The sequence below is a fragment of the Thalassotalea psychrophila genome, assembly GCF_031583595.1.
GTDB lineage: Bacteria > Pseudomonadota > Gammaproteobacteria > Enterobacterales > Alteromonadaceae > Thalassotalea_A > Thalassotalea_A psychrophila.
Map to the genome: position 1 here is coordinate 2,133,840 of NZ_CP134145.1, position 57,671 is coordinate 2,191,510.

A 57,671-nucleotide genomic window follows, 5' to 3' on the forward strand; every position below is an offset into this window, starting at 1 on the left:
AGTCTGGAGAGCTGGGTACAAAAATTAGTCAATTGCTAGATTACGGAGATTTTAGGCGAAAAAGCAGTGTCTACCAAACTCTGATTTATAGTGGAGAGATAAATAACATTAAAAATTTGTCAATTGTCGCCAACTTACAAGAAATAGAACGAAGTTACGAAATTACCGAGCGGCTAGAAACAACTCAAGGTCGTTTGGTGATGCTCCATACGGCACCTGCGGTTATCGAAGTGCTTGATTTAGAATCTGCAACGATAATTACCCCTGAATTGGTTTATACCCCGGTGTTCAAGAATAGATTCTTTGCAGCAATTAGAATCGCGAATGAAAAAAAAGGAGAGTTTGAGCAAGTGTTATCTGTGATAAACAAGACACTGAAAAGTATTGATGATGAACTTGTCAAAAGTTAGTAGATTAACCTCCAGGGTAGCAGAGCAATACTTTATCGCACCAAACTCAAGAATTATAAGTCGCCTAAAACTCGGCCACGGTTAAGAATGTTATTTGTATCTAAGGTGCGTTTTAACAACTTCATTAACTTTATTTCTTCTTCACTACGGCTGTATTTTAACCATGCTCGCTTTTCCATGCCAATGCCATGTTCTGCAGAAACAGCACCGTTCACCTTTTGTAGTTCACCATAAACAATTTCATCACTGTCATAGTGTAATTGTTCAGCAGTTTTATCGGCTTTGTCATTAGGCCGAATAAAGAAGTGCAGGTTACCATCGGCAATATGGCCTAACACATAAAATTCACAGTCAGTCCATTTGTCTTTCAGTTGCTGCTCAACAGTATTGATATAATTGTCCATTTCAATAATTGGTAAGCTTACGTCATATAAGAAAATTGGTTTTGGCTCTAGGATTGCCTCAAAGTTTTCGCGAATATCCCATAGTGCTATGCGTTCTGATTCTGATTTTGGAATTACTGCGTCGATAATAATTTCTTCTTCAAAACAGCTTTCTAATAAACTCATAAAACCAGCTTCATCATTAGCAGTATCGCCACCTTCGGTTTCCATCATAATGTAGTAGTTGTAATCTCGGCTCATTGGCGAACGGTTGGCGCCTTCAACCGTAACTGCACGATAATGATCGCCCCACATCACTTCAAAGGCAGAAAGGTTACCGGCTAAATCGCGTTGCGCACGGTTTAATAACTTAGTTACTGAGTCAAAATCTTGCAAAGCCAACATTGCCGCGTTGGTCGTAGTCGGTTTAGGGAATATTCTGACATTAATGCGAGTAATTACCCCTAATGTACCTTCAGTGCCAATAAATAGCTGTTTAAGATCATAAGCCGAGTTGTTTTTAAGCATTTGGTTCATTGATGACAGCACTGTTCCGTCAGCCATAACTGCTTCTAACCCCAGCACCAACTGGCGTGCCATACCATACCTAAGAACGTTAATGCCGCCAGCATTAGTCGCAACATTACCACCTACAGTACAACTACCACGTGCACCCAAATCTAAAGGAAATAACATGTCTTGTTCAAGGCAGGCTTCTTGTAGGGTTTGTAAAATAACACCTGCTCCAACGGTTGCTGTACCGCCAGTAATATCAATTGACTCTATTTCATTCATGCGCTCCAAAGATAATATTATTTCTTCTTTTTGAGCTTCTGCAGAATGAACACAGTTAGTTAAACCACCTTGAGTGATCACCGGGTGACCGTGTTCATTACAAATCGCTAAAATTTTACTGACTTGCTCAGTTGTTTTCGGACGAGCGAGGGCAACAGCTTGTGTTGGTGTTGCATCCCAGTAACTGGTCGCTCTATCCATTTCATCACCGCTAATAACAACGTTTGCGCCAACGGCATCAACTAATAGTTCTAAAATCTTTGACATATTTATCTCTCATTTTTAAGTGCAGTACAAAGTCGCTTTCGAGATCACTGTGCTGATTAAGAATTTTGTTCTACAGAAGTGCTTTCAACTGTATTGGTAGTGTTTTGTTTAGCTAATTTTTTTTGATCTAACTTTAAACAGATAGATGCAAAAATTGATCCTGTGATGTTCAACCAAATACTAAATATAGCGCCAGGAAGAGCTGCAGCTGGAGTAAAGAACTTTAACGCTAATGCAGTAGCTAAAGCTGAGTTCTGCATGCCAACCTCGATGGCAATGGTACGTGATACTTTTTCGTCAAAGCCTAGTAGGTGAGAGGCCGAATACCCTAAAACCATACCAATTATATTATGTAAAAGCGTCGCAAAAACTACAATATAACCAATTGATTCTAGTCTGTCGGCATTAAGCGCTACTACGATGGCAATGACCATTAAAATAGTAAAAACTGTGAACGGTGCTAAAGCCCCTGAAATTCTTTCAACGTATTTATGAGCAAATGAATTTACTGCGACACCAATAGATACGGGTATTAAAATAATCTTTAATAGGCTTAGCAACATTGCCATTGCCGGAACTTCAACAGAAGAACCAACTAAAAGTGTTAATAACAGAGGAGTCATCACTACACTTAACAGTGTAGAAACAGCAGTCATTGATACTGACATGGCAACATTGCCACCAGCAATATATGTCATTACATTAGATGAAACCCCGCCTGCAACACTGCCCACTAATACTAAACCTATGGTTAATTCAGTACTAAAACCAAATATAATGCTTATTAATAATGCTGAAAAGGGCATCACTGAAAATTGCAGGACCATACCAGCAATCATTGCCACTTTGTATTTTGGAATATCAATAAAATCTTTTGGACGTAATGTTAACCCCATGCATAGCATTACCACTGTTAGTAATGGGATGATGGTGCTTTTTAATTCAGATAATTGTTCTGGAAAAACAAAGCCGGACATGGCAGCCAATACTGCCCATAATGGAAATAGCTTTAAAAACATAATAATTCTCTCATTCATTTACTACTTTTTATGATTGTATTTATTAAGTAGAAAGTGTGACATATACTAACTAATATATTACACATAGTAACAAACCTATAATATATGTTTGGTTTTAAAATGTCATAGTTTAGTCATATTGTTCAAAAGCATGACGATTATTATGCCAAACGACAGAAATTTACAAATACCATTAGAGAGGATCAGGTGGGGCAGACGCAAACCGAAAATAACAAGCGCAAAGATAATTTAGTTGACCACGCAATGGATCGTATCATTGATTTTATCAAGAAAAACCAACTTAAAGTGGGTAATAAGCTACCAAGTGAATCTTATTTTATAGAATTATTAAATGTTAGCCGCACGGTTGTGCGTGAGGCATTTAAATCTTTAAATGCTATGTCAATTATTAAGATGAGTGCAGGTAAAAAAGCCGAAGTTGGTGAGTTTGATGATTATGTTATCGGTATAATGTTGTCACACGCGCTTAGAACGGAGCAAATTAATGTACAGCAAATATGGGATGCCAGACGTGCTATTGAAATACGAACCGCTGAATTAGCGGCCATTCATCACACAGAACAGCAAGCAAATCAAATAACTACAATTGTTAAAAATATGCGTTTAAATGTCAGCAATTTAGAGCAAATGACAAAGTATGATATTGAATTTCATAAACTAATAGCACAAGCCAGTAAAAACCCAATATTGCCAGTACTAGTTGGCTCATTAAGCAATGCTATTAATGAAACAAATCCGGTTTTATGGCGAGTAAGAACCACAAAAGAGCAGCAATCCTCTGTTGTTAAGTTACATGAGACTATTGCTGATGCAATTATTAAATCGGATCCTGATGCTGCAAAACAAGCTATGGAAGATCATTTTGATAATGCGTCAGCATGGTTGTTAAAAGCGGGCTTTAATTAGGAATTGAACTAGGGAGCTTTCATCACTATTAACTATCTATTAGTGTCACAAATGGCAGTTAAATAGTCGAATTTGACTATGTTCGATGTCGCTTAACTAAGTGTATGCTGAATGAAATTAAGTTAAGTGAGAAATGTGAGATGAAGACATTAGTCATATTTGCCCATCCAGATGTTGAAAACGGCTCAATTGCCAACAAAGTTATCCTAGATGAACTAAATAAAAACGAAGACATTAAAGTTCGTGAACTTTACAAGTTATATCCTGATTTCAATATTGATGTTGAAGCAGAACAAGCAGCATTAAGAGAAGCTGATGTTGTTGTATTCCAGTTTCCTTTTTTCTGGTACAGCTGTCCGGCATTATTGAAAAAATGGATGGATGATGTCTTCTTATACGGTTTTGCTTATGGTTCAACAGGTAAAGAACTACGTGGTAAAGAATTACTGTTATCAGTAACTATTGGCGGTGCGGCAGATTCTTATAAACCAGACGGCTATAACACCTTTCCGGTTGAAGATTTTATTTTGCCATTTAAACAAACTGCTAATTTAACAGAAATGTTATTCAACGATGACTTTATTTATAGTCACGGTATGATCAATATTCCTGGAATTGACTATCCTCGTCAAACTACTGAAGCAATTGCCCATAAGCATGCTGACCAACTCATTACCGAATTAAAAGCCAGAATGTCTGGTGAAGTGGTACAAAAAGAACTGGAAACAAAGAAAGCACCTGTTTATTTTGTAGGTCAAGTTGCTGTTAAAGAGTTTGAACCTTATATGGCTCAATACGGTATGCCTGTTGTTGGTCAATTGATGGAACGTGGCGTAGAGATTTTATCTGCCACTGCGGACACCCAGATCAAGGAAGGTGAGTGGCCAAATACTTGGGATGTATTATTTAAGTTCCCAAGTCAGGATGAGTTTGATGATTTCTGGGGAAGTGAAGCCTATGCGCCATTTAAAAAACTACGTCGCGAAGAGTTAACAAATGGCGGAACAGTAGTCATTATGCCTGCATTCGATCCTGACTCTTTATAGTTAATCGCTTAACAATAAACGCTGCCTTGGCAGCGTTTTATTTTTCTTATGCTCCATAAATCGAAATAACATGAGGGTTAAAAATTTAGATTATTTTTATTTTTCCTGTATATTATAGGTTGTTAAAAATGGCATTGAATAGGTTGAAATTGACATATGTGCAAAGTTGGAATTTTACTATACGATGGTTGTTATGCCTCAAGTTTTACTGGCTTAATTGACTCATTTCAAATTGCCAATGCCATTATTGAAAAGATATCACCTGGTACGAGTAAAATAACTTGCCTGACGATTTCTGAAACGTCTAAGCCCGTATCAACACATACCGGCATAAGTATCCAGCCAGACTATACATTTTTAGACACTCCTGACATAGATATTCTTTATATTCCCGCTTGCTTTTACTCGAGCTATCACAAAACAGATGAAGTCTTTTTTGAATGGCTTGCCAAACAACAAAATGTTTGTAATTGGTTAACCCTACAATACAATTCAGGTGTCATTATGGCAGCTAATTGTACCGGCACATTTTTGCTGGCAGAAACGGGCTTGCTAAATTGGAAAGCTGCAACAACTACTTGGTGGTTAGAGAAGGAGTTTAGGCATCGATATCCAAGTGTTAGGCTAGATATAAAAGATATGATCACCAGCGATGAGAGGGTTATTTGTGCAGGAGCATTATCTTCATATTTCAACTTAGCCATTAAGTTTATTGAGCAATATTCTGATCCGAAAATAGCCAATTTATGTGCCAAAATTATGTTGGTCGATGTAGGTCAAGCCTCACAAGAGCCATACCAAACTTTATTTGCTATACCAGAAGTAAAAGATGAATTAGTCAGTAAAGTCCTATATGAATTACAAACTAACTTTCAACATAACATCGATTTGCATCAATTGGCCTGCAAGTATGGTGTAAGTCAAAGAACCTTAATAAGGCGGTTTAAGTCTGAACTAGACAGTGCTCCGTTGGAGTATTTGCAAAATGTAAGGCTAGAGTCGGCTAAAAAATTGTTGGAAAGTAGCTCGCTTTCTTTAATCCAAATCGTCGAACAAGTTGGCTATAGCGATGTCAGCTCGTTTTCACGTTTGTTTAAAAGGCGCTTAGGATTAACGCCCGTGATGTATCGCAATCGATTTAAACAGGCTTAATTTTTGTAACTAAGCCTGTTAACCCTGTAGGATGGATTATTTAGCATCAATAAATTCTGCGGCTGCATAGGTAGGTTCTGGATAATTATAAAAACCTTGTCCAGATTTTACTCCGAGTGATCCTTTATTCACATAATGAGTTTTTAAATACTGAGCAAATTGTTGTGCCTTATCATCTTCAGTTTTAGCAAGCATAATTTTCATGACTGTATCTAGACCAACATTGTCCATCAATCCACAAGGGCCATATGGGGTTTTGAACAGATCCATCCAGCAGCGGTCAATATCTTCGTAGTTAGTAAATTCTCCCAACAATAGGTTGCCTACAACCTGTTGAATACCAATGACCATAGAATTAAGCACATATTGCGGATGTTCTTTTTCAAGTCTTATAGGAATTAAGCCAAGCTGTGGTACTAATTCTTCGAGGATATCCATGGTCTCAATTGAAGTACCACCATGGGTCATAACATCAACAATACGGGAGGCCTTTAAATGAAAGTGTAGGGCGGCAAACCGTTCAGGACGGCCAGTGCTTTGAGCAAAGTCAGAAGGACGTAGTGACGAAGAGTTAGTGGTAAATATCGTGTGTTCACTACAAACCTTAGCGAGCTTGGACCAAATATCATGCTTTACTTCTAAGCTTTCAAAAACAGATTCGTTTACTAAATCAACATTAGCGATATCAGTAAGTTCAGTAGTAATGGTTAAATTAGCATAGGCTTTCTCAGCATCAGTGCTTGACCATATATCGCTTTCGGTATTAACCGCAATCATTCTATCGAAACGCTGTTTCACCAATGTTTGAGCATCTTTTGCAATATCAAAAACAATAACTTTAAAGCCTGAGTATGCACATTGGATGGCAATTTGACAGCCCATTTCTCCGCCACCAACAATGGCGATAGATTTAATCGACATAGATATATGTCCTTGTTCTCTGTAAGTATTAGTAATTATTTTACCGTTAAAAAGATGTGATATTTATTCAAAAATAGCGTTTATCAGGTCAATTTTTACCGGTGAGCAAAATTTATTGGAAGCGTTAGTTAAGTATCTACCGTTTCCGATAAGCCGATTAGCTAATCGCCAGTATTACCAGCGCGCATTTTTTTAGTTAACGCTAACGCTTCGGCCATAGTCGCACTATCCATTAATTCAATCATGGTATAGGTATGCAGCCAGTCATTAGGTAATCGAACTAAATACATTGCTTGAATTAAAAATTCATCATCAGGCATAGCAACAATCACATAATTTTTGCCATTGGCTAAACCAAAGTAATAACCAATTAATTCACCGCCAAGGTTTTTAAAAACATCGGCCATTACTGCTTGTCGATCGCTTGGGTTATTAACTGCATTTTCCCAACCTTTTGCGTTTGGCTCACCTATAACTAGAAATGTTCGAAGTTTAGGTTTTTCTTCTGTTGCCGCGTCAGAAGCAATGCTTTTAATGGAAAATAATGAAAGGCTGATGAGTAGAAAAATTTTAATATATTGAGACATGCTAAAATTCTATGAATAACTTGCTAAATAAAAGGCGATAAATTATCGCCTTTAGTTGGTTTGGATTGTGAAGAGTAGGTTATTTATCCCAGTTAGCTTTATAAACGCGCATCACGTTTTCGCCTAAGAAACCGCGAATGTCTTGCTCGCTCCAATCGTATTTGTTCTCAAGAACAGCAACAATTGCCCATACATCTTCGATACCAGCCATTTGTGATGGTGATGCAAAGCCTTTCTCTGGTGGGTACTTGTCAACCATAGGTACTTGGATTTTCATCGCATCAAACAGGTTATGAGTATAATCTGACGCATAACAGGTGCCTTTTTTGCCTATTAGCTTTGCTGTGTGAACAACATGAGCAGCCATTGTTTCTGCCTGTGCATTACCATCTTTACTCAGGAAAACGCCTATACCATTGGTACAAACAACACCACCAGTTGAACCAACTGCCTTTATCGCTTCATCACTCATATTTCGAGTCATTGGGTAAACCGCTGATGAATTATTGTGTGATGCCATAATCGGTTTAGTTGAAATTTTTGCGGCTTGAATTGCAGTTGCATCTGATGAATGCGACGTATCAACAATAATGCCTCGCTTGTTGGCAAGCTTAATAAACTCTTCTCCAAGTTTGGTTAAACCTTCCTGGTTTAAAGGGTCTGCATTATATTCAATGCCGGTAGCAAAGTGGTTTTTTGAATTATAAACAAAGTTCATAATATTCACGCCGCTGTCATGCAATTCATCTACGTAATCTAGGTTATCTAGGTTATAGTCAAAGCCTTGCGAGTTATACATCATGGTCATTTGACCTTTTGCTTTTGCATCACGGATGTCTTGTGAGGTCTTGGCTTTTGTCACCTGTAAGTCTTTTAAAACAGGGTCTGAATCATTAATGTAAGTGAACATCACATCTTTTGGATGGAACGCACCAATTGAAGATGAGAAGTGAGTTACACCTGCATCGCGGTTGCGTTCAATGGCGCGGCTAAATGATTCTACAGTATTACCGATAACACCCACTGAAGTTGGCATTAATGAGTTAATTACAATCGCACCTTTATATTTTTCCATGTAAGCGGCGTCTGCCTTTTTCTGCTCAGCAGTACGTGTGTCTGCAGCATCAGTTAGGAACTGGGCTCGAGCATCTAGCTGCTCTGGTGATTTACCGCGTGGGTTCCATAAATTTGCTGAAGTATCTACGTTGCTTATCACATTTCCGTTTACTTGGTATTGTTTAGCGGTTTCGCTGTAACCTTGATGAATCTCTGCTGCTACAGTAATGTTTGCAAAAAACGCTGCTGCGATGCTTAAAGTTAATAAAGATTTTTTCATGTAACTCTCCTAATTGAGTACCGATAAACGTTAAAGTTTTGTAAAAGATTTATTTGATGGATGTAGTTTAGTACATTAAAATTATGTACACCTAACCATTTGGTACCGGTTGAGATGTTTACACACTTTATTACAACCAATTAACATTATGAAAAATTTACATTTAATCGATCGCAGTAATGCATTTCCACTGATCCGCTTTTTGCAAATGAAGAAAGCACCGGTAGAGTTGTTATTAAGTCAGGCGAATTTACCGATAGCATTATTAGAAAATAATCAGGAGTATGTTGCCACGTACCCATTATGGAAGCTCTTTGATCTTGCGAGCGATTATCTACAAGTAACTGATCTTGGATTTTTGGTTGACCAAGCAGAAGGTGATAGCGTTGTTGAGCCGCTTTATTCGAGTATAAAAGCTGACGCGTTAAGTCTGCATGATGCCTTGCGTTTGTTAATTGAACGAGTAAAGGAGATATCAACTCATGCAAAGCTATGGCTATCGTATCAAAATAAAGGTGTATGGCTATTTGGCGGTCATGGCGAAATTGATGTCGATGGACTGGTACAAATGGAACAGTTTACGTTGGCACTTTGGGTACGCTATATACGTAAATACATAGGCAGTGGCTGGTCGCCAGAGGCGATAACATTACATCGGTATGATAAAGGGGAGGCAGTTAAGCAACGATTTTCCAATGCACTTATTACACAAGACCAGCACAAAGTTGGCGTGTTTATAAATAATGAACAGCTTGGTGAAGCCAATCCTGAATTAGCATTAAATTTTGAACACCATGTTTTAGCCGATGACAATTTTAGTGATAAATTATATCAAGCATTAAAGTCATTTAATGCGGAAGGGTTTCCGACATTAGAGCAGTCTGTAAGTATACTTGGCTTATCCAGACGTCAAATTCAACGCCGTTTAGCAAAAGAAGGTTCTAGTTTTAAGCAAGTGTTACAACAAGTGCGATTTGATTCAGCCATTCATTATCTTGAGAATAGTGAATTAAAAATTCACCAAATTGCTGAAGCATTAGGCTATACAGTACATAGCCATTTTAGTCGTGCTTTTCAAAAATGGACCGGCGTCACTCCTATTGCTTATCGAATATTTAAAGGTAATAAAAAAGACGGCTAAAGGCCGTCTTTTTATAACTAATTATTTAAAACTTCAATTAGAAGTTGTAAGTACCTTGCACTGTAACTGTACGTGGAGCACCAGGAACTACAACAAAACCAACAAGTGGTTGGGTGAAGTTATTGATTTCTTCTTCTGTTAAGTTTTTACCAACAATGCTAACCGACCAATTATCATCATTTGTAATACCAATACGAGCATCTACACGAGTGTAGCTATCTTGTACTGCAGCTTCATCTAAAGTACCTTCAGTGAAGTATTCATCGCTATATGCTACATTGATACCACCAGTTAAGAATAATTCATCACCAATTGGTTGGAAAACATCGATAAATAAATTACCTGAAGTTTCTGGTGCAAATGGTGTAGTCATACCTTCACGCTCACAAAATGGGCCTAAACCAGTTGCTGTTTCTGAAGCGCTACACGGTGCATTTTCCCATTCTTCGTATTCTGAAGAAAGGTAGGCAATTGATGTACCGATAGTAATAGAGTCTGTTAACAAATATTTAATGTCAGCTTCAAAACCTTGAGAAATAGATTCACCAGCGTTGTTAACAGCAGCTTGTGGCACGCCATCATCACTCATAGTGAAGCTGTTCAATTGAAGGTCTTCATACGTAGTGTTAAATACAGCGATGTTAAATTGTCCATTACCTTCAGCAAAAGTTGTTTTATAACCAACTTCAAATGAGGTAGCGATTTCGTCATCATATTCTAATAAATCAAGAGTTGGAGTGTTTGAACTGAAACCATAGCCACCTGATTTTGCACTACGACTTACTTTAGCATAAGTAGAAGCACCACCAGCTAAGTTCCATTGTGCAATGATTTCAGGCATAAAGTTATCAGAATCTTTTGTTACGTCATGCTCAGCTGTACCTAACGTACCACAAGCAAAACCAAATGCATCTGCTAAACCTAGTTGGCTTAACGGAACCGCTACTGTGAAATCTCCAGTGCCATTTACATCTTGCATTATATTACAGTCACCTTGGCGACGTGCGACATCTTTTTCTTCATTTGAATAACGCAAACCAGCAGTGATTTTAAAACTGTCAGAGAATTTATAAGTACCCGTAACAAATGGTGAAATCGTTGTGGTATCTAGCATGTTGGTAAAACGACCACCGATAATACCGTTAGTTGTACCAAACATACCCCCTAATAAACCACCTAATAATGCATCACCTAAAGCACTGTCTAAGTTGTTCTCTAATTCACTTTCTGATACATACAGACCGGCGATGTATGAAAAATTGCCTGTATCAGGTGAAGTAATGCGAAATTCTCCACTTGTTTGAGAGTAATCTTCATTAATTGAAACGGTAAGTGCGTCCATAGGCACAACAGCAGTATTAGTAATTAATGAATAATCACTGGTTGAGTGACCAAGAACTGCTGTTAATATGTGTTCACCCATAGTGTAGTCAGCAGTAAGAGATAAGTTGCTTAGCTCATGGTACATACCTGGTCCACGGTCATTAAATGCGCCAGATAAAGTGCTTGATGCATTTCTTACCCAATCAGCTTCATCACCACCCCCAAATGGGTCTTTGATTGCTTCACCTGTTTCACCAAATGTTTCAGCATCAGCGTAGTCAAATTTAGTGGTGATTTGTAGATTGTCAGATGCATCCCAAACAATAGTACCACGCGCGACAATCTCATCACCGTCACCTTCATCTTGAGCTTCTTGGCCAGTTAATGCGTTTTCATATTCGTTGTAATAGAAACCGTCACCGTTATCAGTGTAACGAACAGCTAAACGAGCACCAACATCATCACCTAAACTACCACCTGTTACAGCAGAAACGTTGTAACCCGCATATTCAACTTCATAGCCAGCAGAAAGATTTAAGAACGCTTCGTCACCTGGTAGGGTACTTGCAGAAGTAACAGTAATAGTACCGGCTGTTGAGTTCAAACCGTAAAGCACAGCCTGAGGGCCGCGTAACATTTCAACACGTTCAGCATCAAAAAATGGCGCACGATATTGACGTGAACGTGGCATGTATAATCCATCGATAAACATACCAACTGATTGTTCGAAAGAACGTTCGTTACCTGAACCCATACCACGCATAGATACAGTTTGAACACCTAAGCCACTACCAATAGTAATATTAGGTACAGATGTTGTTAAGTCTTCTAAATTATCAAGACCTCGACTAGCAATATCGTCACCAGATATTGCTTCCATTGAAAGAGGTGTTTCTTTCATGGTAGTAACACGTTTAGTTGCTGTAACTTCGATAACTTCAAGGCCACTTTGTTTTTCATCTTCAGCTGCATAAGTAGGGATAGCAATAGCGCTTCCTAGTAATGCAACGCTTAGCGCTGTTGTAATTTTATTCAGTTTCATAGCTTTTCTTCTCTTATGGGGTAAACACAAATATCCCTAGTTATTTACGAGTGCCGTCAATGGCAAAAACTTTGGTTTGAGACCAATATTGTTATTTTGTGTAACCCGATACTGTCAAAAAGTTAACAGCTTCGCCTGTCATTAGTTGCCAGAGGGGGGTCAAAAGCGGACAGTAAATGTGAGGTTGAAAAATATGACTATAAGAATTATCTAAATGACCAAACATGCTATAAATCAGATGTTTGGCTAAGTAGAAAATAGACTAATTATGCTTGGTTTTTATACGAACGGGGAGATTTCCCAAACCACCTTTTAAATGAACGAGTAAAATTACTACTATCTGTGTAGCCTAATCGGTAGGCAATATCACTAGTTGAAAAATCTAAGTTTAAGTATTGTATTGCGAGATCTTGGCGAGTTTCATCGAGTAAGTCTTGATAGTTCAGCTCTAGCTTTTCTAATTTACGATGAAACGCTCTTGGACTCATAAATAACATAGACGCAATTTTTTCTCGGCTACATTGGCCTGTTGGTAATAACTTAATCAGTAGTGCTTTAACTTGATTAGGTAAATCGCCAGTTTTTAACTTGTTCAATAAATCAGTAGAGAGAAGATCATTTTGTGAGGCGATTATTTCATTAGCGCAAGCTAAAGGCACGTTCATGTCTCTATTGCTAAACAGTACTTTTGACTGTGCACAATTATAAGAGATTGGACATTGAAAATAATTTTCATATTTAATTTTTACTGAGTTTTCCAAGCTAAATGGTAAATGTATTGCTTCAAATTGAAAGTCAGGCCGATATACCATCCTCACTAGTTTAAGGATCACTGCAGTAAAACAAGTATGGTGCCAAACGTTGGTGTTTTCTCTATAAGTAACTAGGGGATGTAATTCCAAACTAAAGGTATTTCCTTCCTGAACGAATGAAAGCTTATCGAAGGTAGTAATAACACTATAAAACTTTTCAAGGCGTAAACAAAAATCTTGTAAGGTATCACTACACATTAAGGCAATCCCTACCGCTTGAAAACTTGCCGGGTTAATTTCTTCCACCATTTTAAAGGCAAACAGCGGGTCATTTAATTTTGTTACCGCGATTGAATAAATTTGGTCGGCTATGTCATACGATACTCGTTGATAACCATCTTTGTATTTTGATAAATCTACGCCAAGTTCAACCAGATCCTGATCTATATTAATATTTGCAGTATTCAATACTTTTAAAACACTTTTTATATTATTAAAAGAAGTGGAAAACTCTGAATAAGTAGCTGTCATGATAACCAAGCGTCCATACAATTGAATCGTTTATAGAGGATAGAATTGTATAAATGGTAAAGGTTTTTTATTAAGTTGGCAAAAAAAGATAAGTTTTTGACTGTAAGAGAGTTGTTGGAATTTTAAAAATTAATAAAAAACCCGCGATTAACGCGGGTTTTTAAAGTTAACGTTTCTAACGTGGTTTAGAAGTTATATTGACCAGTTAACGTGATCATTCTTGGTGCACCACCAGATGGTACCACTGAACCTAAACCTAATGCGTCAATTTGCACACCAGAGCCAGTTAATACTTCGTCTGTTAAGTTACGACCTGCTAATGTAACTGACCAAGTCTCATCAATATCAGATAATGCAACATAAGCACCAACCATAGTGTATGAATCTTGTTGAAGAACGCTTATGTACTTGGCTTCAGTAAAGTATTCATCAGAATAAGAAACATTAGCACCTAAGCTTAAGTCAAGATTTTCAGATATGTTAAAGAACATATCAGCATATAGGTTACCGGCAAGCTCTGGAGCATTTAGTGGCGGTAAACCTGTCATATCACATGAAACAACATTGCCATTTTCATCCATTTCAGGAGTTGAAGGGCTTGTAGTATACTCACCAGTTACAGGGTCAACAGAAGCACATGAACCACCTTTGTACTCATCATATTCAGCATCAAGATAGGCTAAAGATGCGCCCATAGTTAACCAGTCAGTTAACATGATTTTACCATCAGCTTCAATACCTGAAATAGTTGCTTCACCAGCATTATCTACTTTCGCAGCGCCAAACGAGAATGAAGTAACTTGTAAGTCTTCGTATTTGTTATTAAAAACAGTTACGTTAAATTCAGCATTACCATCTAAAACACGAGATTTAATACCAAACTCTGTACCAACAACTGTTTCTTTGTCAAAAGCTGCAGAATTAATTTCTGAAGCAAAAGAGCTTGATAAACCACCTGATTTAGCTGCTTTTGCTACACGAGCAAACACCATATGTTCATCAGTCATTTTCCAATTAACTGAAAGCTCAGGTAAAAAGTTATCTTCTTCAATACTTGTTGAACCTATGCCATCTGCTCGATACATGAATGCACCGCCGGCAATACTTCCTGAACTCGCAGCCCCTACATAATCTTGCAATCCTGCACTCATACATGCGCCCGAATAAGAGTAAAATCCAAGCGGATTAATAGCAGCACTTGTATCTTTTTCTAAACCATCAATACCACCTTCCATTTGTCCACAGACGTTGGCACGAGTAGCGTCTTTAGTTTCGTCATTATAACGAGCACCTAGAGATACAGATAGATCATCTGATAGGTTAAAGGTACCAGTAAAGTAAACAGACATTACTTCTTGCTCAACGGTTACTTGCCCTAAACCAATTGGATTGTTGTAACCACCTGAAGTATCCCAATCCGTAGGGTCAAAGCCCAAAGGAGCTAATGCAGTTGCAGTAGGTATGAAAGCAAAATTATTAAAGAAAAATGAATCAACCGCAACACCGCTTGAATCTTCTGTATCAGCAGTTAAGTATGAAACACCAGCAATATAATCAAAGAACTCACCGCCCGGAGAGGCAATACGCAATTCGAATGAACTTTGTTCAAAATCTTCAAAGCCAATATTTTCAAATGACATACCTTCAGTGCCTTGAGCACCAATAAGGCCAAAAGAACCGTCAGGTGCTAATGAACCATCACCTTCTGAACCACCATCAAAATCCAATACTATTTCTGATTCAAACTCACTATAACTACCAATGGCAGTTAAGGTATGAGCACCAATCATGTAATCAGCAGTGATTACTGCATTCAAACCACTGTTGTCATATCCGTTATTGTAGCCAAAAAGATCAGCGCTCGGGGTAGAAGTGTTATAAGCAAACTTGTTATCAACATCATCATTGTAGATATCGATACCTTCACCTGATTGACCAACCCATTCATCTTCAAAGAAATCTACTTTACTTGTTAAAGTAAAGTCATCACTTGGAGTGTATTTTAGAGTTAAACGACCAGAAATACCTTCTTGATCGCCACGGTCTTCAGTACCTTCAAAATAACCATTGCTTTCTTGTTGACGAATAACTAAACGCGCACCTAACTCATCAGTTAAACCTCCGCCAACTGTTCCAGTTACAATGCCGCCACCGTATTCATGATCGTATTCAACTTTTACACTACCTTGTAAATCGTCACCGCCATCATTGGTTCTAGTCAATATGTTTACAGCGCCGGCTGTAGCATTAATTCCGAATAGAACAGCTTGTGGTCCACGTAAAATTTCAACACGTTCAACATCTAAAAAGCCTGTAGTGTATTGCTTACTACGAGGTTTATATGCACCATCTACATACATAGCAACTGCTTGCTCTGTAGCACGTTGACCTGCAGCTGAACCCATACCGCGCATGGTAATTGTTTTATTACCTGACGAGTTAGATACGTTGAAAGTTGGTATGCTAGTAGACAAATCTGTTAAATCACGAATGCCTTGCTTTTCTAAAGTATCACCATTAATAGCTTCAACAGCTAATGGAATTTCTTGTAATGTTTGTACTCGTTTGGTTGAGGTTACTTGAATAACCTCTAAACCTTGTAATTTTTCTGTTTCTTCTGCTGCATAAGTAGGTACTGCAATTGCGGTCCCTAGTAGTGCAACGCTTAGCGCTGTTGTAATTTTATTTAGTTTCATAGCATTATCTTCTCGTTGAGGGTAAACACAAACGTCCTTAGAACTTTATTCGTGCCTTCAATGGCAAAACCTTTGGCTTAAGACCAATATTGTTATTTTGTGTAACCCGATAATGGCAAAATGTAATTTTCATTACTTGTCAATATTTCCTATTCGTCAGTCATTTTTTACGTGAAGAGTTAATAATGTAACTTGATAGGTCGCTAAATGATTGTTTTTATTTCTGTTGTAGTAAAGTTTTGATCAGTAAATAGATGAAATTAGTTAAACATACGTATGAGTTTTACAATTTATTATTAACTAAGCAGTTGTTGTTTCTTTATTTGTTAACATCATTAGTTATAGCCACGACTTTGACTATACTTGTTTTTACACAATCACTTTGAACCTTAAAACAGATAGTAATATGCCATTGTTAAAATTCATCAGAGCTCAAGACAAATGCTGGCATAGGGTATGTAATGAACTGTCTGCTGGTAAAAAACAAAGCCATTGGATTTGGTATGTGTTCCCACAAATTGCAGGGCTAGGGCATTCAGAAAATGCCGAACATTACGCAATAGAAACCAGCCAACAAGCAAAAGATTACTTTAGTAACCCTAAATTAAGGTTGAGATTAATTTCTGCCACTCAATGTGTTTTAAAACATAAAGATAAACCGCTTGTTGAGATCATGGGACGGCCCGACGATCTTAAATTTATTTCTTGTATGACATTATTTTATAAAATTAGTGAAGAGGACATTTTTAAACAAGCCTTAGATACATTTAACAATGGCGAATGTTGTACTGAAACTATCAACTTCCTTAATAAATAGCAGAGCCTATTAAATAATTATTAATAACATGTTTAAAAACAATAGGTTTTGAGTGTTTGTAGCCACTTGATTAAGCCTGTTAACTTGTTTTTAACATGAGTTTGTTTTATCTTAGACATGTTATTAAATGATATGGAACATTATGGCTTCTAGAATAATAAAAAAAATAGAAACCCTTTTTAGTGAAGCGATCAGCAATGGCGATGTGATCTTACGTCCTGCTGATAATGCTAATGATTCAACACCTGCCTCTAACTATTCAAACCAAGAAGCCTTGCTTAATGGTATGTGGATCATTACCAACAGAATTTCGTTACAAGACGCTGCAAAGCTGTTTAACGACTGTAGCCTTTCTATTGTTTGGGGCTTTAAAAAAGTCGCAACTGATTTTAATAATTGGCATTTAGAGCCAGAGCCTAATGATACCGACTCTCAATTAATTGAAGAAGAATTATTAAAGAGTAAAGTAATTATTGCCGATCTAAATTCTCAAATTACTTACCTGAAAGCAATTCTCGCATCGGCGAAAGAAGAACAACCGGCTTTATTAAACCGTGTGACCTTGCAATTCATTAATGACAGTCGCAGAAATACCATAGATTCAGCCAAAGAAGAAGCACGCTTAAAAGCCGAAAAACATGCTGAGCAGCAAGCAGATCAAGTAAGAAAGTTATTAAGTATTTAAGCCAACTTACAAATTAACGTTTAGAACAAGATTTCATCTGGTCATTAATCTTCTTCAAAATTGCAATATAATTAACTATTGCCACACATTTACTGTAAACTTCCTGCCGATTTTATCTTCATTTTCTTTGGTTCATCATGCAAACACTCTCTCAACTAAAGTCAGGCGAATTAGCAGGTATTAAACGCTTAGCATTATCTGAAAACTTATCTTCTTTTCCGTTAGAAATTTTATCTCTGGCTGATAGCCTAGAAATTCTAGATTTATCCAATAATCAATTAACTTCATTGCCAGATGAATTGTCACTGCTTAAAAATCTTAAAATAATTTTTGCCAGTAATAATCAATTTGAAGCATTACCTGAAGTGCTTGGTCAATGTGTTAATTTAGAAATGGTGGGGTTTAAAGCAAATCAAATTAAGCACGTTTCAGAACACTCATTACCACCTAAGCTGCGTTGGTTAATTTTAACGGATAACCGTATTGAAGTTTTACCGGATTCTTTGGGAGAACGATCAAAGCTCCAAAAGTTAGCGTTAGCGGGTAATCGTTTAACTCAATTACCACTAACCATGGCCCAGTCTACTAACCTAGAGTTAGTACGCATATCTGCGAATAGGTTAACTGAGTGTCCAACTCAATTATTGAGTTTACCTAACCTTGCATGGTTTGCGTTTGCTGGAAATCCGTTTAGTCAGTCAAATATCAGTATTAAATCAGTACCTGAAGTATCGTCATCAAGTTTCACTTTGCAAGAAGTCCTTGGACAAGGGGCCTCTGGAATTATTTCAAAAGCGGTGTGGAATAAACCTCAATCAAACTTTACCGATGATATTGCTGTTAAAGTATTTAAAGGGGAGGTTACTAGTGATGGTTATCCTGAAGATGAGCTACAAGCCTGTTTGAAAGTGGGTAATCATATAAACCTGGTGCAGTCATTAGCGCAAGTGAGTGAGAAAGACTACTTAGCACTCATTATGAACTTGATACCTGCTCATTATAAAAACTTAGGTTTACCGCCATGCTTTAATAGTTGTACCCGTGATACGTTTCCACCGGGTTTTAGTTTATCAATAGATCAAATTGCTAAAATAATTGCTCAAATGGAAAATGTATTTGAGCATTTGCATGCAAATAAAGTATGTCATGGGGATTTATACGCACATAACACCTTGTTTGATGAAAACGCGAATATAATATTCGGTGACTTTGGTGCTGCTACCATGTATCACATGCTGACACTAGAACAACAAAAGCAAATAAAGAAAATTGAACGTAGAGCACTTCATCATATGATTGATGATTTATTAAGTATTTGCGCAGTAGAAGATCAAAATAGCGCTACTTACAACGCTCTTAGTCAACAAGCCGGCCAGAACTAGCCTATAACCTTCTGTGTCTTCTACTTTGTTTTCTCCTAAGATTTTATCTTAACCTATAATAGGGTAATTAACTGGAATTAGCAGACTCTAAACGATCTATATTTATAACAATAAATTAAATAATCGCCAGTAACGTTGGTGGACTGCTAAAAGCGCTTTGTCACAACAAAGTGGGCCATTTTTACTTTTAGAGTATTTTATGAAATTAGAATCGACATTAATAACACTTCTTGCTCTTTTTTCGCTAACGGGCTGTGGGGCCGGGGGAAACAGTAGTAAAAATCCTTCTGTCGAGTATGGTCAAAGCCAAACGCCTGTCGAAGCCACACTGGATTCATCTCTTACTACAATCAATGCATTTCCTAACCTTAGCTTTGAGCAACCACTTTATTTTACCTCTGTACCATCCTCCGACAATTACGTTGTCGTTGTTGAGCAAAAAGGAACAATAAAGATATTTGAAAACGACAGTAAAGTTACTACAAGTAAAGATTTTTTGAATATTAAAGCACTTGTCAGCACAAGCAGCAACGAGGAGGGGCTATTAGGCCTCACATTTGATCCCGACTATATAAATAATGGTTATTTATATGTCTACTATTCAGTGCTTGACGGTGCTCGTCGTTCTCGGGTTGCTCGTTATCAATTAGCTAAAGATAGCGAAAATGAATTTATTGATGACGAGGTTAACGAGGACAGTGAATCAATTATATTAGAAGTAGCGCAACCTTTTGGAAACCACAACGGCGGTATGATTGAGTTTGGCCCAGATGGTTATCTTTATGTTTCTTTAGGCGATGGTGGTAGTGGCAACGACCCTATTAGACATGGGCAAAATAGAACTACATTACTTGGTACATTGCTCCGTATAGAGCCAATCACCAATGGCTATAATATTCCCCCGGACAATCCGTTTTTAGGTGTAGGCATTGAGACCACAGGTGAAGGGATAGGTGATAACGTCAGAGAAGAGATATGGGCCTATGGCTTTCGCAATCCTTGGCGGTTTTCTTTTGATCGACAACAAGGAACAATTTGGCTTGGTGACGTGGGTCAGGGTGAGTATGAAGAGATCGACATCGTTATTAAAGGCGGTAACTACGGCTGGAGTTTACGAGAAGGGAATCACGACTTTAATGATGACGACATAATCTTGGAAAGTCCGCTCATTGACCCTGTTTTAGAGTATGGACGTGACGTTGCACAATCGATTACCGGTGGTTATGTTTATCGAGGAAATAAAATACAGGCGTTAACAGGTTTATATATCTTTGGTGATTACATAACCGGAAATATTTGGGCTTATGATTACGAAGGCGCTTCCGCCACAGCCTCTATTGTCGCAACGGTGCCAGAAATTACTTCTTTTGGTGAAGACCAAGAGGGGGAAATTTATATTGTTAGTCGTAATGGCAGTATATTTAAATTTGAATAAGATGGTGCTCGCTGCGGGACTCGAACCTGCGACACCTTGCATGCCATGCTATTCCTATCGTTAGTTTAATTCGATTATTTCAATGACATACTTCATGTACGTACACAGTATAGGAGTGTGCACATGGTAGCAATTAGACAATTAAAATCAGATAACTGGAACGCCCAAATCAGAATCAAGGGTACTAAACCTTATCAGAAAACATTCAAAAATGAAGAAGATGCAATTGAGTGGGCTAATCTTGAATAATCATTATTGAGGGATTCAACCAAACCAACCATCTATAACCTGATCTTAAATTTTACCATTAATCAAACCCTTTAAAACCAATGGTTTACGGCCTGTTAACAAACACTAGTTAATGATAGTTTTTGACATAATTAGTGCGAATTTGGACATTTAACATCTAATAACACTTCTTTACACTCCATACCAAGTTGAACAATAAAGGGGAATATATGAACCATGTAGCGATCTATAAAGAATATGAAAAGCTAATAACTAAACAGTTTTACTACAAGGTAGCTCTACTAATCAGCATTACTATCAATTTATCTATATATTAAGGGTGTGAAAAATGAATACAGAACAAGCATATAAGCCGAGTTAGCTAAAGCTAATTCTGAATTCTCATTACATTAATTTTATACCTATTTACTCGTCGACACTTGTTACGTTGAAAAACAAAGAGTATTACAATTTCATTAATATTAAATCATTAACTATGCCTTTCTAATCTGGGGTAACTAGGGTGGTAGTGCCTTTCTACAGTGTTATACGCTCGCTTAAATGTTGGTTAGATTACCGACACCGCTTGTCTGTGTTATACGACCGTAGGGAGGTTGCATTGACATGGCTATTGATTGAGAAATAACCAAACAGAAACGTACACATTGACCTACTGTGTATGGATAGGCATATTGTGCACGAATTTATAACGAAGTTTGTTATTGAGATTGCTTGTATGAGTCTATACGTAAGGGATATAAGATGGTGCTCGCTGCGGGACTCGAACCTGCGACACCTTGCATGTCATGATGGTAAGCATCTGACGTAAGCTATTGTAAAGTATGACAATTTACTTGGAAACATTTCCAGTGGAAACACTGGCAACTAACCAAGGAAACGTACAAAATGGCATCTATCAAGCAACTTAAGTCTGGTAACTGGAACGTAAGAATTAGACTATCTGGTCAACCTTTAAAGACTAAAACCTTCCCAACTGAACAAGAAGCAATCAATTGGAGCACTGAACAAGAGTCAATAGACAAAGTATTTTCACAACCTACGATCTATGAACTTGGTCTTAAGTATAGAGAAGCAAGATTAAAAGGTAAGGGGAGTTACGATGATTTCCAGTGGAGAGTATTACCATCTCTTAAACATTTTCCTCAACCAGCTGAGTATGTAACACCAGAGCAAATCATCAACTACAGGGATGAACGTCTTAAGGCGATGTCTAATGACACTGTACTAGGTGAATTAACTTCCATCTCTAGAGTATACAAATGGGCTAAAAAGGAATTCCTAATCAAGTGCGACAATCCATTAGCTGACATTGTATTCCCTAAACCAGCTAAAGCCCGTAACAGAGTAATCAGTAAAGAAGAGTTAGTCCTACTAATGAACAATACCTCTGACTTAATGAAACCTATCTTTGAACTTGCCTATGAAACTGCAATGAGAAGATCTGAAATCATCAACCTATGTGTTAAAGATCTACACTTGCAAGATCGTATACTTGAGGTTTGGGATGGTAAGGAAGGAGATAGACTTGTACCCCTCACCAAACGAGCTGTATCGATCCTGAAGGGCATAGCAAAAGGTAAACGAACCAATGACTTACTATTTAATGTAAAGCCTAGGAGCGTTACACAGGCGTTTAGAAGAGCACGTAGGGCAGTGGGTTTAGACTCTGATGTTAGACTTCACCAACTGCGCCATACACGCTGTACTTTAGTAGCCCGTAAAGGCTTTAACAATGCACAGATACAAGCAGTTACTGGACATCAGGACTTACGTTCTGTTCAGCGTTACACTCACTTGTCTGCTCACGATGTTGTGGACTTGATTTAAAACTAAGACTAGAAGTTACATTCCTTACGAATTCTTCCTGACTCTGCTTAAACAAAGACTCAGCGTATTCAATAGTGTGTAACTTCCACTCTTCACCATCAAGATTAGTCTGTAGATAGGCAAGGAAGCCTTCACATTGCTCAAGTCTTGCCTTAACACTGTCTAATTCATCATCATTAACTTCCTTCACTTCTACCTTTTCATCACTCTTTTTAAGATCAGACTTAATCTTGTAAAAATTAGAGTTTGAAATCCCATACCTTTCTTTAGCATCACCAGCTTTTAACCCTTCCTTTTTAATGTCCTCAATTAGCTTAGGTTTCATTGTTGAATCCCAAACTATAGGGGTATCAGTGGTTACTTCTTGTACTTCTTCTGTCATTTCTATTCCTGTTCTGTTGACTAAAAAGGAGCTAGCTTACTGTGATCGATCATCATTTAAAACATTGTGTTACGAATCAGTTACTTACATGTCCTTACTCTTAAAATACTTGTCATTTAATTCAATCTTACTGTCACAGAAATGGCACTTTTAGCTAATAGTATAGTATGGGTTGACACTTTTACGCCCCCATTTTGGAGACATTCGTTTCCATTCTTTTTACTTACTTAATCGTAAGTTCTTACCCCAGCATTAGGTTACACAACCTTTCGCTATCTAAGTATCAAGCAGCTAAGGAGACACTGATGGAATTCAGTATCAAGAATAGAACAATTGGAGGTTACTCTTTCGAGGAACTAGCTAAAAACAATGTAGAAATCTGGGAGTCAATTAATGATGATTCCCACCAAGTGCCACCAACTACCCAACGTACAACTATGGGCTATGTTAGTGAAATAGCTACAGCAAACCACTTAGAAAAGGTTGGTTTTGAAATAGTAGCAATGAATGGTCTGAAAGATGCTTTGTATGAAATGAAGAACAAGAAGACAGCACCTAGTAATAGCAAGTCAGACATTGTAGCTAGACGTACAAGTGATGGAAAAGTATTTAACTTGGAAGTCAAAAGTGGCACACCACACCGTTACAAGCTAAGACAATTCAGAAAGAACACTTTAGAAAGCTATACGAGCAAGAAGCGTAAGGTTGAAAATAGAGTTGATTTCATAGTATGGGTTGACATAGACAGATTAGGTAAGCCTAACATTTACGGTATCTATTCAGCAGACTCTTTAAAGAAGTTACCACTCTTCAAGAACAAGTTTGGTAAAGCTTGCTACACATTAACAAATGATGATGGTAATGACTGGTCAAACAGTAAAGGAATCCTAAACCACCACACACCAATACTAGAAGACCAACCTACTAAAGAGGTTTGTATCAAAGAGCAAGAACGTATAGCTAATCTTCCAGAGTTTAAAAACTATCCATTGGAAGTTTGGAAAGATGGAACTGTTGCTTACAAGGTACTGCCTGAAAATACACTGAAACGACTTAAAGCATCTGCTAATGAGTACAATTTCAATACGTTGTGGGTTGGTTAACATTACAGGGAACTAACCAATGCAGATTACTAAACAAGATGTATTGGATGCCATTGCAGTAATCAGAGCCTACCAAGAGAATCCTTTTGACATCTGGCTAACTTGCACCAAAGCATCCAACTACGAATACACACTACTAGACCGAAAGGTTAGAAACAAAGCAACAGGAAGGGTACTAAAACCTAACAGTCAAGATCTAGTTAAGATCTACAATGATGATGGTGACACTCAGCCCTTCCTATCGAGACCTTACAAAAGGTTCTCAATCTAAGTATCAATACAGGAACAATCATGGAAATTAGAAAATCAATCTCAGGCTATGAAGGCATTTACGAAGTATCAGACAAAGGCAATGTTTACAGCCTTAATAGGGAAATAGGTGGCTTACGTTGCAGACGTACTAGAAAGGGTCAAGAGTTAAAGAAGGACTTTAGCAACCTACAGCGAGTTACTTTAAGTAAGGACACAGAGACTAAAAAGTTTGGAGTGTCTCAGCTAGTAGCAGAAGCTTTTGTACCTAATCCATTTAACAAACCTTTCGTTTACCACATTGACCGTAACAAGCAGAACGATGCAGCAAGCAACCTAATCTGGTGCGACCTTAAAGAGATTAATTCTTTAATGCTTGCAGAGAGAAGTAAGAACGCTTCTGGTGAAATGAACCACCATGCAAAGCTTACTTGGTCAACAGTTGAATCAATGAGAGAGATTAGAAAGACAACTAATTTACTAATCAGAGAAATAGCTGAAATGTTTGGAATGAGCAAAGTTCAAACTCAAAGAATACTAGCTAACAAATCTTGGAAAATAGGAGAACATGAATGTCCACATTAATACTTTCACCAATTAGAGAAGACTATGACTTAGGTTTTAGCTTCTACCAGTTACAGCTTAAGTACAACTGTACAGCTGAATACATCAACCAATTAATCAACATTTAAGACAGGAACAAACTATGTCAATTTACAAACAAGTACAAGCAGAAAGATGGACTAAAATCATCAAACCAATCATGAACTTAACTCACTTTACTTTTAAAGAACGAGTATTACTCAGTTCACTAGTAAACCTAGAAGACTTCTCAATAGCTAAGAATGATGGAGACTTCATTGTCTACCTTACTTCACTATCAAGAGAGCTGGGTTTACCTACAAAAGAGGTTGTTGAACTTCTTCGTAGTCTGGATGAAGAAGAAGCTATCCACATCATCAATGACAAAGACTCTGGTAAATTCCAGATTGAGTTTACAGATGAATTAAGTAAGGACATAGCACATGTTCTTCAGTAAGAAGCCAGAAACAGAACAGGAAGCAGGGTGGTCTGAGGAAGAATCAGATCAACTGCATCAAGACAATTGGAAAGAATGGGAAGGTTACTAATGCAAACACATTACACAAATGAAGAACGTAATAGTCTTCAACCAGACAACACAGATGAACAAGACTTCTTCTACAAAAAGAAAAGCAAGGTTGAGCAGATTAGATTCAACTTACCCACTGACTTAATCCAATCACTGAAGGCACAAGCCAAAGAACAAAACAAAACACTTTCACAACTAGTAATCGAGCTATTAGGAGCTGATACACATGACAAAATTAAACAACTACAAAAAGATTAATACAAGCTACACACCTGTACCTAATACGGTATTTCAACACCTTACACCTATCGCAGCATTACTGTATGGCAAGATGTCAGATGATTACTTCTTCTATTTAGAAAAGACAGGAGTATACACACCAAATGACATCACTGATTCAAAGCACTTTAGCGTATCAAGACCAACAGTGAGCAAGGCACGTAAGATGCTAATAGAAAAGGGTTACATCTCTGTTGTATCAGAACGTAATGGTTGCAAGACAATCTATCACGTTAACAAGATCAACGCTGAAGGTAATCCTGTTGTTGTATCACCAACTATCACTGAATCAATCAAGAACATTACCAAGAAAGGTAGGTTACTTGATGAGACTAATAGAGGTCTTACTACTGAAGCTAAGGCAGAAGTGTATGAAATACGTAAGGCAAAGCAGCTGAAAGAAGAACAAAGTAAACGTGAACAAGAACAGAAGGGCAGGGAAATGGCAGAAGCAGCTAGAGCCTTTGGTGGTACGGCAGGTAATACCGCACTAGATGAAGATGACACCCCATTTTAATTAGGTTAATACATAGTATCTTTTAACTCTTTTAATTAAATCCAGCGTTAAAACCTATAGGTAAACTATGGGTATACTATGGTACGTGTAAAGATTCTTTACAGCTACCTGCTAAGTTTCTTTACACCTACCTGTAAACATTCTTTACAGCTTCACAAAACAAACATTCTAAATAGCTCACTACTGGCTATTACCCCCAATTGCACACACATTCAAAAGTCAGAACGATCTGACATTTACACAAATTACAGAAGACGAAACTGTCTTCGACAATTACTAAGGAGTCAAACATGACTACAACTACACAAAACAACACAGAACAAGCAATCACAGCAGCAACTGAATTAGCCTTTTTACATGTACATGGAACACTACTCAACCTTAGAGAGTTAAATAGAGAGTTTGATTCAATCAACATTGGCTATGAAACCTTTGATGCTTTAGAAGTTGAAATGAAAGCGAAGGCTTTTGATGAGCTAGAGAGCACAGTCAATACAATCCACTTCCATTACTTTGATGAGATTTCAGAGACTGCTTCAGGTAACAACAATGGCTTTGAGAAGATTACGGATTAAACACAACAGGGAGTATCACGCTCCCTTTCCACTTCATACAGAAACAAATCAGGAACAGGAGGACATCAATGTCCAATTCAAATCCAAGTCCTTCTACTCGCTTTGGAGCGATGAATGGCAACCCAATTAACTTAGCTGGTCGCCCTCGCGGAAGTCGCAGCAAGATCACTCAGAAAGAATTAGATGCTTACAAAGAGTCAATCTTAAACAAATCAACAGTAATCGAAGAGTTACAGCGTATAGCTAAGTTAGCGGAAGCAGATGGTGATTACTCTACAGCTGGTCGCCTATGGGAAAAGATACTAGCTTACGGTAACAACCCTACACACGATGGAGCTAAAGACGATGGTTCTACAGACAAAATAGATTACACAGCTGAAGATCTTAAAGCTCAGCTAATTAAGGAATTAAGCTAATGACATTAGAACAACGTATTGAAGAATTAGAAGAGAGAGCTAGATGTAGTGATTGGTCTTGCAGAATGGCAATCATGTCATTAAGCGTAATAGCAGCTTCTGTAGCTTTTTCATCACTGTTTAACATTTAGGGATTGCTATGGAAATTAAACTAAACAAAGAAGGCATCTTAGATGATGCTCAGAAGGCTCTAGAAAGCATTAAACAGACCTATCTAGAGAAGCTAAAGCAGTTAGAAGAAGATACTAGAAAGCAAGCCAGAGAAGCTATTGTAGGCTCTCTGAAGAGCGGTGTTTGCTATGTCTAGTAGAGAAGAATACATATCCATTGGACCATCTAATGGTAACTATGAACACAAATCAGTACCTGCTCAAGATCAAGACATCCCAGCTTTCCTTAGTGATGAGTTCTTACAGTTGGGTAGTATCGTAAATGGCATACTAGAAGGTGGTGCATTTCCTCCTCAAACAGAGATGCCTAAGCGCTACAGAGAAGGTATGATGTTCTTCTTCTCTCAGCCTATTGAACCTACTAATGAAACAACTATTACATCTGCTGGTGTATGGCTTTACCGTAACAAGAAGTGGTGGAAAGTCATTGATGATCCATCATCTATTGAAGGTGTAACTTTAGCTTACCGATTAACTACAGATGAAACTTCACCTAGTACACCTCCAGATGGTGTTGATTACCCTCCTACTAATTGGGAACAATACCCACCAGTTAAGGGGCCTAAGACTGATTGGATTTGGGTATCTTCTCAGACTTCTATAGCTGAAGATGGTACACGTACTTGGTCTAGTCCTACTCCTTGGTCTGCTGGTGTTACAGATGGTGTAAGCCCTCCTGCAATTCCGGGACATAGAGCAGTGGTTCAGTTAACAGATCCAGTATTAAGATCATCATTTAGTACAAGAGCTGCTTACGATTTAGTAGTAGCTGAAGTATCTGATAGAGACCCAATTGTGCCTATTAATGGTGATACGGTTACTCAACATTCATCTATACCAACTGAGGAAGGTGAAGCTCCTACTTTCATTGCTACTAAGTCCTATCAGGTAGGCTCAGGAAACCCAGGAATTTGGGAAGATGTAGCTGAGTTCATTGATGGTAATTTAGTGGTAAATGGGACTATTAACGGTGGTGCTATACGTGCTGATTCAGAGGTACGTATTGGTGGTAATGCTGGTGATGATTTAGTTGTAGTTAGTGCTACTGATCCTAATTCCCGACTATGGGTAGGTGATAGTGGTGATGGTGCTACTGCTAACTTCAGAGTATCCCCATCTGGTGACTTGTTTGCTAACAGTGGTGTCTTTAATGGCTCTGTACAAGCAGACAACATTACTGGTGATGTACTTGGTATTGCTACTCACAAATCACCTGTTCAATACATAGATTACACTCTTGATTACGAGCTATTAGGTGATGAATGGACTGTAGAAGTTAATACAGCTCACGCTAGAACTATGATAGTTACACCTCCACTAATGGAGAAGCACGTAAGCTTTGGTACAAATACAGAGCTACAAGTAGCTTTACAGGCTGACTTAACAGGTACTGGTGGTTGGGTTACGGCTGACAATACACCGTTCTTCCATGTAGCCCCTGATCCAGCACTAGACTATCACTTCATGCTCCCACCTTTGGCTCTGGAAATACCTAAAGACCATGGGGACATTTACTACAAGTTTAGATTAGCTTGGAGAAATAGAGGTGACAGAATCGGCACTCAATACACACCAGTAGTAGTACAGCTAATTCGTCAAGGCGATAGCATTACATTTTTAGATTAAGGAAAAACAATGGAAAACAAACAAGACATTTTAGATGATCTAGTAAAACTAGAAGCACGAATCTTAGAGATTCACGAAGAACTAACTGAGCTAACTGAAAAGTACAACAGTGAAGAAGCAGCTAAACCAGACGCTAATGTACGTGAATACTTCTCTAAATTAGACAAGGAATTTGAAATCCTATCTAACCGAGTAATACAAGGTAAAGTCCTAGTACTCTGGTCTGAAAGAGCTTAACTGATGGGAGTTGCTCTAGACATAGACAGTATGGACGTAGAGCAGTTAACCCAGCTACTAGCTCAAGTACGTCTAGACAAACAATTTAATAGATCTAAGTTCTTTACAGCTTACGACTATCAACGAGACTTCTATTCAGCTGGTGCTAAGTATCAGCGTAGGTTCTTAATGGCAGCAAACAGAATAGGAAAGTCATTCGGTTCAGCTATGGAGATGTCCTATCACCTTACTGGTCTCTATCCTGATGATTGGGAAGGTAAGGTCTTTGACAAACCTATCTTAGCTTGGGCAGTTGGTATCACTGGTGACTCAACCCGTAAGGTACTACAGAGAGAACTATTTGGAACAGCTAACGCTAAAGACAAGAATTCACTTGGCACTGGTGCAATACCTAAAGAATGTATTGAGTTTGAATACCTAGAACGTGATGGAAACAAAGTACTATCTGCACAGGTTAAACATGTAAGTGGTGGTACATCTACAGTTGAATTCAGATCTACACAGCAAGGTGAGCACGTATTAATGGGTGCTACAGTTGACTTCATTTGGTTAGACGAAGAATGTCCTTACAGGTCAATGGAAATCTATTCCCAGTGTGTTACACGTACCGCTACAACTGGTGGTCATGTTGTCATTACAGCTACCCCTGAAAATGGTATGACTGAACTGATTGACATGTTCCTTACTGCTCAAGCTAATGATGGTGAAACTGAAGATGATGATGAATACCTATACATGCAAAATGCTACTTGGGATGATGCACCTCATTTAACTGAAGATGTTAAAGCTGAATTACTCGCTTCTATACCTAAATGGCAGTGGGAGATGAGAATGAAAGGTGTACCTATTGCAGCTGATGGTCTTGTATTCCCTATTGCTGAAGAGAAGGTAATAGTTGATGGTATTGAGATTGACAGTGGTGATGACATCCTTTGGTCACTTGATGTTACACACAGAGGTAAGAAAGGGAATGACCCTTCAGTCTTGTCTCTGTTAGTTCGTAAACGTCTACAAGGTGAGAACCAAGACCAAACCATTACTTACTTACACCATCAAGTTACTTTCCCTGAGAATGGATTTGCTGATGCTATTGCAGACTACCTATTAAGCCCTGACAACCGTTACAAGTATGCTCCTTTAATTCTTCCATCTGATGCTGGTAATGAAGGTGCTGATGCAATGGGTACGATACTCAGGGAACGTGGTGTTAACTGTGAGAACAAATCATTTAGTAACCCTGTTCAGTCTGAGATTAATCAAGATTGGACTAAGAAAGGTACAAGCAGTATTAACATTGAAACTGGTTTAACCCACATGAACCAATCCTTTCACGATGGAACATTTAAGATCTGCAAACATGGTTGTCCTAAGTTCCTTTCTGAAATGAAGACTTACATCAGAGACAATCCATCTGGTGGAACTAATGTTAAATACAAAGGTAAGAAGGATCATCTGGATTCAGGTCGTTACGGTTTCATGTCTATGGTAGGTAATCGTTGTTTACCAGCTGGTCAGACACAAGTTGATTCATTTGACTTTAACAATGGATTTGACATGGGTGATGACTATTACGATGAAGCTGCTTAAACAGTAACCCCGTTGGAGAAACCTCTTCAGTGGATTAACTAACCCTAAAGGTTGCCGATTAAAAGGAAGGCAAGATTACTTTAGGAGTCATACCAATGACCCAACTTACTTTAAAAACAAAGTGGATGAAGGAAAAACTTCCTGAGTTCCAAACCCAAATGATGCACAGCTTTAACTTCGCTGATGAAAGACGTGAAGAGAGAACAGAGCATTACCAAGAAGCCTTCCAGTATTACCGTTCAGTATTACCTACCCATAGTGGTAAAGGCACATCAAGCTATGTAGAGCCAGTACTACGTGAAACTGTGGATGGTCTAATGCCTTCCTTACTAGGTATCTTTGCAGAGAATGAAATTAATGCAGTTAAGTTCAAACCACTGTCTAAGTTCGTCACTAATGAAGTTACTGAAGCAGTTAACAAAGGTCTTAATGAAATCATCCTTCGTAAGAACAATGGTTACAAAGAGATTCAAGATGCTATTAAAGAATGTCTAATTGCTGGTGATGCTTACATGAAAGTGTATGTATGTGATGAAGAAGAGACTGAAGACTTAATGCCAATTGAAGGTGCTCCATTAGAGATGTTACAAGGCATCCTTAATGAATACCCTGATACTGATACAGACCAGTTTGAAGTTGATGAAGAGACAGGTACATTCTCCACTGAAGGTGCTGACTTAGTTAAAAAGATTAAGACACCTAAGATTGAATTCATTCCTTTTGCAGAGATGTTTGTAGATCCTAGTGTTGATGACATTGAAGATGCTCGTTACGTAACTCATCGTACTATCAGTACAGTGGGTAAAATGAAAGAGCTATTCCCTAAAATGGTTGAAGAGATTGAACGTGCTTCTATCATCGAAGGTTCTAATGAATCTGACATGTCTAACATCTCTATTGAGACTCAACGTCAACAACGTAGTAAAGAAGATGACTTACTTACTACCAATGACCAGAATGAACGTCCTACACACTTGTATGAACACTACATCCATTCTTCGTTACTAGACAAGAAAGGTAAGACTCGTTACTACCAAGTATTTGCTACTCACGCTGAAGTGTTAGAGATTCATGAAGTTGATGGTCATCCATTTGTTCACATGGTTCCAGATCGTGTTCCAGACTCGCAGTGGGGTATCTCAATGCACAGTTTGGTTAAGCATCAACAGGACTACATGACTGAAATGGCTCGTTCTATCTTAGACAATGCTAAAACTGCTGCACATCGTAGATACATTGCTGCTAAAGGGCAGTATGACCGTAGATCACTATTAGACAATAGACCTGGGGGAGTAGTTGAAGTTACTGCTGCTGGTGCTGTTAAACCTATGGAATACCATCCTATTCCACCAGCTGCTGAAAGCATCTATGCCAAAATGAAGGAAACTGCTGCTATTACGAAGAGTAATGCAATTAGTGAATCCTTTGGTCAGAACATGTCTCAAGTTGCTGCTTCTTCAGTGGCTATGTTTGTTCAAGAAGGTGAGATGAAGGACAAGCGTGTTGCTAAGTCAATTTGCTTTACTGGTCTACAACCAATCATGTCTAAGCTTTACAAGCTAATTAAAGATCATGACTTGGCACTTACCTACGAAGGTGAAGAAGTTGGTCTAACTGGTAAGCAATTACCTAAACGTTGTGAGTTCGCTGTAGATGTAACTACTAACAATGATGAAGCTCGTAAGATTGGACAGTTGATGAACATCTTACAAATTGAAGCACAGTTAGCAGCTGTTGAATCACCTATCTCTGGTGCTCAAGAACGCTACGAAGTTTACAACGAAGCACTTAAGTCTATGGGTTGTGATACTGCTGGTTACATTAAGAATCCAGCTGAACATGAACCTACTCCTGAAGAGTTAGACGAAGCACTGAAAGCTAAGCTACTTGATGGCCGTAAGTTTGAAGCTGAAGTGTTTAGTGCGGAAGCTGTTAGAGACAACTTACTTGCAGAAGGCATCAAGCTTGAAGCTGAGATTAAAGCTATTAACGAAGGTATTGAACGTGAAAAGGAAGCTAATGTTCTTAAGGCCCAAGAGCTACAGGTTAAGCAATCTGCTAATGAGCAAGACTTTGACATTAGTGAACGTAAGATTGAAGTAGACAAAGCTGAACTACAGACAGAGGTCATGATGACTGCTGCTACTGGTGAAGAAGCTAACTTTACCCACTCATACCGCTAAACCTTTAATTAATACGTGACTCTACGTGATTTCTATAGGGCAGTTACCCACATTGTCTTACAGATTTCACGTAGGGACGCGCTACAACACAGGAAATTCCCCAAATGAAAGATTTAACAAGCAAATCTGATGAACAGTTAGAAAATCACCTGAAATCAGTAGCTAAATCTCTTGCAGAACCTTTTGCATACCTAGCTGAAATGGAACGTAGAACCATCACTAAAGACTTAATTAATGCTGATGATGTTCCAGTGATTAAAACCAATCAAAACAAATACCACTATTTAGCTCAGTTAGAGCAAACAATTAAAAACTATTTAGAATTCTCAGGAGAGTAATACATGATTAACGCAACCCCTAACGCAACAGTGGATGATTCACAACTAATTGACACTAATGACTTTAATGTCTTTGACCAGTTAAATGACTTAGTAGTTGAATCTCCAGAACATACTGCTAATGAAACAGAAGCTGAAGTAGATCCAGCATTACAAGAATTAACATTAGAGTCAGATGAAACTGGTTTTGACTTTGATGACATTGATGATGGTGTAGACCATCGAGAAACAGAGCTAGGTGAAAAGACAGACACTGATGCTATTGAAGAGCAAGAAGCAGTAGATACTGAAGCAGCTGAATTAGATGTAATGGCAGTAGAAGAACAACAACAGTTTGTTTCTCAGAACTTCAAGACCTTACCAGATGATTTTGAAATAGATGGTGGTGATGGTGTCGTATACACCAAGGGCGATCTAATTAACTCTGCAAAACAATCAGAACAAAACAAAGAGATTAACACCTTCTACCAGAAACAATTGAATGATTGGAATCAATGGTCAGACATTAATCAAGCTAAGTTTGACATTGCTGAGACTGAAGTGATTCGTCACTTAAATTCAGTTAATCAACAACTACAAGATCCAAGTCTCACATACGACAAACGTGGTCAACTATCTGAAACGAAAGACACATTAATTAAACGTCAAGAAGCTCTAACTTCAGCTGGTAAAGAAGCTATGAGTAACCGCATGGAACAACGTCAGATTGCAGTGAACAATCAGATTGATTCAGTACAGCGTGAACTATCAAAGAGTCACTCAAATGAAGCCGTAACAAGCGCTATACAGTACGCTAATGAAGCTGGCATTACTGGTCAGCAAATAGCTGAAAACATCTCAGTGGGCTTAATAGAGACCCTGATGAAGGCTAAAAAGTATGATGACATCCGTAAGGATTCTAAAGAAAGTATTCGTAAGAAATCACTAGGTAAATCAGTACCTAAAGGTAAAAAGGCTTCAACCATTACTGCAAGAGCACAAGCAAAACGTAAAGCTTCTCAAGCTATTGCAAGTGGTAACAATGATGGTGTTTTCGCACATTTAGTGGATTAGTCAGAGGTTAAGAGGTTAGAGGGCTGTAAAAGGAATTTTTAATAGTCAGTGTTTTACTGACAAAAACAAGGAGAAACCCAATGTCAAGTTTTAACGTTGGTGGTTCAAAATCAAAATCAAGCACTAAGCAGTACTTTGACCCTAACATGCAACCTTTACTGGACAAACTAGGAAGTGGCATGGACATCGGTAAAAAGGAGTTCATTAGTTCTGGTGGTTCATTAGGGGCTTTAGATGCACTAAAAGGTCAAATAGGAAGTCATAGATCTTTCTTAGATCGTGAACAAGGTAAAGGTATTACACAAGCTGACATTAATGCTCGTGCTTCACAATCATTAGATCCAAACATGATTAAGATGATTACAGATGCTAATGCAAACATGTTAGGTAGTACTAATGCCAACATTGCACAATCGGCTAACATGGCTGGTGGTGCTGGTGGTTCACGTATGGGCATTGCTCAAGGTATGGCAGCTGGTGAAGCAAGTCAGAATCTTACTAACTCACTTACTCAAATGTACAGTGACAATCAATCCAATGCTTACAGTCAGCTTCAAGATGAAGAAGCTCGTAGGTTTGGCTTACAGAATCAAATGTTAGATTCAGGGATGCAAAGCTATCAAACTGAAGAGATGATTAAAGGTCTTCAACGTGGTGATGTAGACCAATCTTGGATGAATGACATCATGAACAACAACCCTGAGATGTTGCAGATCATGATGTATGGTCAAGCGGCTGGTTCAGTTCCAATCTTCACTAAATCTAAATCTTCAAGTGGTAGTTTTAGTATTGGTGGTGGTGGTTCGTAATGTCTGAATTTAATCTAAATAGTTTACTAACTGACCCTACTCAACAGTTAGCTAACTCACAAGGTGCTCCACAGCACACTGAGTGGAAAGACCCTGAAGCAGTTAATCTAGAGCAGAAAGCTTTTGATGACACTATGAAAAAGAAGAAGGCTGAGTTAGACAAGCCTTTCGATTGGTCTAAATACTTGAAGATGGGTAAGGGCATTGCTAGTAACGCAATGAAGAACTTACCTCATTCAAGCGAATCATCAAGCTCATCAATCAAAACACGTAGCCCATCAGACATTTCTAATGCAATGATGGCAATACTTAATTACGGTAAGTAGGAGGACACTATGCAACCGATGTTTAATCAAATGGCTGAACAGATGCCTACTATCCAAACCCAATTAGTTGACAATGCTTCTAAATTAAAAGCATTACGTCAATCAGCTGGACTTGAGACAGTAGACACTGAATCAGCTAACGTAGATCCATTCGCTCAACCTTTACCAGAAGTATCACCAGATACAACAGTACAGGACGAAGCATGGAATTCTTTAGAAGTTGAAGGTGCTGAAAGTGGCTTCCGTAATCCTAATGGCAACAAAGCTGACAAGCGTAAGCGTGAAGTTAGACAAATGCTTGAATCAGATGAACGCTTCAATGGTCGTGTATCTGACATGCAGCGTATAGCTGAAGCAGTTGCTAAAGAAGTAATGCTTGGAAACATTGACATTGAAGATGCTGAATCAGTAATGATGCAAGAAGCTGAAGCTCTGTTTGACCATCAATCAAAAGCAAAGAAGGGGGTTAAGTAATGAATACTCTATTTGATGTACTAACTAATCCTGAATCTTCTTTTGAATTAGGTTCACTTAATCCAGAGATCACCGATGGTGCAAGTAACTTTAACAGTGCTGTATCTGGTAGCCCTCACACACCTAGTAGCGCTCAAATGTATGACCCTGCAAAACTTGCTGGTGTTGTAGAGACTAAACCTTCTCCTAAAGGCTATGTGCCATACAAGGAAGGTCTACAGGAACAAGTTCCTTCTTCTTCAGTGATACTAGACAATCTTGAAGTTAATACAGTTGACCAAATCGAGAAGCCTGATACAGGTAACGAGAAAGATGATACTCAAAACTTCCGTAAGAAGATTGAAGCTTTTACTAAGACTCAACAACAACGTATGAATGGTGGTTACGACTTCCCTGAGTATGATGAAGGTGATTCTTGGAAAGCTGGTGGTTCTGCAATGTTAATTCCTTTGTTTGGTTTAGCTATTTCAGCTTTAACTGGTAATGAAGACCTAGCCTTGAACATGGGCTTAGGTGTACTTGATGCAGCTACAGAAGGTTTCATTGACCATGAAGGTATGCTTGAACGTAGTAAAGAACGTCAGAAGTGGCTAGACCTAGGTTACTTGCCAGAGTATGTAGATCGGTATGAACAGACAGGTGACATGGATGCTCTAATCTCTTCTAAAGTTGACAACCCTAATCAAGGTAAAGAACGCTCACGTATTCATACTTTCAAGAAAGGTGAAGACATGGGTATTAAGGATGCTGAAGGTAATCCTATCTTTGCTGAGAAGACAGGTCAGTATGAGTTCGTTCAAGGTGCAGACCAACGTAATGACTACCGTACTACAGATGTTGTTTTCCAAGGTGACAAAGATGCTCAATGGAAATACAAAGAAGCTGGTGCAATGCGTAAGACGCGTGCTAAGCAACTTGAAGAGCAACAAGCAGAGCAAGAAGCCACTGATGGTCAAGTGTCTCAGTTAGATGAGTTAATTGATGCTGGTAAGCAAGCTCTAGTCTCTGGGAACATTGATGGTAACACTGGTCCTATGGATGCTTGGTTGCCTGATCTTACAGATGATGCCCAGAAGACAACTGGTGACTTTGAGCGCTTTAAAGAGCTACTAACTGTAGAGAACCTAGACAAGATGTCTGGCGTATTAACTGACAAAGACATCCAAGTATTACGTAGTGCTGCAAGTGCTCTTGATACTGGTCGTTACTGGACTGTTAACAAAGCTGAAGTTCAACGTGTATTAGGTAATCTTCAAACTAAACGTAAAGGTTTACGTAGTAACAGTGGTTCAGGCAAAGCTCCAATGAGTGCCTTACAGTACTTGTATTCTAACCCTAACGCTTTAGGTTCTTTTGAATCTAAGTACGGTTACAAACCAGAAGGATTTTAATCATGGCTAATGTATTTGACCAATTTGATTCTGCACCTAGTGTAGGCTCTACAAGTACATCCCATAGTAACCCTTTTGACCAATTTGATGAGGTTGCCCCTTCGGGGGTGGCTTCTTCTTTACCAGTTGATTCATTAACTGAAGTTGGTCAATCCGTTTACAGTAACTACCTTAATCAAGGTTGGGATGAAGATGATGCTTTTGACATGGCTGTATCTGAAGAGAAGCGACTAGTACAAGCTGGTACTGTTGGTGACAGAGTAAGAGCTGTAGGACAAGGTTTAACCTTTGGCTACGGTGATGAAATTGAAGGTGGTGTTAAATCTGCTTTTAGTGATTCAACTTACGGTGAAGAAGTAGGGCAGATCCGTTCAGAGATGGACACATTTGCTGAACACAACCCATACGAAGCAGCTGCTTACGAATTTGGTGGTGCTATACCTACAATGTTTGTCCCTGGTGTTGGTTGGGCTAGAGGTGCTAGTACTGCTAGTAACTTAGGTCGTATTGGTGCTGAAGGTGCTGGTTACGGTGCTTTGTATGGTTCAGGTAAGACTGAAGCTAACCCATTTGAAGATCCATTACAGTATGGACAAGATGTAGCTACTGATGCTGCTATTGGTGGTGTTGCTGCTCCAGCTATTACCAGTGTATTTAAACATTTTGGTAAGAGTATTGATGACTTCAGGAACTCTCCAGACAATCAAGTAAATGTTAGGAACAAGGAATTGTTGAAACAAGAAGTAGAACAGAAACGTGCTGCTTTCAGTGACAATGACATTGACCCTACATTAGCTCAGGTTAGTCCTACTGTTAAATGGGTTTCAGATTGGTTAGAAGGCACTGCTGGTGGTTCTGCTGCTGCAAAGGCTGAAGCTAACAAGTTCAACCGTTACGCCACTAACGAGCTAAACCAAATGTCTACTAACTATGACAATCGTGCTGACATTGGTAGTACATTTAAAAATGCTATGGATTCATACATCGACAACTCTAAGAACGGTCTTGAAGCTCAACGATTAGCACTAACTGAACGAGTAGACATGAATGAACCAATTAGACCTCTACAAACTGCACAATGGTTAAAAGGTGAGAAGGATCTATTCCAAGGTTCAGATGGTATCCAATCTGCAATTACAGAAGATTCAATTAAAGGTCTTCAGAAAGCTTTTGAGAATGGTGAGATTGTTTCACTTAATTCAATGTGGAAAATTAAGCAGACTATTGGTGAAGGTTTACGTAACAACCGTTTAGGTGAATCTCAAGTTGCTAATGGTAAGCTTTTAGCTATGTATGGGAAGATTGCTGAAGACATGCGACACGCTTTCCGCAAGTACGGTAAAGAAGCTAAATACAAGCAATACATGGACGACTTCAGAACTAATGCTAAGACTGAAAAAGCTTTAAAACCTTACTTAACTAATGCAAAAGGTGAGGACTTTACTAATGTAGACATTGAGAAGAAGATACGTGCTGACATGGTGAACAACCCTGAGAAGCTAGCTGGTCTTGAAGAGGTCATGGATGATGTCCGTATGGAATACTCAGATGAGCTTGATGAAGCTGGTAAAGCTTTGCTTCGTGAAACAATGATGTTTAAAGGTCAAGTAGACCCTAAACGTGCATACCAGTTTTACGACACTGCTAAAGCTGCTGATGGTATTGAACCTGAAACACGTTTCTTAGCATCTGATGCTGCTCGTGCTGAATACAAACGTAATGTTGAACTAGCTCGCCTAATGAGTGAAACACCTAAACCACAATCTCCTGAGATGTTCGGTGCTGGTAATCTACTTTCCCTAGGTGTACCTACATTGTTGTCTGGTAATCCTGTTACTGGTTTCATTGCTGGTGCTGCTGCTCCTTACATTGCCCGTAAGATCACAGGTAGTCGTAACTTAGGTAAGTGGTACAACAAGATTAAAGCTACTGACCCTGAAGGTAAGACAGAAGCTGGTCGTACTCTAAATGAAAATGGTACAGCTGGTTTAACTAACCGTATTAGTGCTATTGCTCATGGTAATGAATCAACCCTTACTGAAGCTGATTTAGAAATCATGAATCATTTAAACAACATAGCTATGGAAGATGGTGTTGACCTTAATTCAGCTGAAGAAAGTACAGTACCTGAAGTGCCTTCTACTTTAGATCTTAAAGACAATGAAGTAGGAAGTCCTGAAGCTGTACAGAAAGGAATGATGTATGCACTGAATGTGTTACAGAACGCTGGTAATCCACAAGCTAACTCTGGTCTATTTGATGCTATCAATTCATCAACTCTGGACAATAGTAGAGCAAGTGAATTAATCGCTGCTAACATCAGATCTCTTGGTACAGAACCATCAGAGTTCATGGTTAATCAGCTGGCTAATGATTTTAACTCTTACATGGGTAATCAGGCTATTTAGCTATTAGATCGTAGGAAGCCCGTAGGGGCGTTTTAAGGACGTTGTAAGGTGATTGTATCAGTTGCCTTACGATAGTCCCTAGAATTGCTTCTGAGGGCTTCTTACATCTATCTAAACTTCAATTAAATCAAATACTTAGATTGAAATCTTACTATTAAATTAATTTAACTATTTTGGCTAAAAATGTCACAAAAATGGCCAAAAAAGCTAATAGTATAGTATAGACTACACAACAACTAGACTTCCTAAACTACTTACTGATACATACTTCCTAGGTACTAGGAAATACTAACATCTACTAATACTTACACTAACTAATACATACTTCTACTTACTTCCTATCTACCTACTTCTCCTACTACTTCTACTAACTTTGAAGTAACTATTTAGAAGGGATACTAGTATCTAGAATTAGATGAATTAAAAGAAGTAAACATTAATCAATAGTCTATTTACTAAGTCTTCTTACTTCGTCACTACGTTCCTCGTACGCTGGAAAGGAGTAAGTAATTAAGAATTAAACAATCAATCACTATTTCCTACTTAATCTGGGCGCTGCCATAGGTGAGTTGGTCTTTACAGTGATACCCCTTTACAGTGCATTGATCTATTTCAGTGAACTAACCCCTTTAACCCATTGGTTTAATTAACGTTAATTGTATGACTTCTGCCTTAAAGTCCTCCCAACCAGTGGGTTAAACACCCTTAGAGCCATTGATGATGAAGTTTCTTAGTCATTTACTTCCTCATCAGTGGCTCTTCTTTTACCTAATACAGTGGCTAAAAAAGCCAACAAGGATCTAACTATGACAATTACTAAAATACCAACTGAATTCATTCCTACTTTCCACAACAAGTACCTAATTACTAAATGTGGTGTAGTTTTTAATCCACACACCACACACCAGCGTATAGAGCTTTTTACAGTGAATGGTGAAGACTACATCAAGCATCAACTACTTGGTGAAGAGGGGATTAAGGATGATTTGAGGTTCAAGGAACCAAAGACGAGAAGAGTATTACTTAAGGTCAGTGAATTGTTAGATCTTACTTTTAATGACCCCCTTGCCATTGTTAAACATTACCCATCTTCTTTGATAGTTGAAGAGACAGAAGAAGAAGAGTTACAGAGAATCCTTAAGGAAGCAGCTTAAACATGAATACTGATTTTTACCAATTTTACGTACCTTACTGGTTACGACCAGAAGACTTAGACATTAAACATTTAACCATTACTAATGCTAAGAAACTGAAAGAGAAACCACAAGCTATTGAGACTGAGAAGCCTTGTAAGCATTGTGGTAACTCAATCCGATACTTTAACCGATCTCAATACCGCTGTGCTTGTCGTATCGCACTTAGAGCAGCTGAACTTAAGGAGTCCTACGCTAATGGCAAATAGTCTCCAATACTTTCATCTCCGTAAGTGGGAAGAACAAGACAAACTTAAAACTAAACAACAAGGACGTAACTAATGACCACACCTACTCAATTAAGCCACCTGTACTATCCAATCACTACACCTGAAGCTGAAGCTTTTTGGTCTAGTGAACACAAATGTAATACAGCTAAGGCTTACTGCGCTTTTAGCCCTACAGCTGCTCAATGTAATGAATTACTGAAGAAGGCTGGCTATACAGCTGAATGGCGTAAACGAGTGCTATTAGCCTTCGGTCAATACATCAATGACCCAGAGATGCTTACAATTCCATTAAGTGATACAGATGACTTGTATTGGGAAGAAATGGGTATTCCAGCTGATCTTTCAGCATTCCATCTTACAGACATCATTGATGTATTAGATGCACCATAGGAGTCTCACTGATGGACATGGAACAATTAATCCGAGAACGATTAGAAAGATACGACCACCTTCGAGGTAAGCTTGAGTCCAAAGGTGCTAAACGTCATGACCATAGTAAGATCTATCAAGACCAGTGGGTAAGTGAAGCTCAAAGAACTGAACGTTTTAAACAAGCACAGGCTGAGAGAGAAGCCAGTGTAGGTAAGATAGCAGATGAACGTAAAGCTAGAGAGCAAGAATACTTTGACCACATTGAAGCTAATGCTAAAGCTCAAGTTGCCAGAGAACGTCAGCACGCTATTGAAGACAAGAAAGCTGATGAGGAAAGGGACAAGAACAAAGCTATTGCTAGAAAGTGGTTAGAAGAAAAGAACCACATTCATCTACTTTGGAGACAGAAGAAGCAAGATGTAGGGAGTTCTAACTTAAAGGTTTGGTTGATGCAGAATGAAGAACCCCTACGCCCTACAGTGTTCTGGTTTGACAAATCCACTTGGAAAATCAAACCTGAGTACGCTAAGCACTTTAAGAGTTAAAAGACATGTAATTTAAAATAGACATACTTGTAGAATTGAACCTCATTAGGAATTAGCAACCTAATGGGGTTTCTTTTTGTCTTTAATTTACTCGCTAGACCAAGATGAAGCCGTAGGCTTACATCAGCTCAGTTGGTTAGAAAACGACTGAACGTAGTGATGGAGTATGACACTGCAAGGTAAATAGTAATTAGGAAACGTTTCCACTGGACTACTGGAAACAAGGTGGTAAAATGGAAACGAATCTATCAAGTGGATTGTCTGTAGACCAATAGAAAGTGGTGCTCGCTGCGGGACTCGAACCTGCGACACCTTGCATGTCATGCAAGTACTCTAACCAACTGAGCTAAGCGAGCGTATCTTTGAATTGCGTGTTGAATGATTCAACGAAGCTATGTTAGCCAGATGCGTAAAGTGTTGCAAGTGCTTTTAAGCAGTTAATTGCATTAATTGGTTTAACTGCTCAAAAGGTAAACAATTCATTAAGGTATTATATTTCTATGGTTTCGCTACCTTTAGGTAAAATACCTTGTTCGGCTCGTTTTTGTATAACCTTTAAACGCCACCACAAAAATATTGCAGCATTTGTTAAGCCCATGATAAATCCAATCCAGAAACCGGCAGGGCCCATTTTAGGAACGAACCAATCCGTTAAGCCTAATATTAAACCAATGCTAAGGCCAACCACCCAATAAGATACAAAGGTAATATACAGTATTGATTTTGTGTCTTTATAGCCACGAAGCGCTCCCGCTGAAATAACTTGGATAAAATCAGAAAACTGGAAGAGGGCAGCTAAAAACATTAACTGTACGGCAAGGGCTATTACTTCTTTGTCGTTGGTATATATCAACCCTATTTGTTCTCTGAAGACAATAGTGATGGTTGCTGTAACTATCGCGATTAAAAAACCTAAGAACATTGAATTTGTACACATGTCTTTTGCTTGTTGCAGTTGGTTTTCACCCACTGAGGTGCCTACTTTAATTGTCACCGCTAAGGCTATAGATAACGGCACCATAAACACTAGCCCTGAAAAGTTTAGTGCAATTTGATGACTCGCCACAATTTGTGAGCCAAACGGGGCGAGAATAATAGCCACTACAGAAAATAGCGATACTTCAAAAAGTAGTGAAAGGGCGATAGGCACACCTAAAGCTAAAATGACTTTTATTTCTTTAATATCAGGCAATGAAAAACTTTTTAATAAGTTAATATGAGCCAGTTTTTTTGACATATAAACGTAAATCAACATGCCGATAAACATAGTCCAATAGACAATCGCTGTGGCTATACCACAACCTGCACCGCCTAATTCTGGAGCACCAAAAGCACCATAAATGAAAATATAGTTTGCCGGGATATTTATAATTAACCCGATGATTGAAATCACCATGGTCGGCTTAGTGATGCTTAGCCCTTCTGCGAAATTTCTCAACACCAGATATAAACAAAAACCAGGGCCTCCCCAAACAATGTAGCTTAAGTAATCAAGCATTAATCGCTTTAATTCTGGCTCTAACTCTACATGTTCAATCACAAGAGGTTGTATGGCATAAAAGCCGATGATCACCAGTATTGATAAGACCAGCGCTATCCAAGCTGTTTGGATGGTTGAATGACCTATTCTTTGAGATTGTTTTGAGCCAGCAAATTGCGAAACAATAGCACTAAGCGCCATTACAACCCCTGCAATGGTTAAAATAATTGGTAGCCATACTGAGCTAGCCACTGCCACAGCAGCTAAATCTGTAGCACTCACACGACCCGCCATAACGGTATCAGCAAAACTCATTAGAGTTTGTATGAGTTGGGCGATTAATATTGGATAAGCTAACTTAAGCAGATCTTTTGTATCGGTAAAAAATTTATCTAGAGTCATGGCATCAAAGATCGGATAATGAAAATAATAAGAAACAAGTAAGAGATGATATATGTTTACCGGAATTGTGCAATCTACTGGGCAAGTTAATTCAATTAAAATTGGCGATAATTTTAAACACATTGAAATACTGGTGCCAATTCAGTTAATAAGTAAATTAGAAACTGGTGCAAGTGTTGCAAACAATGGTGTGTGCTTAACAGCCGTTAGTTTTTCTAAATTAGACTCTAAATCTGCAGTTATTGGCTTTGATATTATTGATGAAACGTTGCGAGTAACAAATCTTGATTCCCTTGTAACAGGCAGTTTAGTTAATGTTGAACGTTCTATGAAGGTTGGTGATGAAATTGGTGGACATATGGTCTCAGGACATATTCATACCATGGCAACGTTAGTGGAACGTTTGGACTCAACAGACAATTGCCAACTCAACTTTGTGATAAATAGTAATTGGACAAAGTATATCTTTGCTAAAGGCTTTATTGCTGTTAATGGTGCAAGTTTAACGTTAGGAGAAGTACGTACTTTAAAAAATGGCGATTGTGAGTTTACCTTACACCTAATACCTGAAACATTGGAACGCACCAATTTAACTGTATTGAAGCTAGGTGATAAAGTGAATATTGAAATTGATCAACAAACTATGACTATTGTTGACTCTTTAGCAAGTATTTTAAAAGAATACGGCATAGAGAAGAAACTAAACTTGTAATGGCCTTCTCTTATTAGCTTTATCAAATGAAATATAAGTTATCAAAAAGAGTAGACCATTAATTTAGGTTGCTAGAAATTAGATTAGCTGAACATTACGATCATTAATGTAAGAACGACTATAGTTAGCACTGCAAACTTTCCTTGCTTGCTTGTAGCTAAAGAACTATTGCTTTGTGTTTCTTTACAATATTGTTGTGAAAGAGGGAAGTCGTTCAATGGCGTATAGTTGTTTACACATTTCTCTTTTGAAGCTGTCATGTTTAATATTCCTAAGTTTAAAGTTTAAATCTCGCTTGGTGGTAGAGCGTTTTTTTACCATGCCACCTTAAATAAGTTGGTTAAATTATAATCGATGGAAAAGTTAATACTGTGTTAAATTGTTTTGACCTGTAACCCAATGTAATCACACCACATAGTGGAATGAACACTCCCTTGTACAACCCGTTTGACGCGCATGCCGCAAGTTGAAAAAATTTAAATATTTTATATTTTCAGTATGTGAAACCTGCACTTAGTAATATTTACAAGGCATATATATTCACTTTATTGAAGCGTAGATATATTCGTTGAAATGATTTAACAAGTCGGAAGTTTTGCTCGTTATCAAACAATCGTTGATTAAAAGTGTAACTAAAAAAAGCGATGATTTATGGGGAGTATTTTAAGAGCTTAGTAACATGGTTTGTTTAACAAAAAGGAACCTGCAGCTATGTTTTCTAGCTGATATTCCTTTTAGATGAAAGGATATGTATTTTCTTTAATAGACTAGCTCGTCATCAGCATCGACCATTAATTGAATCTTTTGATTGTTTTCATCAATATGCATGTTCATATGAATGTCATTACAGCAGGCGGGGCAAGATTCATAGTAGTTTTGGTCACCTTGCGTGGTATCTATAGTGATATGCAGGTGATGCGCACAATGTGGGCACTCAATCGTTTTTTTGCTTACATCTTGGGGCATGGTAACCTCCCGATTTTCTCGTTGAGTCGAGAATAAACTTAATAGAATTGATATCTGAACCTACAATCTATTATGGCTGTTATTGAGTATTTTGCGTTGTTTTAAAGGGGAGGATATTTGGTTTTTACTAACTATTTTGTAACCCTACGGCTAAGCATTTGTATTTACTAAATAAAGAAAAACTATAAAAATAGTTATTTATTGACAGGCTTTAATTTTCTCAACTTTTTGAAGCTGTTTTCTAGGGAGTGTAGCGCAAACTCATTACTTAACCAGGCAGGAAGGCTACCTGCTGGATCAAAGCTACCACGGTAACTTACTTTAATATTGTTATTATGAAGTTTTTGCGCTCGCCAAACAACTTTAACTTTTTTAACTCTAATTTTATTTTTGTTTTTTGGTAAATATTCATTATAGCCGCTGATATTTATTTGCAGTGAGTCCGTTGTCTTTTTAATAACTTTAGATTTGACTAGCATCTCTCTAGACTGCACCGGGCCGAAACTTTCAAATAAAGTTAATACTACAGCAGAACCGTCATCTAAGGTGGTGAGTAATTCACTTGAAATAACTTTATCTAGCCATATAGGCGCAAGTTTAGGGCTGGTTAGAATGTTAAAAAAATCATCAATGTTGCCACCAATTTTTATTGACGCATTTATTTCAGTGAACTTAGAGTTTTCAAGTTTTTGATATTCAATTAAAAAGTCTTTCTCATTTAAATAAGACTGCCATTCAGCCTGACATTGCTGAGTAAAAAGCAAGATAAACATTAGCAATAAAATATTAACTAAGTAAGATTTCAAATAAACACTCCATAATGAGTTGAAAAATATAAGCTAAGACGTTAACAATGATTGCAAAATAGGCCGTTTTCACCTATATTGCTGCCTTTCTAAGAATGTTTATATTCTTACATACTTTCAACACATTGTACCAGTTGTAAAAATCAATAAGTACAAGGTGAATTTTAAATTTATTACAAGTGACATTACGTAGGTGTCACCACTGTTGAGGAAATATTGTGCCAGTAATTACTCTCCCTGACGGCAGTCAGCGCAGCTTCGAAGAATCAGTTTCAGTTATGCAAGTGGCTTTGGACATTGGTCCAGGTCTTGCAAAAGCGACCATTGCCGGTCGTATCGACGGTAATTTAGTTGATGCTTGTGAATTAATCACCGAAGACTCTTCATTGCAGTTAATCACCAGTAAAGATGCCGAAGGCTTAGAAATTATCCGTCATTCTTGTGCGCATTTGTTAGGTCATGCTATTAAGCAAATTTACCCTAATGCAAAAATGGCCATTGGTCCGACAATTGAAAACGGTTTTTACTATGACATCGATTTAGAAGAAAAATTAAATGACGATGACCTAGATAAACTTTCAAAGCGTATGACCGAACTTGCCCGTACAGGCTATGAAGTAGTTAAAAAAACCGGTACTTGGCAAGATGCATATGATGCATTTACTGAGCGCGGTGAAACTTACAAATTAGAAATTCTTGATGAAAATATCGAGAAAACCGATACTCCAGCGTTATACCATCATCAAGAATACGTAGATATGTGTCGTGGTCCACACGTACCTAGTATGCGTCATTGTCATCACTTTAAACTGATGAATGTTGCTGGTGCTTATTGGCGTGGTAACTCTGACAACAAAATGTTGCAACGTATTTACGGTACCGCTTGGGCTGATAAAAAGCAGCTTAAAGCGTACATTCAGCGACTAGCTGAAGCTGAAAAACGTGATCACCGTAAAATTGGTAAAACATTAGATTTATTCCATTGGCAAGAAGAAGCGCCAGGAATGGTGTTTTGGCATAACGACGGTTGGACAATTTATACTGAGTTAGAAAAGTTTGTTCGTGAAAAACTTCATGAATATGATTACGACGAAGTAAAAGCACCAATGATGATGGATCGCACCTTGTGGGAAAAATCTGGTCATTGGGGTAAATATAAAGACGCGATGTTTACTACCGAGTCTGAAAAACGCGAATACGCAATTAAACCAATGAACTGTCCAGGTCACGTACAAATATTTAACCAAGGGTTAAAATCGTACCGTGATTTACCACTTCGTATTGCCGAGTTTGGCTGTTGTCACCGTAACGAACCATCAGGTTCATTACATGGTTTGATGCGTGTACGTGGCTTTACTCAAGATGATGCACATATTTTCTGTACTGAAGATCAGGTACAAGCGGAAGTGACCAAGTGTATTGAAATGGTATACGATGTATATGGTTCATTTGGCTTTGAAGACATTGTAGTTAAATTATCTACGCGCCCTGAAAACCGTATAGGTTCAGATGAAATTTGGGATAAAGCAGAAGCTGGTTTAGCCAAAGCATTAACCGACGCTGATATTCAATTTGAATATTTACCAGGCGAAGGTGCTTTTTACGGTCCTAAAATTGAATTCACTTTAATGGACTGTTTAGGTAGAGCTTGGCAATGTGGTACAGTACAATTAGATTTTGCTTTACCAGAGCGTTTAGGCGCAACTTATGTAGGTGAAGACAACGAACGTTACACGCCTGTGATGATCCACAGAGCTATTTTAGGTTCTTTAGAACGCTTTATTGGTATTTTGATTGAAGAATATACTGGTAAGTTCCCAACGTGGTTATCACCAATTCAAGTAACAGTGATGAATATTACCGATAAACATGGTGAATATTGTAGCCAAGTTGTAAAAAAACTGAAAGAAAATGGATTTAGAGCAAAAGCGGACTTGCGTAATGAGAAAATAGGCTTTAAAATCCGCGAGCATACTTTGAAACGTGTTCCTTATTTACTCGTAGTGGGTGATCAGGAAATGGAAGCAGGTGAAATTGCTGTTCGAACACGTTCTGGTGAAGATTTAGGAAAATTGTCTGTGGATGATTTCATCGCTAAACTTAGCGAAGAAGTGAAAACACGGGCTTAATATTAGTTCTCTAGGAGGAACAGGCTATTAAAGGTGGTCAAAGAGGCGGTCAAAAAGAACCGCAACATAAACTGAATGAATTAATCACAGCTGAAGAAATTCGTTTAGTTGGTCTGGAAGGCGAGCCATTAGGCATTGTTTCATTAAATGAAGCATTAGATGCTGCTGATACAGCAGGAGTTGATCTTGTAGAGATCAGCCCAACGGCCAAACCACCAGTTTGTCGCGTAATGGATTACGGTAAGTTCTTATACGAGAAATCGAAAGAACTTAAAGAACAACGTAAGAAGCAAAAACAGATCCAGGTTAAGGAAATTAAATTCCGTCCTGGCACTGATGAAGGCGATTATCAGGTGAAATTACGTAACCTGAGACGCTTTTTAGAAGGTGGCGACAAGGCTAAGGTAACATTACGTTTCCGTGGTCGTGAAATGGCCCATCAAGAGTTAGGTATAGACCTTTTAAATCGTGTTAAAAAAGATTTAGAGGACCTAGCAGTTTGTGAGTCTTTCCCTCGTAGAGTGGAAGGCAGACAAATGATAATGGTGCTTGCCCCAATCAAAAGATAATTTTTGGTCTTTAAAGTAATTAGGCCTTTTGTGAAAACATAAGGCTTTTTTCACCATCGTTATCTTTTTTATCAAACTATTGCAGTTTGATATACTAACCGGTAGCTGAGGCTCAACAAGTGGTTTCGTAAGAAATCCGCCCCTAGTTACTTAATATTTGGCATTAACGCGGAGTTTTCCCATGCCTAAAATGAAGTCAAACAAAGGTGCTGCAAAGCGCTTTAAAAAAACCGCTTCTGGTGGTTTTAAGTTCAAACAAGCCGGTCTACGTCACATCTTAACTAAGAGACGTACCAAAGTTAAGCGTCATTTACGTGCAAAAAGTATGGTTGCTAAGTCTGATATTAAATCAGTTGTAGCAATGTTACCTTACGCTTAATCATAGGAGATATAGACAATGGCTAGAGTAAAACGCGGTGTTCAAGCACGCGCACGTCACAAAAAAGTTCTTAAGCAAGCGAAAGGTTATTACGGAGCACGTTCACGTGTTTATCGTGTTGCTTTCCAAGCTGTAACTAAAGCAGGTCAATACGCTTACCGCGATCGTCGTCAACGTAAACGTCAATTCCGTCAACTTTGGATTGCTCGTATAAACGCGGCAGCTCGTCAAAATGGTTTATCTTACAGCCGTTTCATTTGTGGTCTTAAAAACGCTTCAATTGAAATCGATCGTAAGATCCTAGCTGACATCGCAGTATACGATAAAGCGGCTTTCTCTGTTCTAGTACAAAAAGCGCAAGCTACTTTGTAATTTTACAGAAAAAACTTTTGAAAAGGACGCCTCGGCGTCCTTTTCTCTTTCTTAAAAATGAAAAATAATATATAAATAATATCCTCAAAAATTTAGATTGCATAAGTATTTTGGTCGAAGCATTATTTTGAACGAAGTATCATTTCCTGAACTTGTTTCAGGATCTTAAAAATATTTACGCAATCTCCTTAGTACTTAGTTCTTTTAACTTAGAACTTAGCTATTAAACGGTTTTTGAAACAGACTACTAATCAATTTACAGATTAGATATATAACTGATAAAACATCTCGGGAAAATGAACATGACAATTGCTAACAAAGTTTTAGCTGTAAACAACGACCTGCCAATTAGAACTGATGCACCAGTGCACAGTGGTAAAGTTAGAAGCGTATATTGGTTAACTGCCGATGATTCACGTCGCCTTATCAAAGAGAAGGGCTATAACGTCGCTGAAGACTCACCATTAGCAATTATGGTAATAAGTGACCGTATCTCTGCTTTTGACTGTATTTGGCACGGTGAGGGCGGTATGAAGGGCGTTCCTGGTAAAGGCGCGGCACTTAACGCTATTTCAAATCATTGGTTCAAGTTATTTAAAGACAATGGTTTAGCCGATAGCCATATTCTAGATATTCCACATCCATTCGTATGGATTGTACAAAAGGCTAAGCCTGTAATGATTGAGGCCATTTGTCGTCAATACATTACCGGTTCAATGTGGCGCTCATATGTTAAAGGCGAGCGTGAGTTTTGTGGTATCCAATTACCAGAAGGCCTAGAAAAAGACACTAAATTACCAGAGCTTTTACAAACACCTTCAACAAAAGGTATTTTAGAAGGCATTCCTGGAGTTCCTGCTCAAGACGATGTAAACATCACTCGTAAGAATATTGAAGATAATTTTGAAGCGTTTAATTTTAAATCTGAAACTGATATCACACTTTACGAAAAGCTATTAGAAGAAGGCTTTGATTTAATTAGTGGTGAACTGGCTAAACTTGATCAAATATTCATCGATACCAAATTTGAATTTGGCTATGTAACTGATGCTGCTGGTAATGATAAACTAATTTACATGGATGAAGTTGGCACACCTGATTCTTCACGTATTTGGGATGGTAGCGAGTACCGCAACGGTAAAGTTGTAGAAAACTCGAAAGAGGGCTTCCGTCAATTATTACTTAATCATTTCCCTGATCCTGATATTCTTTTAAACAAAGACCGTATGGAAGAGCGTGAAGCTTTAGCTCGAGATAACGCCTTGCCAGAATCTGTATTAATGGCAGTATCTGCTACTTATACCGGCATTGCAGAAAAGATCACTGGTGAGAAAATTGTTATTTCTGATGATCCAAAAGCAGAAGTTATCGAAATTTTACGCAATGAATATAATCTAATCGATTAAGTTATATTTTAGTGATAAATAAAAAGAGCTTCTATTTAGAAGCTCTTTTTTTGAATTGTAATATCTATAAACTTAAATTCCCATTTCCTGACGAAAGTCAGGATCTAAGCAAGCGGTTAAATTAGATCCTTAAATGAATTTAGGAAATTCTATGAATAAGTTTATTAAATACTGGTGATATTTACCGATAACTTAAGCAATTGCCCAGGTTGCAGATACTTACTGCGTTTTAATTTATTCCACTTCTCAATGTCGGCAATTTTCACATTAAACTTATTTGCAATGCGCGCTAATGAATCACCAGAGCGTACTTTGTAGTTAATGTTACGCATTATGTTGCTACTAGTCGCCGCTGTTTGTGTGGTTTTAGTCGAAGCAGTTTTACCCGTCCAAATAGTTAGTTTTTGACCTAAACGCAACATGTCTTTAGGTGCCATTGCGTTCCATTTAGCAATGCTTTTTTCTGACACTTTATATTTACGACCAATATCCCAAAGTGTGTCACCTTGTTTAACCGTGTGGGTAAATTTATTACCAGACCCTTTCTTAGTTAGTTTTGATACTCTAATTTGTTCGTAAGATTTATAACGATCTAAAGATTGAGTTGCCGTTGGGATCAATAAATACTTACCCGCTCTAATTCTATTATTTTTGAGGCTGTTTGCTTCTTTAACAACGGTAATCGTAGTATTAAAACGATTTGCAATAACACCTAAACTGTCGCCTTCACGAATTTTATAACGTTGCCAAGATAATCTGTCTTCTTTTTTAAGCTTGCTTAAACCAAGTTTGAATTTTTCAACTTTATTATTTGGAACTAGTAATTGATGAGGGCCATTAGGTGCCGTTGCCCAACGGTTAAAACCAGGGTTAAGTGCGTGTAGTTCATCAATAGTTAAACCTGAAAGATCTGCAGCTAAAGCAAGATCTAATTGTGAGCCAATATCTATTGAGCTTACAACCGGCTGATTATCTATTGCATATAGAGTTACGCCAAAATCTTCAGGACGTTTAACTAAGTCGGCTAATGCTAAAAGTTTTGGTACGTAATCACGAGTTTCTTTCGGCAGTTTTAAGTTCCAAAAGTCAGTCGGCTTTCCTTTACGAGCATTATCTTTAACTGCTCTGGCAACTCGTCCTTCACCTGAATTGTAAGCCGCAAGAGCTAATAGCCAATCACCATCAAAGCGTTTATTTAAGTAACGTAAAAACTTTATTGCAGCTTGTGTTGATGCCGCAACATCACGTCGACCGTCATACCACCAGTCTTGTTTTAAGCCAAACTGTTTACCTGTACCTGATAAGAACTGCCACATACCAGAGGCGCTACCGTGTGAGTAAGCAAATGGGTCGTAGGCACTTTCAACAATAGGTAATAACACTAACTCCATTGGCATATTGTGTTTTTCTAGCTCTTCAACAATATGATGTATAAAAGGCTCCGAACGCTTTGCAACACGGTCTAGGTAGCTTTGATGTTTGGCATACCAGTTACGCTGGGCGATAACTTTGCTGTTTTGCGGTATGTCAAAATGCAGCTGCCCTTGAATTCTGTGCCAAAGGTTATCAGAAATGGCGAGCTTGTCTTTATCGGTGAGGGTTATTTCAACATCATCTTTAGGATGGATAACTTTTGCGGTTTCATCAGCTAATAATGCTTCATAGATTTCAGTAGAATCAGCTGCATTAGTTGGCAATTCAACACTAGTAACTGTTTGTTGTTCTAAATTTTGACAACCAACCATCATGGTTAGCGATATAGGTAATATAATTTTCTTCATGAATGCTCTTTAAATGTCCATTTATAACGCGAGTATAATTATTATGTTTGGATGCAGCGTTATTTTGTAATATATAGAAATGCGCAGCAGATCTATTAAAAGTTATCTTTCAATGTTCTGATAATAGCAAAAACATCGACATCAGATTGTAACTTTTGCTCACTTTTTTGTTGCGCCATATTTATTACTTCTTGTTCTTGGCTGCGTAAAAAAGGGTTTATTTGTTTCTCCAAGCCAATTGTTGTTGGGATAGTAGAGGTGTTTTGCCCTCTAAGTGTGACTACTTTGTTTAAGTAGCTTTCAAGTTGACCATTATTTGGCTCAATAGTTCGAGCAAAGTTTAAATTTGCTAAAGTGTATTCATGAGCGCAGTAAGTTTTAGTTGCATCGGGTAAGGCTGCTAACTTAGATAACGAGTTATGCATTTGCGTTGCAGTACCTTCAAATAATCGCCCACATCCACCTGAAAATAGAGTGTCCCCACAAAATAACATATCTTCACCGTAATATGCGATATGCCCAGATGTATGCCCAGGTAGATCAATGATCGAAAAAGTAAGGCTATTATCGAATAATGACACCCGATCACCTTCAACTAATTGAACATCTAAATATCGTATATTTTCAGATGCTGGACCATAAATAGTTAACGGCCAACCTTGTTGCTTGGCAAATTCAATAAGGTCAGGTAAACCACCAACATGGTCAGGATGATGGTGAGTAACTAATATTGAGCTTAAGGTTAAATTATTTTCCTTTATAAATTCAATACATACGCTAGCATCGCCAGGATCTACTAAACTACAGTTTGTACTTGCGTGGTTGGTGATACACCATATATAGTTATCTGAAAAGGCATTAATAGCAGTAACTTGAGTCATAATCATTCCGTTTTGATCTTTAACTCAGTATACCTTGTGTTTAGTGATATTAGAATTACCTAGTTTATGTTTTCTAGGTTTAAGGAAATTTAAATTAATGAAACCTGCGTTAGCATTTGATAGCCCTAAAAAGCCAACACAATGGCGTGATATGCCTAATGGTGAGTTAATTGCAGAAAATATTGAACAATATTTGTTGCCTTGGTGGCCGCGATTTTTTGGCTATCATTTACTTAAACTGGGAATTTTGAGTGGCGCGATAAACTCTGAACAATCAATGATCAAGCATCAAGTTATTGTGGGGGAAGCAAAAGCAAATGCACAGGTTGTTGCTGAAATAGATGATTTACCTTTTTTAGAACATAGTGTTGATGCTTGTTTACTTACCCATGGTTTAGAGTTTTCCGTTGATCCTCACCACATACTTAGAGAAGCTGATAGGGTACTTATCCCAAATGGTCATTTGATTATTACTGGATTTAACCCAATAAGCTTGGCAGGTTTAAATCGGCTTATTCCATTTCGTCGTCAAGAGCTGCCATGGCGAGGTCGATTTTTTACTCCTATGCGAGTGAAAGACTGGCTCCACCTTTTAGGTTATGAAATTATTGAAGATAAACGCTTTTTGTTTTCATCGCTTAATTCAGTAATAAACCCAGAAAAGTGGTGGCGTAAGGTTTGGCAAAAGTTTGCCGAGAACTATTTATCATCATTTGGATCTGTATATGTCATTATAGCGAAGAAACGGGTGCATCCGTTAACGCCTATACGCCCTAAGTGGCAAATAAGACCTAAATTTAATCCGGTGAAAGTTACTACCTTTGGGCCTAGTAATTTTAAGCCAAACAGCTTTAATGAAAACAACCCCACGAGTACTGAATAAATTAATGAACCAGCAATCATTATTTCTTTGCCTAGATTTTGGTAGTCAATCGGTAAGAGCAGCAATAATAGATGAAATGGGCGCAATAGTGCTTGTTGAACATTTAGAAAACTTAAACTATCTAAATCCATATCAATGGCAAGTTGAACAAACACCGCAATGGTTTTATCAACAAAGTGTTATTTGCTGTCAAAATTTAATGACTAAAGCAAAAGCTGACAATGTAGATTTAAGTAACCTTAAATCTGTAGGTATTACTACTATGCGTAATACCTTAATTAATTTAGATAGAGAAGGCATACCACTTCGTAACGCCATAGTCTGGAGTGATAAGCGCAAAGCAAGCATAATTCCTAAGCTGCCATGGTATTGGCGTTTAGGATTTTCACTAGCCAGTATTGTAAAGCCTGTTAACAAAACAATTAAAGAGCTTCAACAGAGCGCATTTATAAATTACATTGCCGAGCACGAACCTAAAGTGTGGCAAAATACTGAACATTTGTTACTGCTATCAGCTTATTTGCACTACCGATTTACTAACAACTTCATCGATAGTAGCGCTAATATCATTAGCCATTTACCATTTAACTTTAAGCATGGGCAGTGGCATAAGAGTAATTCATGGCAGTTTAATGCCTTAGCGGTAAAAGCAGATTGGCTACCAAAACTTGTCGCGCCAGGTGCTGAAATAGGGCAATTATCTAAGGGTTGTCAAAACGATTTTAAATTACCCAAATCAATACCGTTAATTGCAATGGCAGCAGATAAAGCCTGTGAAATGTTAGGCTCAGGATGTTATAAATCAGGGCAACTGCATATTAGCCTAGGCACCGCGGTAAGCATTACAATGCTTAGTAATAAATTTAAAGGCCCAAAAACCTTTTATCCAGCCTACCCATATTTAATTAAAGGCTTATACATTACTGAAGTGATGCTACCCTTTGGTTTAGCTTTACTCTCTGAATTTATTAAGCAAAATAAAGCGCAATTAGATTTTTTAAGTTTAAATAAACTTAAACATCGATCAACAGAGCAATTAATTGAAATATATGTACAAGCGAATAACATAACTGCCGATGGACTTGAGTTTGATATGGAACGTATTACAAATATTACTCAATTTTCAAATGGCTTTGTCGGTTTAAAAGAGCATTCTGTATTTCAACAATATGTTGCCATTATGGACGCTATTGTTTGTGGTATTAACCTGGCGATAATTAGTTTAACTAAACGTTTGAGACAACCGGTTAAGGATATTGTTATATCTGGTGGCGGTGCTAATTCAACTCGTTTGTTGCAAGCGATTGTAAAAAAATCACAATGTAATGTGTTAAAAGCAGAAGCAAAAGAAGCGGGGACATTAGGCGTAGCTATAGAGCTAGCAGTGAGCTGCGGAATATATGATAATCACCCCCAAGCTATTAAAGCTATGCTTAAGCCGTCTATAACGATTAAACAAAACGATATTTAATAAAAGAATAATTATGCAAAGACTTCAATTTCAACGATTACTGAACGACCTTTTACAACCCGAAAGGATAAAAGATTACTGTCCTAATGGCTTGCAAGTACAAGGTAACAATCAAGTTTCTAAAATTATTACTGGTGTAACTGCTTCGCAGGCTTTATTAGATGAGGCTGTTGCAAAAGGTGCAGATACAATTATTGTGCATCACGGCTATTTTTGGAAAAACGAGCCTTATTGTTTAACTGGGATGAAATACAATCGTATTAAAACGTTGCTCGATAACGACATCAATTTGTTTGCCTTTCATTTGCCATTAGATATTCATGAAGAGCTAGGTAATAATGTTCAGCTTGCCAAGTTGTTGAATATAAACATTACTGGGCCTTTAGAGTTGGGTAATCCAATCTCCGTGAGTATACAGGGCGAGCTAGCGCATGAGACGACCGGTGAAGCACTAAACGAGTTAATTTCAAGTAAATTAAATCGTCAGGCCTTGCATATTTCCGCGGGCTCTAATAAGCCAATTAAAACTATTGCTTGGTGTACCGGCGGCGGGCAGGGCTATATTGAGCTTGCTGCAGAGCAGGGCATAGACGCGTTTATTACTGGTGAAGTATCTGAACAAACAACCCATATTGCCAAAGAAATGGATATTCATTTTTTTGCTGCAGGTCATCATGCGACTGAACGATATGGTGCTAAGGCTTTAGCCGAATATCTAGCTGCTACTCATAGCTTAGACGTTGAGTTTGTTGATATCGATAATCCAGTTTAGTTCAGCAGTAAGATCCTGAACCAAGTTCAGGAAGGGATGATAAGGTTTAGGAGGAAGTGTTTAATTTCAGGTAATCCATAACGTATAAACAACTTCCTGACGAAAGTCAGGATCTCGTTTGCTTTTATGGCGCTAACCTGAACTCGGGTTAGGTAATTTAGTGGAAAGCATTGCTGCTGTTGCGACAAATAGCGTAGAAATCCATAAGCACATCTCTAGTCCATAGGTCTGATAGACCCAGCCTGAAAGTACCGTACCTATTAAACGTCCCATCGCATTAGCCATATAATAAAAGCCAACATCAAGTGATACACCGTCATTACTGGCAAAACTGACAATTAAATAACTGTGCAGTGATGAATTGA

Annotated in this window: 59 protein-coding genes and 1 tRNA gene (2 of these 60 cut by a window edge); 44 read left to right on the forward strand and 16 right to left on the reverse strand. The window is 38.1% G+C overall.

What is annotated here, in order from left to right:
• On the forward strand, positions 1–410 hold the 3' portion of the coding sequence (locus tag RGQ13_RS08520) for a hypothetical protein (RefSeq protein ID WP_348393130.1). The gene continues 301 nt to the left of window position 1, outside the view; only the last 410 of its 711 coding nucleotides appear in the window; its start codon lies off the left edge, out of view; it ends in the stop codon at positions 408–410.
• A 53-nt stretch (positions 411–463) separates the two neighbouring features.
• On the opposite strand, the gene RGQ13_RS08525 is transcribed toward RGQ13_RS08520, so the two are convergent.
• Both RGQ13_RS08525 and RGQ13_RS08530 read right to left on the reverse strand, forming a co-directional pair.
• Complete coding sequence (locus RGQ13_RS08525) at positions 464–1,855, reverse strand: FAD-binding oxidoreductase (RefSeq protein ID WP_348393131.1); 1,392 nt, start codon at positions 1,853–1,855, stop codon at positions 464–466.
• 56 nt (positions 1,856–1,911) lie between these two features.
• Positions 1,912–2,874, reverse strand: a complete 963-nt coding sequence (locus tag RGQ13_RS08530; RefSeq protein WP_348393132.1) for a bile acid:sodium symporter family protein — start codon at positions 2,872–2,874, stop codon at positions 1,912–1,914.
• A 207-nt stretch (positions 2,875–3,081) separates the two neighbouring features.
• Here RGQ13_RS08530 and RGQ13_RS08535 point away from each other — a divergent pair, with 207 nt between their 5' ends.
• The 3 genes from RGQ13_RS08535 to RGQ13_RS08545 all read left to right on the forward strand — a co-directional run bounded on the left by RGQ13_RS08535 (position 3,082) and on the right by RGQ13_RS08545 (position 5,999).
• A complete protein-coding gene (locus RGQ13_RS08535; protein WP_348393133.1) occupies positions 3,082–3,801 on the forward strand; it encodes a FadR/GntR family transcriptional regulator in 720 nt (239 codons plus the stop codon).
• 140 nt (positions 3,802–3,941) lie between these two features.
• Positions 3,942–4,847 (forward strand): NAD(P)H-dependent oxidoreductase, encoded by a 906-nt coding sequence (locus RGQ13_RS08540; RefSeq protein ID WP_348393134.1) that lies wholly within the window; start codon positions 3,942–3,944, stop codon positions 4,845–4,847.
• 156 nt (positions 4,848–5,003) lie between these two features.
• Positions 5,004–5,999, forward strand: coding sequence for a GlxA family transcriptional regulator (locus tag RGQ13_RS08545; RefSeq protein WP_348393135.1), 996 nt, complete (start codon positions 5,004–5,006; stop codon positions 5,997–5,999).
• Positions 6,000–6,035: 36 nt separating this feature from the next.
• On the opposite strand, the gene RGQ13_RS08550 is transcribed toward RGQ13_RS08545, so the two are convergent.
• The 3 genes from RGQ13_RS08550 to RGQ13_RS08560 form a co-directional block, all read right to left on the reverse strand.
• On the reverse strand, positions 6,036–6,920 hold the full coding sequence (locus RGQ13_RS08550; RefSeq protein ID WP_348393136.1) for a 3-hydroxyacyl-CoA dehydrogenase NAD-binding domain-containing protein: 885 nt from the start codon (positions 6,918–6,920) through the stop codon (positions 6,036–6,038).
• Positions 6,921–7,081: 161 nt separating this feature from the next.
• The gene (locus RGQ13_RS08555; RefSeq protein WP_348393137.1) at positions 7,082–7,507 is read right to left on the reverse strand and encodes a hypothetical protein; all 426 of its coding nucleotides are present in this window, start codon (positions 7,505–7,507) and stop codon (positions 7,082–7,084) included.
• Between the two features lie 79 nt (positions 7,508–7,586).
• On the reverse strand, positions 7,587–8,843 hold the full coding sequence (locus RGQ13_RS08560; RefSeq protein WP_348393138.1) for a dipeptidase: 1,257 nt from the start codon (positions 8,841–8,843) through the stop codon (positions 7,587–7,589).
• Positions 8,844–8,991: 148 nt separating this feature from the next.
• Here RGQ13_RS08560 and RGQ13_RS08565 point away from each other — a divergent pair, with 148 nt between their 5' ends.
• Positions 8,992–9,984: a helix-turn-helix transcriptional regulator gene (locus tag RGQ13_RS08565; RefSeq protein ID WP_348393139.1), complete on the forward strand. Its 993-nt coding sequence runs from the start codon at positions 8,992–8,994 to the stop codon at positions 9,982–9,984.
• A gap of 37 nt (positions 9,985–10,021) precedes the next feature.
• Here RGQ13_RS08565 and RGQ13_RS08570 read toward each other — a convergent pair whose 3' ends face one another.
• The 3 genes from RGQ13_RS08570 to RGQ13_RS08580 all read right to left on the reverse strand — a co-directional run bounded on the left by RGQ13_RS08570 (position 10,022) and on the right by RGQ13_RS08580 (position 16,328).
• Positions 10,022–12,349: a TonB-dependent receptor gene (locus RGQ13_RS08570; RefSeq protein ID WP_348393140.1), complete on the reverse strand. Its 2,328-nt coding sequence runs from the start codon at positions 12,347–12,349 to the stop codon at positions 10,022–10,024.
• Positions 12,350–12,615: 266 nt separating this feature from the next.
• Complete coding sequence (locus RGQ13_RS08575) at positions 12,616–13,632, reverse strand: AraC family transcriptional regulator (RefSeq protein WP_348393141.1); 1,017 nt, start codon at positions 13,630–13,632, stop codon at positions 12,616–12,618.
• Positions 13,633–13,817: 185 nt separating this feature from the next.
• Positions 13,818–16,328 (reverse strand): TonB-dependent receptor, encoded by a 2,511-nt coding sequence (locus RGQ13_RS08580; protein ID WP_348393142.1) that lies wholly within the window; start codon positions 16,326–16,328, stop codon positions 13,818–13,820.
• Between the two features lie 406 nt (positions 16,329–16,734).
• Here RGQ13_RS08580 and RGQ13_RS08585 point away from each other — a divergent pair, with 406 nt between their 5' ends.
• The 6 genes from RGQ13_RS08585 (at position 16,735) to RGQ13_RS08610 (ending at position 22,723) form a co-directional block, all read left to right on the forward strand.
• The gene (locus tag RGQ13_RS08585; RefSeq protein WP_348393143.1) at positions 16,735–17,145 is read left to right on the forward strand and encodes a DUF1810 domain-containing protein; all 411 of its coding nucleotides are present in this window, start codon (positions 16,735–16,737) and stop codon (positions 17,143–17,145) included.
• A gap of 142 nt (positions 17,146–17,287) precedes the next feature.
• On the forward strand, positions 17,288–17,830 hold the full coding sequence (locus tag RGQ13_RS08590; protein ID WP_348393144.1) for a hypothetical protein: 543 nt from the start codon (positions 17,288–17,290) through the stop codon (positions 17,828–17,830).
• A gap of 137 nt (positions 17,831–17,967) precedes the next feature.
• Positions 17,968–19,212, forward strand: coding sequence for a leucine-rich repeat-containing protein kinase family protein (locus RGQ13_RS08595; RefSeq protein ID WP_348393145.1), 1,245 nt, complete (start codon positions 17,968–17,970; stop codon positions 19,210–19,212).
• 199 nt (positions 19,213–19,411) lie between these two features.
• Positions 19,412–20,647: a PQQ-dependent sugar dehydrogenase gene (locus tag RGQ13_RS08600; RefSeq protein WP_348393146.1), complete on the forward strand. Its 1,236-nt coding sequence runs from the start codon at positions 19,412–19,414 to the stop codon at positions 20,645–20,647.
• A gap of 123 nt (positions 20,648–20,770) precedes the next feature.
• Entirely contained in the window at positions 20,771–20,896 is a 126-nt protein-coding gene (locus RGQ13_RS08605) for a hypothetical protein (RefSeq protein ID WP_348393147.1), read from the forward strand.
• Positions 20,897–21,781: 885 nt separating this feature from the next.
• The gene (locus tag RGQ13_RS08610) at positions 21,782–22,723 is read left to right on the forward strand and encodes a tyrosine-type recombinase/integrase (protein WP_348393148.1); all 942 of its coding nucleotides are present in this window, start codon (positions 21,782–21,784) and stop codon (positions 22,721–22,723) included.
• Here the strand turns inward: RGQ13_RS08610 and RGQ13_RS08615 are convergent.
• Positions 22,647–23,105: a hypothetical protein gene (locus tag RGQ13_RS08615; RefSeq protein WP_348393149.1), complete on the reverse strand. Its 459-nt coding sequence runs from the start codon at positions 23,103–23,105 to the stop codon at positions 22,647–22,649. The genes RGQ13_RS08610 and RGQ13_RS08615 overlap by 77 nt on opposite strands.
• A 305-nt stretch (positions 23,106–23,410) precedes the next feature.
• Between RGQ13_RS08615 and RGQ13_RS08620 the strand changes: the two genes are divergently transcribed.
• The 24 genes from RGQ13_RS08620 to RGQ13_RS08735 all read left to right on the forward strand — a co-directional run bounded on the left by RGQ13_RS08620 (position 23,411) and on the right by RGQ13_RS08735 (position 42,297).
• Positions 23,411–24,208 carry a hypothetical protein gene (locus RGQ13_RS08620; RefSeq protein ID WP_348393150.1) on the forward strand — a complete coding sequence of 266 codons (798 nt, stop codon included), beginning with the start codon at positions 23,411–23,413 and terminating at the stop codon, positions 24,206–24,208.
• Between the two features lie 291 nt (positions 24,209–24,499).
• On the forward strand, positions 24,500–25,042 hold the full coding sequence (locus RGQ13_RS08625) for an NUMOD4 domain-containing protein (RefSeq protein ID WP_348393151.1): 543 nt from the start codon (positions 24,500–24,502) through the stop codon (positions 25,040–25,042).
• Positions 25,043–25,163: 121 nt separating this feature from the next.
• Entirely contained in the window at positions 25,164–25,496 is a 333-nt protein-coding gene (locus RGQ13_RS08630) for a hypothetical protein (RefSeq protein WP_348393152.1), read from the forward strand.
• A 90-nt stretch (positions 25,497–25,586) separates the two neighbouring features.
• On the forward strand, positions 25,587–25,826 hold the full coding sequence (locus tag RGQ13_RS08635) for a hypothetical protein (RefSeq protein ID WP_348393153.1): 240 nt from the start codon (positions 25,587–25,589) through the stop codon (positions 25,824–25,826).
• 187 nt (positions 25,827–26,013) lie between these two features.
• A complete protein-coding gene (locus RGQ13_RS08640) occupies positions 26,014–26,364 on the forward strand; it encodes a hypothetical protein (RefSeq protein WP_348393154.1) in 351 nt (116 codons plus the stop codon).
• 290 nt (positions 26,365–26,654) lie between these two features.
• Positions 26,655–26,939, forward strand: coding sequence for a hypothetical protein (locus tag RGQ13_RS08645; RefSeq protein WP_348393155.1), 285 nt, complete (start codon positions 26,655–26,657; stop codon positions 26,937–26,939).
• A 68-nt stretch (positions 26,940–27,007) separates the two neighbouring features.
• Complete coding sequence (locus RGQ13_RS08650) at positions 27,008–27,355, forward strand: hypothetical protein (protein ID WP_348393156.1); 348 nt, start codon at positions 27,008–27,010, stop codon at positions 27,353–27,355.
• Complete coding sequence (locus RGQ13_RS08655) at positions 27,355–27,486, forward strand: hypothetical protein (RefSeq protein ID WP_348393157.1); 132 nt, start codon at positions 27,355–27,357, stop codon at positions 27,484–27,486. The genes RGQ13_RS08650 and RGQ13_RS08655 overlap by 1 nt, the downstream gene beginning before the upstream one ends.
• 8 nt (positions 27,487–27,494) lie before the next feature.
• On the forward strand, positions 27,495–27,662 hold the full coding sequence (locus RGQ13_RS08660; RefSeq protein WP_348393158.1) for a hypothetical protein: 168 nt from the start codon (positions 27,495–27,497) through the stop codon (positions 27,660–27,662).
• Positions 27,655–29,151, forward strand: coding sequence for a hypothetical protein (locus RGQ13_RS08665; protein ID WP_348393159.1), 1,497 nt, complete (start codon positions 27,655–27,657; stop codon positions 29,149–29,151). The genes RGQ13_RS08660 and RGQ13_RS08665 overlap by 8 nt, the downstream gene beginning before the upstream one ends.
• A gap of 9 nt (positions 29,152–29,160) precedes the next feature.
• A complete protein-coding gene (locus RGQ13_RS08670; RefSeq protein WP_348393160.1) occupies positions 29,161–29,388 on the forward strand; it encodes a hypothetical protein in 228 nt (75 codons plus the stop codon).
• 3 nt (positions 29,389–29,391) lie between these two features.
• Positions 29,392–30,975, forward strand: coding sequence for a terminase large subunit domain-containing protein (locus RGQ13_RS08675; protein WP_348393161.1), 1,584 nt, complete (start codon positions 29,392–29,394; stop codon positions 30,973–30,975).
• Positions 30,976–31,070: 95 nt separating this feature from the next.
• Complete coding sequence (locus tag RGQ13_RS08680) at positions 31,071–33,158, forward strand: portal protein (protein WP_348393162.1); 2,088 nt, start codon at positions 31,071–31,073, stop codon at positions 33,156–33,158.
• Between the two features lie 104 nt (positions 33,159–33,262).
• On the forward strand, positions 33,263–33,496 hold the full coding sequence (locus tag RGQ13_RS08685; RefSeq protein ID WP_348393163.1) for a hypothetical protein: 234 nt from the start codon (positions 33,263–33,265) through the stop codon (positions 33,494–33,496).
• A 3-nt stretch (positions 33,497–33,499) separates the two neighbouring features.
• Positions 33,500–34,549, forward strand: a complete 1,050-nt coding sequence (locus tag RGQ13_RS08690) for a hypothetical protein (protein WP_348393164.1) — start codon at positions 33,500–33,502, stop codon at positions 34,547–34,549.
• An 80-nt stretch (positions 34,550–34,629) separates the two neighbouring features.
• Positions 34,630–35,358 (forward strand): hypothetical protein, encoded by a 729-nt coding sequence (locus RGQ13_RS08695; protein WP_348393165.1) that lies wholly within the window; start codon positions 34,630–34,632, stop codon positions 35,356–35,358.
• Positions 35,358–35,684, forward strand: coding sequence for a hypothetical protein (locus tag RGQ13_RS08700; RefSeq protein ID WP_348393166.1), 327 nt, complete (start codon positions 35,358–35,360; stop codon positions 35,682–35,684). Before RGQ13_RS08695 ends, RGQ13_RS08700 begins: the two co-directional genes overlap by 1 nt.
• A 9-nt stretch (positions 35,685–35,693) precedes the next feature.
• A complete protein-coding gene (locus RGQ13_RS08705) occupies positions 35,694–36,158 on the forward strand; it encodes a hypothetical protein (RefSeq protein WP_348393167.1) in 465 nt (154 codons plus the stop codon).
• Complete coding sequence (locus RGQ13_RS08710) at positions 36,158–37,549, forward strand: hypothetical protein (RefSeq protein WP_348393168.1); 1,392 nt, start codon at positions 36,158–36,160, stop codon at positions 37,547–37,549. The genes RGQ13_RS08705 and RGQ13_RS08710 overlap by 1 nt, the downstream gene beginning before the upstream one ends.
• A 2-nt stretch (positions 37,550–37,551) precedes the next feature.
• The gene (locus RGQ13_RS08715) at positions 37,552–39,957 is read left to right on the forward strand and encodes a hypothetical protein (RefSeq protein ID WP_348393169.1); all 2,406 of its coding nucleotides are present in this window, start codon (positions 37,552–37,554) and stop codon (positions 39,955–39,957) included.
• Between the two features lie 806 nt (positions 39,958–40,763).
• Positions 40,764–41,111: a hypothetical protein gene (locus tag RGQ13_RS08720; protein WP_348393170.1), complete on the forward strand. Its 348-nt coding sequence runs from the start codon at positions 40,764–40,766 to the stop codon at positions 41,109–41,111.
• 2 nt (positions 41,112–41,113) lie between these two features.
• Entirely contained in the window at positions 41,114–41,359 is a 246-nt protein-coding gene (locus RGQ13_RS08725; RefSeq protein WP_348393171.1) for a hypothetical protein, read from the forward strand.
• A gap of 72 nt (positions 41,360–41,431) precedes the next feature.
• Positions 41,432–41,770, forward strand: a complete 339-nt coding sequence (locus RGQ13_RS08730; RefSeq protein WP_348393172.1) for a hypothetical protein — start codon at positions 41,432–41,434, stop codon at positions 41,768–41,770.
• 11 nt (positions 41,771–41,781) lie between these two features.
• Positions 41,782–42,297, forward strand: a complete 516-nt coding sequence (locus RGQ13_RS08735; protein WP_348393173.1) for a hypothetical protein — start codon at positions 41,782–41,784, stop codon at positions 42,295–42,297.
• Between the two features lie 279 nt (positions 42,298–42,576).
• Here RGQ13_RS08735 and RGQ13_RS08740 read toward each other — a convergent pair.
• A tRNA-Val gene (locus RGQ13_RS08740) sits at positions 42,577–42,653 on the reverse strand.
• A gap of 134 nt (positions 42,654–42,787) precedes the next feature.
• Positions 42,788–44,179 carry an MATE family efflux transporter gene (locus RGQ13_RS08745; RefSeq protein WP_348393174.1) on the reverse strand — a complete coding sequence of 464 codons (1,392 nt, stop codon included), beginning with the start codon at positions 44,177–44,179 and terminating at the stop codon, positions 42,788–42,790.
• Positions 44,180–44,231: 52 nt separating this feature from the next.
• Between RGQ13_RS08745 and RGQ13_RS08750 the strand changes: the two genes are divergently transcribed.
• Positions 44,232–44,891, forward strand: a complete 660-nt coding sequence (locus tag RGQ13_RS08750) for a riboflavin synthase subunit alpha (protein ID WP_348393175.1) — start codon at positions 44,232–44,234, stop codon at positions 44,889–44,891.
• 759 nt (positions 44,892–45,650) lie between these two features.
• Here the strand turns inward: RGQ13_RS08750 and RGQ13_RS08755 are convergent.
• Both RGQ13_RS08755 and RGQ13_RS08760 read right to left on the reverse strand, forming a co-directional pair.
• Positions 45,651–45,857, reverse strand: coding sequence for a CPXCG motif-containing cysteine-rich protein (locus RGQ13_RS08755; RefSeq protein ID WP_348393176.1), 207 nt, complete (start codon positions 45,855–45,857; stop codon positions 45,651–45,653).
• A gap of 194 nt (positions 45,858–46,051) precedes the next feature.
• Positions 46,052–46,663, reverse strand: coding sequence for an START domain-containing protein (locus RGQ13_RS08760; RefSeq protein ID WP_348393177.1), 612 nt, complete (start codon positions 46,661–46,663; stop codon positions 46,052–46,054).
• A 218-nt stretch (positions 46,664–46,881) separates the two neighbouring features.
• On the opposite strand from RGQ13_RS08760, the gene thrS reads away from it, so the two are divergent.
• From thrS to RGQ13_RS08785, 5 genes are all read left to right on the forward strand, one after another.
• Complete coding sequence (gene thrS / locus RGQ13_RS08765; RefSeq protein WP_348393178.1) at positions 46,882–48,792, forward strand: threonine--tRNA ligase; 1,911 nt, start codon at positions 46,882–46,884, stop codon at positions 48,790–48,792.
• Positions 48,793–48,818: 26 nt separating this feature from the next.
• Positions 48,819–49,361: a translation initiation factor IF-3 gene (gene infC / locus RGQ13_RS08770; protein WP_348393392.1), complete on the forward strand. Its 543-nt coding sequence runs from the start codon at positions 48,819–48,821 to the stop codon at positions 49,359–49,361.
• A gap of 181 nt (positions 49,362–49,542) precedes the next feature.
• Entirely contained in the window at positions 49,543–49,740 is a 198-nt protein-coding gene (gene rpmI, locus RGQ13_RS08775; RefSeq protein ID WP_348393179.1) for a 50S ribosomal protein L35, read from the forward strand.
• Between the two features lie 18 nt (positions 49,741–49,758).
• The gene (gene rplT / locus RGQ13_RS08780) at positions 49,759–50,112 is read left to right on the forward strand and encodes a 50S ribosomal protein L20 (protein ID WP_348386118.1); all 354 of its coding nucleotides are present in this window, start codon (positions 49,759–49,761) and stop codon (positions 50,110–50,112) included.
• A 302-nt stretch (positions 50,113–50,414) separates the two neighbouring features.
• On the forward strand, positions 50,415–51,518 hold the full coding sequence (locus RGQ13_RS08785; protein ID WP_348393180.1) for a phosphoribosylaminoimidazolesuccinocarboxamide synthase: 1,104 nt from the start codon (positions 50,415–50,417) through the stop codon (positions 51,516–51,518).
• A 164-nt stretch (positions 51,519–51,682) separates the two neighbouring features.
• Here RGQ13_RS08785 and RGQ13_RS08790 read toward each other — a convergent pair whose 3' ends face one another.
• Together RGQ13_RS08790 and gloB are read right to left on the reverse strand one after the other, a co-directional pair.
• The gene (locus RGQ13_RS08790; protein ID WP_348393181.1) at positions 51,683–53,299 is read right to left on the reverse strand and encodes a LysM peptidoglycan-binding domain-containing protein; all 1,617 of its coding nucleotides are present in this window, start codon (positions 53,297–53,299) and stop codon (positions 51,683–51,685) included.
• 95 nt (positions 53,300–53,394) lie between these two features.
• Positions 53,395–54,180 (reverse strand): hydroxyacylglutathione hydrolase, encoded by a 786-nt coding sequence (gloB, locus tag RGQ13_RS08795; RefSeq protein ID WP_348393182.1) that lies wholly within the window; start codon positions 54,178–54,180, stop codon positions 53,395–53,397.
• A gap of 97 nt (positions 54,181–54,277) precedes the next feature.
• On the opposite strand from gloB, the gene RGQ13_RS08800 reads away from it, so the two are divergent.
• From RGQ13_RS08800 to RGQ13_RS08810, 3 genes are read left to right on the forward strand one after another with little or no spacing between them, the layout of a single operon-like run.
• Positions 54,278–55,063 (forward strand): class I SAM-dependent methyltransferase, encoded by a 786-nt coding sequence (locus RGQ13_RS08800; protein WP_348393183.1) that lies wholly within the window; start codon positions 54,278–54,280, stop codon positions 55,061–55,063.
• Positions 55,035–56,534, forward strand: coding sequence for an FGGY family carbohydrate kinase (locus RGQ13_RS08805; RefSeq protein ID WP_348393184.1), 1,500 nt, complete (start codon positions 55,035–55,037; stop codon positions 56,532–56,534). The genes RGQ13_RS08800 and RGQ13_RS08805 overlap by 29 nt, the downstream gene beginning before the upstream one ends.
• A gap of 13 nt (positions 56,535–56,547) precedes the next feature.
• A complete protein-coding gene (locus tag RGQ13_RS08810; RefSeq protein ID WP_348393185.1) occupies positions 56,548–57,306 on the forward strand; it encodes a Nif3-like dinuclear metal center hexameric protein in 759 nt (252 codons plus the stop codon).
• 132 nt (positions 57,307–57,438) lie between these two features.
• On the opposite strand, the gene arsJ is transcribed toward RGQ13_RS08810, so the two are convergent.
• Positions 57,439–57,671 carry the final stretch of an organoarsenical effux MFS transporter ArsJ gene (arsJ, locus tag RGQ13_RS08815; protein WP_348393186.1) on the reverse strand. Its footprint extends 997 nt past the window's final position, so 233 of the gene's 1,230 nt are visible here — the last part of the coding sequence; its start codon lies beyond the right edge, outside the window; the stop codon is at positions 57,439–57,441.

Bases quoted from the DNA above. Each gene is read 5' to 3' on its own strand.
- RGQ13_RS08675 (WP_348393161.1), top strand. From the start codon at position 29,392: ATGGGAGTTGCTCTAGACATAGACAGTATGGACGTAGAGCAGTTAACC.
- RGQ13_RS08630 (WP_348393152.1), top strand. From the start codon at position 25,164: ATGTCAATTTACAAACAAGTACAAGCAGAAAGATGGACTAAAATCATC.
- RGQ13_RS08575 (WP_348393141.1), bottom strand. From the start codon at position 13,632: ATGACAGCTACTTATTCAGAGTTTTCCACTTCTTTTAATAATATAAAA.
- RGQ13_RS08725 (WP_348393171.1), top strand. From the start codon at position 41,114: ATGAATACTGATTTTTACCAATTTTACGTACCTTACTGGTTACGACCA.
- RGQ13_RS08720 (WP_348393170.1), top strand. From the start codon at position 40,764: ATGACAATTACTAAAATACCAACTGAATTCATTCCTACTTTCCACAAC.
- RGQ13_RS08585 (WP_348393143.1), top strand. From the start codon at position 16,735: ATGCCATTGTTAAAATTCATCAGAGCTCAAGACAAATGCTGGCATAGG.
- RGQ13_RS08580 (WP_348393142.1), bottom strand. From the start codon at position 16,328: ATGAAACTAAATAAAATTACAACAGCGCTAAGCGTTGCACTACTAGGG.
- RGQ13_RS08595 (WP_348393145.1), top strand. From the start codon at position 17,968: ATGCAAACACTCTCTCAACTAAAGTCAGGCGAATTAGCAGGTATTAAA.
- rplT (WP_348386118.1), top strand. From the start codon at position 49,759: ATGGCTAGAGTAAAACGCGGTGTTCAAGCACGCGCACGTCACAAAAAA.
- RGQ13_RS08715 (WP_348393169.1), top strand. From the start codon at position 37,552: ATGGCTAATGTATTTGACCAATTTGATTCTGCACCTAGTGTAGGCTCT.
- RGQ13_RS08655 (WP_348393157.1), top strand. From the start codon at position 27,355: ATGACATTAGAACAACGTATTGAAGAATTAGAAGAGAGAGCTAGATGT.
- RGQ13_RS08550 (WP_348393136.1), bottom strand. From the start codon at position 6,920: ATGTCGATTAAATCTATCGCCATTGTTGGTGGCGGAGAAATGGGCTGT.
- RGQ13_RS08650 (WP_348393156.1), top strand. From the start codon at position 27,008: ATGTCCAATTCAAATCCAAGTCCTTCTACTCGCTTTGGAGCGATGAAT.
- RGQ13_RS08690 (WP_348393164.1), top strand. From the start codon at position 33,500: ATGATTAACGCAACCCCTAACGCAACAGTGGATGATTCACAACTAATT.
- RGQ13_RS08705 (WP_348393167.1), top strand. From the start codon at position 35,694: ATGCAACCGATGTTTAATCAAATGGCTGAACAGATGCCTACTATCCAA.
- gloB (WP_348393182.1), bottom strand. From the start codon at position 54,180: ATGACTCAAGTTACTGCTATTAATGCCTTTTCAGATAACTATATATGG.
- RGQ13_RS08755 (WP_348393176.1), bottom strand. From the start codon at position 45,857: ATGCCCCAAGATGTAAGCAAAAAAACGATTGAGTGCCCACATTGTGCG.
- RGQ13_RS08615 (WP_348393149.1), bottom strand. From the start codon at position 23,105: ATGACAGAAGAAGTACAAGAAGTAACCACTGATACCCCTATAGTTTGG.
- RGQ13_RS08565 (WP_348393139.1), top strand. From the start codon at position 8,992: ATGAAAAATTTACATTTAATCGATCGCAGTAATGCATTTCCACTGATC.
- RGQ13_RS08695 (WP_348393165.1), top strand. From the start codon at position 34,630: ATGTCAAGTTTTAACGTTGGTGGTTCAAAATCAAAATCAAGCACTAAG.
- RGQ13_RS08750 (WP_348393175.1), top strand. From the start codon at position 44,232: ATGTTTACCGGAATTGTGCAATCTACTGGGCAAGTTAATTCAATTAAA.
- RGQ13_RS08785 (WP_348393180.1), top strand. From the start codon at position 50,415: ATGACAATTGCTAACAAAGTTTTAGCTGTAAACAACGACCTGCCAATT.
- RGQ13_RS08710 (WP_348393168.1), top strand. From the start codon at position 36,158: ATGAATACTCTATTTGATGTACTAACTAATCCTGAATCTTCTTTTGAA.
- RGQ13_RS08555 (WP_348393137.1), bottom strand. From the start codon at position 7,507: ATGTCTCAATATATTAAAATTTTTCTACTCATCAGCCTTTCATTATTT.
- RGQ13_RS08570 (WP_348393140.1), bottom strand. From the start codon at position 12,349: ATGAAACTGAATAAAATTACAACAGCGCTAAGCGTTGCATTACTAGGA.
- RGQ13_RS08680 (WP_348393162.1), top strand. From the start codon at position 31,071: ATGACCCAACTTACTTTAAAAACAAAGTGGATGAAGGAAAAACTTCCT.
- RGQ13_RS08590 (WP_348393144.1), top strand. From the start codon at position 17,288: ATGGCTTCTAGAATAATAAAAAAAATAGAAACCCTTTTTAGTGAAGCG.
- RGQ13_RS08790 (WP_348393181.1), bottom strand. From the start codon at position 53,299: ATGAAGAAAATTATATTACCTATATCGCTAACCATGATGGTTGGTTGT.
- RGQ13_RS08610 (WP_348393148.1), top strand. From the start codon at position 21,782: ATGGCATCTATCAAGCAACTTAAGTCTGGTAACTGGAACGTAAGAATT.
- RGQ13_RS08530 (WP_348393132.1), bottom strand. From the start codon at position 2,874: ATGTTTTTAAAGCTATTTCCATTATGGGCAGTATTGGCTGCCATGTCC.
- RGQ13_RS08635 (WP_348393153.1), top strand. From the start codon at position 25,587: ATGCAAACACATTACACAAATGAAGAACGTAATAGTCTTCAACCAGAC.
- RGQ13_RS08735 (WP_348393173.1), top strand. From the start codon at position 41,782: ATGGACATGGAACAATTAATCCGAGAACGATTAGAAAGATACGACCAC.
- RGQ13_RS08745 (WP_348393174.1), bottom strand. From the start codon at position 44,179: ATGACTCTAGATAAATTTTTTACCGATACAAAAGATCTGCTTAAGTTA.
- RGQ13_RS08600 (WP_348393146.1), top strand. From the start codon at position 19,412: ATGAAATTAGAATCGACATTAATAACACTTCTTGCTCTTTTTTCGCTA.
- RGQ13_RS08620 (WP_348393150.1), top strand. From the start codon at position 23,411: ATGGAATTCAGTATCAAGAATAGAACAATTGGAGGTTACTCTTTCGAG.
- RGQ13_RS08545 (WP_348393135.1), top strand. From the start codon at position 5,004: ATGTGCAAAGTTGGAATTTTACTATACGATGGTTGTTATGCCTCAAGT.
- rpmI (WP_348393179.1), top strand. From the start codon at position 49,543: ATGCCTAAAATGAAGTCAAACAAAGGTGCTGCAAAGCGCTTTAAAAAA.
- RGQ13_RS08605 (WP_348393147.1), top strand. From the start codon at position 20,771: ATGGTAGCAATTAGACAATTAAAATCAGATAACTGGAACGCCCAAATC.
- RGQ13_RS08645 (WP_348393155.1), top strand. From the start codon at position 26,655: ATGACTACAACTACACAAAACAACACAGAACAAGCAATCACAGCAGCA.
- RGQ13_RS08670 (WP_348393160.1), top strand. From the start codon at position 29,161: ATGGAAAACAAACAAGACATTTTAGATGATCTAGTAAAACTAGAAGCA.
- RGQ13_RS08540 (WP_348393134.1), top strand. From the start codon at position 3,942: ATGAAGACATTAGTCATATTTGCCCATCCAGATGTTGAAAACGGCTCA.
- RGQ13_RS08700 (WP_348393166.1), top strand. From the start codon at position 35,358: ATGTCTGAATTTAATCTAAATAGTTTACTAACTGACCCTACTCAACAG.
- RGQ13_RS08525 (WP_348393131.1), bottom strand. From the start codon at position 1,855: ATGTCAAAGATTTTAGAACTATTAGTTGATGCCGTTGGCGCAAACGTT.
- RGQ13_RS08800 (WP_348393183.1), top strand. From the start codon at position 54,278: ATGAAACCTGCGTTAGCATTTGATAGCCCTAAAAAGCCAACACAATGG.
- RGQ13_RS08660 (WP_348393158.1), top strand. From the start codon at position 27,495: ATGGAAATTAAACTAAACAAAGAAGGCATCTTAGATGATGCTCAGAAG.
- RGQ13_RS08805 (WP_348393184.1), top strand. From the start codon at position 55,035: ATGAAAACAACCCCACGAGTACTGAATAAATTAATGAACCAGCAATCA.
- RGQ13_RS08665 (WP_348393159.1), top strand. From the start codon at position 27,655: ATGTCTAGTAGAGAAGAATACATATCCATTGGACCATCTAATGGTAAC.
- RGQ13_RS08640 (WP_348393154.1), top strand. From the start codon at position 26,014: ATGCTAATAGAAAAGGGTTACATCTCTGTTGTATCAGAACGTAATGGT.
- RGQ13_RS08730 (WP_348393172.1), top strand. From the start codon at position 41,432: ATGACCACACCTACTCAATTAAGCCACCTGTACTATCCAATCACTACA.
- RGQ13_RS08810 (WP_348393185.1), top strand. From the start codon at position 56,548: ATGCAAAGACTTCAATTTCAACGATTACTGAACGACCTTTTACAACCC.
- RGQ13_RS08625 (WP_348393151.1), top strand. From the start codon at position 24,500: ATGGAAATTAGAAAATCAATCTCAGGCTATGAAGGCATTTACGAAGTA.
- RGQ13_RS08560 (WP_348393138.1), bottom strand. From the start codon at position 8,843: ATGAAAAAATCTTTATTAACTTTAAGCATCGCAGCAGCGTTTTTTGCA.
- RGQ13_RS08685 (WP_348393163.1), top strand. From the start codon at position 33,263: ATGAAAGATTTAACAAGCAAATCTGATGAACAGTTAGAAAATCACCTG.